General features: G+C 55.0%; 48 protein-coding genes and 1 pseudogene (1 of these 49 running past the window's edge). 19 read left to right on the forward strand and 30 right to left on the reverse strand.

What is annotated here, in order from left to right; translation table 11 throughout:
• The 3 genes from BUB72_RS16010 to BUB72_RS16020 all read left to right on the forward strand — a co-directional run.
• Nucleotides 1–252: helix-turn-helix transcriptional regulator (locus tag BUB72_RS16010; RefSeq protein WP_083588732.1), on the forward strand; the 252-nt coding region annotated here is incomplete at its 5' end.
• Nucleotides 249–1,139 carry a reverse transcriptase family protein gene (locus BUB72_RS16015; RefSeq protein WP_037240915.1) on the forward strand — a complete coding sequence of 297 codons (891 nt, stop codon included), beginning with the start codon at nt 249–251 and terminating at the stop codon, nt 1,137–1,139. The genes BUB72_RS16010 and BUB72_RS16015, both read left to right, overlap by 4 nt.
• Before the next feature lie 19 nt (nt 1,140–1,158).
• Nucleotides 1,159–2,124 carry a toll/interleukin-1 receptor domain-containing protein gene (locus BUB72_RS16020; RefSeq protein WP_073145851.1) on the forward strand — a complete coding sequence of 322 codons (966 nt, stop codon included), beginning with the start codon at nt 1,159–1,161 and terminating at the stop codon, nt 2,122–2,124.
• Between the two features lie 51 nt (nt 2,125–2,175).
• Here the strand turns inward: BUB72_RS16020 and BUB72_RS16025 are convergent, their stop codons facing one another.
• Complete coding sequence (locus BUB72_RS16025) at nt 2,176–2,649, reverse strand: hypothetical protein (RefSeq protein WP_073145854.1); 474 nt, start codon at nt 2,647–2,649, stop codon at nt 2,176–2,178.
• Between the two features lie 132 nt (nt 2,650–2,781).
• Here BUB72_RS16025 and BUB72_RS16030 point away from each other — a divergent pair, with 132 nt between their 5' ends.
• The 3 genes from BUB72_RS16030 to BUB72_RS16040 all read left to right on the forward strand — a co-directional run bounded on the left by BUB72_RS16030 (nt 2,782) and on the right by BUB72_RS16040 (nt 4,046).
• Nucleotides 2,782–3,033, forward strand: a complete 252-nt coding sequence (locus BUB72_RS16030) for a hypothetical protein (protein WP_073145856.1) — start codon at nt 2,782–2,784, stop codon at nt 3,031–3,033.
• Between the two features lie 202 nt (nt 3,034–3,235).
• The gene (locus BUB72_RS16035) at nt 3,236–3,805 is read left to right on the forward strand and encodes a recombinase family protein (RefSeq protein WP_073145859.1); all 570 of its coding nucleotides are present in this window, start codon (nt 3,236–3,238) and stop codon (nt 3,803–3,805) included.
• Nucleotides 3,792–4,046, forward strand: coding sequence for a WGR domain-containing protein (locus BUB72_RS16040; protein WP_073145861.1), 255 nt, complete (start codon nt 3,792–3,794; stop codon nt 4,044–4,046). Before BUB72_RS16035 ends, BUB72_RS16040 begins: the two co-directional genes overlap by 14 nt.
• Nucleotides 4,047–4,196: 150 nt before the next feature.
• On the opposite strand, the gene BUB72_RS19205 is transcribed toward BUB72_RS16040, so the two are convergent.
• From BUB72_RS19205 to dctP, 6 genes are all read right to left on the reverse strand, one after another.
• On the reverse strand, nt 4,197–4,319 hold the full coding sequence (locus BUB72_RS19205) for a hypothetical protein (protein ID WP_281250222.1): 123 nt from the start codon (nt 4,317–4,319) through the stop codon (nt 4,197–4,199).
• Between the two features lie 22 nt (nt 4,320–4,341).
• Complete coding sequence (locus BUB72_RS16045; RefSeq protein WP_073145864.1) at nt 4,342–5,532, reverse strand: AGE family epimerase/isomerase; 1,191 nt, start codon at nt 5,530–5,532, stop codon at nt 4,342–4,344.
• 37 nt (nt 5,533–5,569) lie between these two features.
• On the reverse strand, nt 5,570–6,526 hold the full coding sequence (locus tag BUB72_RS16050; RefSeq protein ID WP_073145866.1) for a C-terminal binding protein: 957 nt from the start codon (nt 6,524–6,526) through the stop codon (nt 5,570–5,572).
• A gap of 49 nt (nt 6,527–6,575) precedes the next feature.
• Complete coding sequence (locus BUB72_RS16055; protein WP_073145868.1) at nt 6,576–7,913, reverse strand: TRAP transporter large permease; 1,338 nt, start codon at nt 7,911–7,913, stop codon at nt 6,576–6,578.
• Nucleotides 7,906–8,535 carry a TRAP transporter small permease subunit gene (locus tag BUB72_RS16060; RefSeq protein WP_175549185.1) on the reverse strand — a complete coding sequence of 210 codons (630 nt, stop codon included), beginning with the start codon at nt 8,533–8,535 and terminating at the stop codon, nt 7,906–7,908. The genes BUB72_RS16055 and BUB72_RS16060 overlap by 8 nt, the downstream gene beginning before the upstream one ends.
• Nucleotides 8,536–8,634: 99 nt before the next feature.
• Nucleotides 8,635–9,672 (reverse strand): TRAP transporter substrate-binding protein DctP, encoded by a 1,038-nt coding sequence (gene dctP / locus BUB72_RS16065; RefSeq protein WP_073145873.1) that lies wholly within the window; start codon nt 9,670–9,672, stop codon nt 8,635–8,637.
• 127 nt (nt 9,673–9,799) lie between these two features.
• Here dctP and BUB72_RS16070 point away from each other — a divergent pair, with 127 nt between their 5' ends.
• Both BUB72_RS16070 and BUB72_RS16075 read left to right on the forward strand, forming a co-directional pair.
• Nucleotides 9,800–10,696 (forward strand): dihydrodipicolinate synthase family protein, encoded by an 897-nt coding sequence (locus BUB72_RS16070; RefSeq protein ID WP_073145875.1) that lies wholly within the window; start codon nt 9,800–9,802, stop codon nt 10,694–10,696.
• Nucleotides 10,697–10,706: 10 nt separating this feature from the next.
• The gene (locus BUB72_RS16075) at nt 10,707–11,450 is read left to right on the forward strand and encodes a FadR/GntR family transcriptional regulator (RefSeq protein ID WP_073145878.1); all 744 of its coding nucleotides are present in this window, start codon (nt 10,707–10,709) and stop codon (nt 11,448–11,450) included.
• A 614-nt stretch (nt 11,451–12,064) separates the two neighbouring features.
• On the opposite strand, the gene BUB72_RS16080 is transcribed toward BUB72_RS16075, so the two are convergent.
• The 6 genes from BUB72_RS16080 to BUB72_RS16105 all read right to left on the reverse strand — a co-directional run bounded on the left by BUB72_RS16080 (nt 12,065) and on the right by BUB72_RS16105 (nt 20,261).
• Nucleotides 12,065–14,056, reverse strand: a complete 1,992-nt coding sequence (locus BUB72_RS16080) for a type IV secretory system conjugative DNA transfer family protein (protein ID WP_073145880.1) — start codon at nt 14,054–14,056, stop codon at nt 12,065–12,067.
• 8 nt (nt 14,057–14,064) lie between these two features.
• Nucleotides 14,065–16,314 carry a relaxase/mobilization nuclease domain-containing protein gene (locus BUB72_RS16085; RefSeq protein ID WP_073145882.1) on the reverse strand — a complete coding sequence of 750 codons (2,250 nt, stop codon included), beginning with the start codon at nt 16,312–16,314 and terminating at the stop codon, nt 14,065–14,067.
• Nucleotides 16,301–16,882, reverse strand: coding sequence for a transposase (locus tag BUB72_RS16090; protein WP_073145885.1), 582 nt, complete (start codon nt 16,880–16,882; stop codon nt 16,301–16,303). The genes BUB72_RS16085 and BUB72_RS16090 overlap by 14 nt, the downstream gene beginning before the upstream one ends.
• 570 nt (nt 16,883–17,452) lie before the next feature.
• Nucleotides 17,453–17,659, reverse strand: coding sequence for a hypothetical protein (locus tag BUB72_RS16095; RefSeq protein ID WP_037945139.1), 207 nt, complete (start codon nt 17,657–17,659; stop codon nt 17,453–17,455).
• A 361-nt stretch (nt 17,660–18,020) separates the two neighbouring features.
• Nucleotides 18,021–19,097: an SH3 domain-containing protein gene (locus BUB72_RS19285; protein ID WP_083588708.1), complete on the reverse strand. Its 1,077-nt coding sequence runs from the start codon at nt 19,095–19,097 to the stop codon at nt 18,021–18,023.
• Nucleotides 19,098–19,331: 234 nt separating this feature from the next.
• Nucleotides 19,332–20,261, reverse strand: a complete 930-nt coding sequence (locus BUB72_RS16105) for a DUF2493 domain-containing protein (RefSeq protein WP_073145889.1) — start codon at nt 20,259–20,261, stop codon at nt 19,332–19,334.
• 616 nt (nt 20,262–20,877) lie between these two features.
• On the opposite strand from BUB72_RS16105, the gene BUB72_RS16110 reads away from it, so the two are divergent.
• Complete coding sequence (locus tag BUB72_RS16110; protein WP_175549187.1) at nt 20,878–21,825, forward strand: hypothetical protein; 948 nt, start codon at nt 20,878–20,880, stop codon at nt 21,823–21,825.
• 87 nt (nt 21,826–21,912) lie between these two features.
• Here the strand turns inward: BUB72_RS16110 and BUB72_RS16115 are convergent, their stop codons facing one another.
• The 13 genes and pseudogenes from BUB72_RS16115 to repA all read right to left on the reverse strand — a co-directional run bounded on the left by BUB72_RS16115 (nt 21,913) and on the right by repA (nt 37,730).
• Complete coding sequence (locus BUB72_RS16115) at nt 21,913–22,452, reverse strand: hypothetical protein (protein WP_245814888.1); 540 nt, start codon at nt 22,450–22,452, stop codon at nt 21,913–21,915.
• A 207-nt stretch (nt 22,453–22,659) separates the two neighbouring features.
• Complete coding sequence (locus tag BUB72_RS16120) at nt 22,660–23,388, reverse strand: DUF736 family protein (RefSeq protein ID WP_073145891.1); 729 nt, start codon at nt 23,386–23,388, stop codon at nt 22,660–22,662.
• Nucleotides 23,389–23,607: 219 nt separating this feature from the next.
• Nucleotides 23,608–23,799, reverse strand: a pseudogene (locus BUB72_RS16125) (hypothetical protein); the annotation flags it as partial.
• A 106-nt stretch (nt 23,800–23,905) separates the two neighbouring features.
• The gene (locus BUB72_RS16130) at nt 23,906–28,171 is read right to left on the reverse strand and encodes a strawberry notch family protein (protein ID WP_073145895.1); all 4,266 of its coding nucleotides are present in this window, start codon (nt 28,169–28,171) and stop codon (nt 23,906–23,908) included.
• 118 nt (nt 28,172–28,289) lie between these two features.
• Complete coding sequence (locus BUB72_RS16135) at nt 28,290–28,946, reverse strand: DUF6927 domain-containing protein (protein WP_073145897.1); 657 nt, start codon at nt 28,944–28,946, stop codon at nt 28,290–28,292.
• Complete coding sequence (locus tag BUB72_RS16140) at nt 28,946–29,539, reverse strand: regulator (RefSeq protein WP_073145898.1); 594 nt, start codon at nt 29,537–29,539, stop codon at nt 28,946–28,948. Before BUB72_RS16140 ends, BUB72_RS16135 begins: the two co-directional genes overlap by 1 nt.
• A 107-nt stretch (nt 29,540–29,646) precedes the next feature.
• Nucleotides 29,647–31,626: a ParB/RepB/Spo0J family partition protein gene (locus tag BUB72_RS16145; RefSeq protein WP_073145899.1), complete on the reverse strand. Its 1,980-nt coding sequence runs from the start codon at nt 31,624–31,626 to the stop codon at nt 29,647–29,649.
• A 156-nt stretch (nt 31,627–31,782) separates the two neighbouring features.
• Complete coding sequence (locus BUB72_RS16150; protein ID WP_073145900.1) at nt 31,783–32,172, reverse strand: DUF3768 domain-containing protein; 390 nt, start codon at nt 32,170–32,172, stop codon at nt 31,783–31,785.
• Nucleotides 32,173–32,261: 89 nt separating this feature from the next.
• Nucleotides 32,262–33,194 (reverse strand): ArdC family protein, encoded by a 933-nt coding sequence (locus tag BUB72_RS16155; protein WP_073145901.1) that lies wholly within the window; start codon nt 33,192–33,194, stop codon nt 32,262–32,264.
• A 41-nt stretch (nt 33,195–33,235) separates the two neighbouring features.
• The gene (locus tag BUB72_RS16160) at nt 33,236–33,706 is read right to left on the reverse strand and encodes a hypothetical protein (RefSeq protein WP_073145902.1); all 471 of its coding nucleotides are present in this window, start codon (nt 33,704–33,706) and stop codon (nt 33,236–33,238) included.
• A gap of 521 nt (nt 33,707–34,227) precedes the next feature.
• On the reverse strand, nt 34,228–35,322 hold the full coding sequence (gene repC, locus BUB72_RS16170; RefSeq protein ID WP_073145904.1) for a plasmid replication protein RepC: 1,095 nt from the start codon (nt 35,320–35,322) through the stop codon (nt 34,228–34,230).
• Nucleotides 35,323–35,550: 228 nt separating this feature from the next.
• The gene (repB, locus tag BUB72_RS16175; RefSeq protein ID WP_073145905.1) at nt 35,551–36,528 is read right to left on the reverse strand and encodes a plasmid partitioning protein RepB; all 978 of its coding nucleotides are present in this window, start codon (nt 36,526–36,528) and stop codon (nt 35,551–35,553) included.
• Nucleotides 36,528–37,730, reverse strand: coding sequence for a plasmid partitioning protein RepA (gene repA / locus BUB72_RS16180; RefSeq protein WP_073145906.1), 1,203 nt, complete (start codon nt 37,728–37,730; stop codon nt 36,528–36,530). Before repA ends, repB begins: the two co-directional genes overlap by 1 nt.
• A gap of 792 nt (nt 37,731–38,522) precedes the next feature.
• On the opposite strand from repA, the gene BUB72_RS16185 reads away from it, so the two are divergent.
• Nucleotides 38,523–40,058, forward strand: coding sequence for a Fic family protein (locus BUB72_RS16185; protein WP_073145907.1), 1,536 nt, complete (start codon nt 38,523–38,525; stop codon nt 40,056–40,058).
• Between the two features lie 133 nt (nt 40,059–40,191).
• Here BUB72_RS16185 and BUB72_RS16190 read toward each other — a convergent pair whose 3' ends face one another.
• The gene (locus BUB72_RS16190) at nt 40,192–42,042 is read right to left on the reverse strand and encodes an ATP-binding protein (protein WP_139250705.1); all 1,851 of its coding nucleotides are present in this window, start codon (nt 42,040–42,042) and stop codon (nt 40,192–40,194) included.
• Nucleotides 42,043–42,128: 86 nt separating this feature from the next.
• On the opposite strand from BUB72_RS16190, the gene BUB72_RS16195 reads away from it, so the two are divergent.
• The 4 genes from BUB72_RS16195 to BUB72_RS16210 all read left to right on the forward strand — a co-directional run bounded on the left by BUB72_RS16195 (nt 42,129) and on the right by BUB72_RS16210 (nt 49,161).
• Nucleotides 42,129–44,663: a tellurite resistance TerB family protein gene (locus BUB72_RS16195; protein ID WP_073145909.1), complete on the forward strand. Its 2,535-nt coding sequence runs from the start codon at nt 42,129–42,131 to the stop codon at nt 44,661–44,663.
• Entirely contained in the window at nt 44,656–45,963 is a 1,308-nt protein-coding gene (locus BUB72_RS16200) for an ATP-binding protein (RefSeq protein ID WP_073145910.1), read from the forward strand. The genes BUB72_RS16195 and BUB72_RS16200 overlap by 8 nt, the downstream gene beginning before the upstream one ends.
• A gap of 9 nt (nt 45,964–45,972) precedes the next feature.
• Nucleotides 45,973–48,171 carry a DEAD/DEAH box helicase gene (locus BUB72_RS16205; RefSeq protein ID WP_073145911.1) on the forward strand — a complete coding sequence of 733 codons (2,199 nt, stop codon included), beginning with the start codon at nt 45,973–45,975 and terminating at the stop codon, nt 48,169–48,171.
• A gap of 273 nt (nt 48,172–48,444) precedes the next feature.
• Entirely contained in the window at nt 48,445–49,161 is a 717-nt protein-coding gene (locus BUB72_RS16210; protein WP_073145912.1) for an SIR2 family protein, read from the forward strand.
• Between the two features lie 30 nt (nt 49,162–49,191).
• Here the strand turns inward: BUB72_RS16210 and BUB72_RS16215 are convergent.
• From BUB72_RS16215 to BUB72_RS16230, 3 genes are all read right to left on the reverse strand, one after another.
• Nucleotides 49,192–50,534, reverse strand: a protein-coding gene (locus tag BUB72_RS16215) for an IS3 family transposase (RefSeq protein ID WP_425435185.1) whose coding sequence is annotated in 2 segments (ribosomal slippage) — nt 49,192–50,205 and nt 50,208–50,534 — 1,341 coding nt in all. Because the reading frame shifts where the segments join, the coding sequence is not laid out codon by codon here.
• A gap of 193 nt (nt 50,535–50,727) precedes the next feature.
• Nucleotides 50,728–51,474, reverse strand: a complete 747-nt coding sequence (locus BUB72_RS19290; RefSeq protein ID WP_425435186.1) for a hypothetical protein — start codon at nt 51,472–51,474, stop codon at nt 50,728–50,730.
• Between the two features lie 205 nt (nt 51,475–51,679).
• Nucleotides 51,680–53,044 carry an ISNCY family transposase gene (locus BUB72_RS16230; RefSeq protein WP_073145916.1) on the reverse strand — a complete coding sequence of 455 codons (1,365 nt, stop codon included), beginning with the start codon at nt 53,042–53,044 and terminating at the stop codon, nt 51,680–51,682.
• Between the two features lie 448 nt (nt 53,045–53,492).
• Here BUB72_RS16230 and BUB72_RS16235 point away from each other — a divergent pair, with 448 nt between their 5' ends.
• The 5 genes from BUB72_RS16235 to BUB72_RS16260 form a co-directional block, all read left to right on the forward strand.
• Entirely contained in the window at nt 53,493–53,969 is a 477-nt protein-coding gene (locus tag BUB72_RS16235; protein ID WP_073145917.1) for a DUF305 domain-containing protein, read from the forward strand.
• 86 nt (nt 53,970–54,055) lie between these two features.
• A complete protein-coding gene (locus BUB72_RS16240) occupies nt 54,056–54,739 on the forward strand; it encodes a MauE/DoxX family redox-associated membrane protein (RefSeq protein WP_245814903.1) in 684 nt (227 codons plus the stop codon).
• A 117-nt stretch (nt 54,740–54,856) separates the two neighbouring features.
• Complete coding sequence (locus tag BUB72_RS16245; protein ID WP_073145971.1) at nt 54,857–55,264, forward strand: hypothetical protein; 408 nt, start codon at nt 54,857–54,859, stop codon at nt 55,262–55,264.
• A 296-nt stretch (nt 55,265–55,560) separates the two neighbouring features.
• Entirely contained in the window at nt 55,561–57,024 is a 1,464-nt protein-coding gene (locus BUB72_RS16255) for a TolC family protein (protein ID WP_073145919.1), read from the forward strand.
• A 13-nt stretch (nt 57,025–57,037) separates the two neighbouring features.
• Nucleotides 57,038–57,671, forward strand: partial view of a multicopper oxidase family protein gene (locus BUB72_RS16260; RefSeq protein WP_139250707.1) — the start only. The gene runs 725 nt beyond the window's last position; the window shows 634 of its 1,359 coding nt (coding positions 1–634); its start codon is at nt 57,038–57,040; the stop codon falls past the right edge of the window.

Genomic DNA, 57,671 nt, shown 5'->3' on the forward strand with positions numbered 1-57,671 from the left:
GAGTTGGCGGAACGCCTCGATATTTCCCAATCGCACCTTTCTGATATCGAACGATGCCGGAAAGTGCCAAGTCAGGAAATCGTTGCACGATACGCCGAAGAGTTTGATCTGCCAGTCAGTTCGATCTGGTTTTTTGACGAGAAGCTGACAGAAGGCACGACGCCGGGCGCTATCGAGAAAGCGCGTGGGGTTGTCGCTGACAAGATACTTGATTTTCTGAGGATGATCGAGCGGAAGCGAGCGTCATCATGACGAAGCGCCGCGACAAGTCCTATGCCCTCGATCAATGTGCCCTCTATCGGTGCAGCACACGCAAAAAATTGTTCAAACTATTACAGACCAGTTCCGAGAAGTTTGCTGAGTTGAAGGCCGCACCCGATCTCTACAAGCCTCTGCGCAAGAAGAAAAAAGACGGAACATTCCGTCCTGTCCTTGCACCACGGGGCGATCTGAAGCGTATCCAACGGCGGATCGGAGAGTTGCTGCTGCGGGTGAAAACTCCGGACTACCTGATGTCGCCAGTGCGCGGTCGCTCGAACATCGACAATGCCGCACGGCATCGCGGTGCAGCGGCGTTCCATCTTCTCGACATCGAAGATTTCTATCCGAGCTGCACAGCCAGCAAGGTAGCATGGTTCTTTGGCAAATATCTCGGGTGCCCTCCCGACGTAGTGAAGGTCCTCCTTGATCTCACAACGCTGAACGGGGTTCTGCCAGCCGGAAGCCCTGCCAGCCCATCGCTGGCCTTTTGGGCCTACGCTGACATGTGGGACGAGATTGATCAGCTGACCCGTGATGCCGGATGCCAGGTTAGCGTGTATGTCGATGACATAACAGTTTCTGGGCAAAGCGTTCCCGGGGTGCTGATCCATGCGATCAAGGAGCGGCTTGCCCACCATGGTCACAGCTTCAAAGCGTCAAAGGAAATCGGACAGATTAATGCGCCGGTCGTCGTGACGGGCGTCGTGGTGCGAGATCGAACGCTTCTCATGCCAAACGTCCAGCATCTGGAGCGTCATAAACTGAGGGCAGAGGTCGCGAAGCTGCCCGAAGGATACGAGAAGGCTCAGAAGATGGCCTCCCTAATAGGGCGTGAAGGTACCGAGCGACAAATCTTGGCGCGCAATAATGTTCACTGATTTTCAATGATGGATTTACATGACGACTGTTTTCTTTTCCTACTGCCACGCTGACGAAGCACTACGAGACCAGCTAGAACGCCAGCTTAGAATCCTTCAGCGTCAAGGCCTGATAGAGACCTGGCACGACCGCCGTATTGAGGCTGGGCAGGACTTCGCCGGTGAGATCGACGCGCACATTGAAGCCGATGAGATCATCCTACTGCTGGTAAGCCCAGATTTTCTAAACTCTGACTATTGTTATGAGATCGAGATGACCCGTGCGCTGGAACGGCACAAGGCGGGAGAGGCCATCGTGATCCCGGTCATTTTGCGCGATTGCCTCTGGCATGGCGCACCCTTCGGCAAGTTGATGGCCACGCCAACGGACGGCCGACCGGTCACGCAATGGCCAGATATCGACCATGCGTTCCGTCTCGTCGCCGAAGCCGTTCAGGCAGCAGCAAAGCGCATAGGTAATTCACAAGCGGTCACCAGGCCGTCTGCGGCACCCAGCAACATGCAGAATACGCAGTCAGTCAACAGGTCGACACCGGATCAAGTGATCCGGTCAAGTAATCTTCGGGTGGCCAAAACGTTCACGGATCGTGATCGTGATGCATTCCAGACTGAGGCGTTTGATTTCATGGCAAAATATTTCGAGAACTCGCTTTCTGAATTGTCTGTTCGCAATCCCGAGATTGACGGGTCGTTCCGCAGGCTTGACGCAAATCGCTTCAGCGCTGTTGCCTACCATAACGGTCAGGCTGCGAGCCGCTGTACCGTATTCATGGGGGGGGCGGCATATGGGGGCATTGCTTACACTGCGACCGAAAATGCAGACACCAACGGGTTCAATGAGAACCTAACCGTCGAGGCCGATGAGCAAACCCTGTATCTGCGGAGTATGGGGATGGCACACTTCGGCCAAAACAGAGACCAGAAGCTGACGTTTGAGGGTGCGGCAGAAACTTACTGGCAGATGTTTGTGCAGCCACTTCAGTGACAACTGCGGCACCTTCAAAGGTTTCTGTTCTCTTTTTTTCCGATGTTTTCATCAAGGTTGCGAAACCTGCTTGGCGGGATGACGGAAAATCACGGGCGCGAGGCCAGTCTCGGGATCATTCTCGTTTAGGGCAATTTTCCATGACCTAAATACTGCTTCGATGGGTGACCTGTCAGGCTTGGTACCTGTCAGCGGACAGTTGACTTTGTTCTTCATGGGCCCCCGGGACTGAAATGCACATAAGCCAAAGGCACCGTTCCACATGACGATGTCGCCAATTTCAGGTGAGGCATAGCCTCCCATTTGGATATCCCCAGTGGGGTCGAGCACCAGCTTCCAGTCCTGGCCATACGAGAGGCAGAGGTCAGGTCTGTGCTCCACATAGTGAATACTGAATAGGTCATCGCCTTGGTCGTGCATTGTAACGAAACCAAGATCCTTATCGAGTTTGACAACAAGCATGGCCAGTTCAGCCCCTCTGCCAAAGTTGCAGAGACCAATTTCTCCCACTTCGAAGTCGGCCATGGGCCTGAGAGTTGTTGAAAATAGAACTTCCATAAGATCACCTAAACTGGCTGCATGTTGTTGTAGAATTTCGTACCCTGCCGTGAGGCCGGTGATACCGGAAGGTGGGATAGTACAAGAGGGACAAAATCAATGGAACTAGCTGAAGGGTTGCATTTGCACACGATCAAAAAATTCAAGTTTGATGGCCATTTGTTTGAAATCAAGATGATCACCGATGAAGACGGTTGGAACTTAAAGGTCTTTGTCGATGGGAAACCAACAAGAGTGGACGGCAGTGTGAGCCATGAAGTCCTGCAAGACGCGGCGCACTACAAAGTTGGCGATCCGCGCGAGATAATCGCAGACGCGTTGGAAAAGCACATCAAGGATAGCGCAGGTTAGCGTAATTGTTTGCCAAAAACGGTCAGTTGCGCAACACTCCCCTGCCCCGCTGAGGCTCAACGACCCCCTAGACAATCGCCGGGCCAAGAAAAACAGGACTATGATCGCAGCGGAATCCGAATCCCCTACCCCTGTCGGAGTGTTGCGAATATGTGTTGCGAATTAACTTGATTGAGCAACAAGAAAGCGCAACAATCCAGCTATGCAGTTGGGCTACGCTAGAGTTTCTACGGATGACCAGGCCACCGCCGCGCAGCTCGATGCGCTGAGCACAGCGGGTTGCGGGCGCGTGTTCGAGGAACGTGCGTCCGGTGGCCGTTGGGATCGGCCGGAGCTGCACCGGATGCTCGACCAGCTCCGCCAGGGCGACGTGGTGATCGTCTGGAAGCTCGACCGGCTGTCCCGGTCACTCAAAGACCTTCTGTCGATCATGGAGAAGATCGACGCGGCCGGGGCCGGATTCCGTTCTCTTACCGAGGCCATCGACACGACCACGCCCGCTGGGCGCATGATGATGCAGATGGTAGGCGTTTTCGCCGAGTTCGAGCGCGAGATGATCCGCGAGCGCACCCGCGCCGGTCTGGAGCGTGCGCGCAAGAAAGGACGTCACCCAGGGCGCAAGCCGAAGCTTTCCGACGATCAGCGTCGCGAAGTCCGCGACCTGGTGCGATCCGGCAAGCGCACAGAGGCGGAAGTCGCGCGCCTGTTCAATGTCCATCGCTCAACGATCAGCCGTGTCATGCGGGAGGCGTCACCCGATGCAGCAGCTTGAGATGTTTCCCGAAGACATCCGCATCGAGCGCGTGGACCACGATGCCAATATGTATCGGTTCTATCGGCTGCGGCTGATGCCTGACCTGTTCGGCGGCGTCTCGCTTCTGCGCGAATGGGGCCGCATCGGCACCCAGGGTCGGCACAGGATCGACTGTTTCGAAGATGCCGGTCGCGCTGCCGACGCGATGGTTGCGCTCTACCGGGCGAAGCAGAAACGGGGCTATCAACTCGCCGGGTGAGGTTTGATGTGGGGGTGCTCAAGCCCCCTGCCCCACGATTGCGGCCGTCCGGGCTGAGTGCGGCGAAGGCTACCGAAGAGCCCCACCGGAACAATTGATTTTGTGCTGCGTGCACTCGCAGCATGGATATTGCGGCAATAGCGCAAAATCCTATGCCGCAGCGCCGCGAGAAAACTGGTCATTCATGCCAACCGCAGCGAATTCGAAACGCCCAAGGATCATGTCGCGGGACAAAGCAGACTCGTGCAGGTTCGGCTCTTGTTGAAGCAGCACTTCCAAAATTAGGTGATTTAGGTTAAGCTTTGGCTGACAAAATGTCCCAACAAACCCCGAGCGTGTGATAGTCGGTTTTACCTGGTGGTGACTTCTGGTTGTCGATTTTGTTGCCTTCGGGCGTAAGAACTCGGAACCAGGCACCGTGCTCATGATCGATCAAATGGTCCCAAGCGTAGCACCAAATCTCGTGGTAATTTTGCCGATAGGTTTCTTCGCCGGTGCGCTGAAAAAGCCTCCAGGCTGTGGCTGCAGCCTCGCTGTTTACCCAATAGTATTTCTCTCGCGCACAGGGAGTGCCGTTTGGCGCGAAGCCATAGATCAATCCGCCCAGTTCTTGATCACGACCATGCTCCATTGCCGCCCCGAACAGGGCGATTGCACGAACCAGATACCATTTTTGCGGTCGGATCTGATCGAGCGTCAGAAGCAATCGCGCCCATTCAACAAGATGTCCGGGCTGGATACCCCAGGGTTTGAATAGGTCATTCGGCTTGTCTTTGTGATAATCGTGGTCCGGCGCCCAGTTGGCGTCGTAGTGCTCCCAAATCAACCCGCCGGTTTTATCCGAAAGCTCCATTGTGAATTTATAGGCCAAGGCTTCTGCTCGATCCAGATAGCGTGTTTCGCCGGTTGCCCGAAAGGCGGCAATGCACCCTTCACAACTGTGCATATTGGCGTTCTGGCCGCGATACGGGCTGAGGTCGGACAGATCGGCGTTGCGCTCATCTGCATAAGCGCCGTGATCGGGTTGCCAGAACTGCGTCTCCATGAAGTTCCAGATATGGTTCAGCGTCGGGCGTGCTTCCGCGATCCCCGCCTCCAGCGCAGTGGCGCTGGCAATCATGACAAACGCATGGCCGTATGCCATAACTTCGCCGTGCGTTACCTTTCCGTTTCGCAATTGCCAAGCATACGCGCCGTTGTCCTGACGGTGTGTGTTTTCGAGAAACTCAAGTCCGTGCAGGGCCTTGTCCCGGTGCTGTTGTGCACCCCGTTTCCGAAAGGCCAGGGCATAGTTGAAAACGAAGCGGCACGAGCTTACCAGATGGCGCAACTCGCTGTCATAGATGCGCCCATCATCCTCGAAACAATGGAAAAAACCGCCATCTGGATCGACCGCCCGGTCTTCATAGAACGCAAGGGTTTTCGAAATGTGATCGTTCAAGAACGACACAGATTCAAAATCCGGATAAGCAGGGTTGGTGGTCATCTTGTTCGCCAATTTTTCAGTTTCCACTGGGTTACTATTAGGCGATCGGGCAGCGAAGAGCCTGACCTGTCAGCGCGCGCTCAAGCTCTTCGGCAACCAATCTTTGAACCCGCTTGTCCGATCCTTGCGAATAAAAGGCTGCGTGAGGAGTGAGCAACAGATTGGGCGCTGTTCGCAGTGGCGAATCCGCAGGTAGCGGCTCTACGCAGAACGCATCCAATGCCGCACCTGCGATAGTGCCGTCATGCAAAGCAGCAACCAGATCTTCTTCGTTCACGATCGCACCACGCGAGGTATTGACCAGGAAACCGGTCGGGCCGAGTCTTTTTAACAGCGACGCGTCTATCATCCCGGTTGTCTGCGGCGTGGCTGCGAGGTGCAGTGAAATTACGGTGCTGATCTCGGCCAGTTCTTCTAACGCTACCATGCGGACATCGGGCGGAACCGACGACGGATCAAGGTGCGGATCATAGGCGGCAAACTGGAACCCAAACGAACTCATCTTGCGATAGGCAGCCTGTGCGATCCGACCGAACCCAACAAAGCCAACCACGGTCTCTGAAAACAGCGGAATGGCGGCGCGGTCCAGGCTTGGATTCCACGCACCCGTTCGGATGGATTTGTCAAACTCACCGAGTCGGCGTAGCAGAAAGCCAACCATCGCCGATGTGTGTTCTGCGACTTCTTCTGTGGTGCCATCTGGCAAATTTGCAACCCGAATACCGTGCTCGGTCGCAGCGGCGACATCGACTTTGTCGTAACCCGCCCCATATTTCAGAATGTAGCCGCCCTCATTAAGGCCTTCGATCATCTTTCGGGTGACTGGAAAGTGCGCGCCTTGTGACAGTAATATTTGGGCGCCAAGGGCGGCATCGACAGCTTCTTCGATTGATGCATCCGACAGGACAAGCAGTTCGGCGCCATGTTTCTCGGCAGCGTGCCGTTCGGCCGAAAGATCGGCCAGAACATTGTCCAGCAATACAACACGGGTCATGAGTTTACCTCTTTCATGCGTTTCAGTGGCTTCAAAGGATTCTGGCCCATCAGTCCAAAATCCAGAGAGCGATCTGCGGGAAGGCCAAAACCAGACCGAGTACGGTGATCTGGATGCAGACGAAGGGCAGCGTGGATTTGTAGATTTCTTCCAGCGTGACGTCAGGCGGAGCAACGCTTTTCAGATAGAACGTGGCAGGCCCGAATGGGGGCGACAGAAACGCAACCTGAATCGAAATCGAAAACAAGATCCCGAACCAGACCGGATCGAACCCCAGATCCTTCACGATCGGAATGAAGATCGGGATCGTCAGAAGCAGAATGCCGACCCAATCAAGGAACATTCCCATCAACAGGAAAATGCCGACCATTATCATCACGATCACAATCGGCTCGAACGGTAGACCCGTGAAAAGCTCACCCAAATAGGCGGTGCCTCCAAGGCGCGTATAGATCCCGACAAGGGCGTTCGCTCCCAGCCCAAGCCAGATCAGGGCACCGATTGATGTGATCGTCTGCCGCAGGCTTTCGGTGACCACCTTAAAGCTGAGCTCGCGGCGCAGGGCTGCGAACAACATGACTGAAAAGGCGCCGATCGAAGCGGATTCGGTAATGGAAGCAACGCCGCCATAGATCGATCCAAGCACCGCAGTGATGATCAGAAGCGGCACGATCATCCCGCTGGCAATTTTGGCTTTTTCGCGAAACGACAACTTGCTTAGTTCGGCATCCTCGGAAGATGTGGGCGCCCAATGCGGTTTGAGATTGGCCATGATCAGGATGTAGGTAATGTAGCTTGCCGCAAGCAGCAGGCCCGGCGTGATCGCAGCTTTGAACAGGTCACCAACCGAGATGTTCGCGGCCAGGCCAAACAGGATCAGAACGATTGACGGTGGAATCATCGTCCCAAGCGAACCGCCCGCACAGATCGTGCCGATCGAAAGACCGCGGTTGTATCCCAACTTGATCATCTGCGGCAGGGCCAGCAAACCAAGAAGAACCACTTCGCCCCCCATGATGCCCGACATCGCCGCCAGGACGACAGACACCAATACGGTCTGGACTGCCGTTCCTCCCCGGAAATTTCCGGATATAACCTGCATTGCAGCGAACAGATCCTTGGCGATGCTGGTCCTCTCCATCAGAGAAGCCATGAAAATGAAAATCGGAATTGAGACAAAGACGTAGGCTGTGGAAAGGCCGTAAACCTTGAGGGAAATCAGCGAGATGCCCTTGGGTCCGATCCAGACGAGCAACAGCACGGCAGCAACCGTCATAGTCACCCAGGAAAGCGCCATGCCGGTCAGCATAAGACCAAACAGGAGCACCAATGCGATGATTGTCATGCCACCAAGGCCGATGACGTCGAGGCTGAGAAAATCAAACATCGTCATGTCCTTCGGCCGGACGTTGCGCCTGCAACAGCGTTTCGTCTTTTGATGTGGTGGTCTCTGGGCCGTTTTTGATCAGTTGAAACAGGTGAGACAGGAGCTGAAGCACAATCAGCGTCGCGCCAATCACGATCATTGGTTTTAGGATCTGTGGCGACGGTGGATCCCAAGGAGTTCCGGCCGTCTCACCCCGTATTAATGCGCGCTCCGCCGGCCCCCAGCCGGACCAGATCAGCACGGACATGGCAAAGATTCCCATGCAATTTCCGAAGATATCAAGGCCATAGCGGATGCGGGGTGATACCATGTCATGGATGACGGTGATGCCGATGTGGCGCCGTTGCTGGGTGACATAGCCGCCCGCGATGAAATAACCGGTGGCGCAGAGCATGACCGTCAGTTCGAACGCCCAGATCGTTGGTTTATCAAACAGATAACGCGCAAAGACCTCGTAAACAGAAATCAGAATGGCAATTGCAAACAGATATTTTCCAAATTCACCCGCATAAAAGTTTATCCAACCTATAAACGTGTCAGGTTTTAGCAGCGCCTGCTGCTCTTCTCCTGCCGCATGACGAATTTGATCGTCATCAACAGTGCGTTTCATTTCAGTTTCCACTTTGCCCCTCCCCTGACGCATCTTGGTCGTGCAGTACGCCCCAATACTTGCCGCCCTGCACTGTTGCATGTGCAGGGCGGCAAGCTGGTGATACGAACCTTACTCGAGCATACCCATCGAGCGCATGAAGTTGATGTTCAGGTCGTAAGCTTCCTGTGCCAGGTCCGATTCTTTGGCGGCATCCTCCCAGGCGCCTTTGGCGATTTCACGCAGCGCATCACGATCTGCAACAGACCAGTCGATGATGGTGAGACCGGTTTCAGCAGCATTGGCTTTGTCTTCGGCAACAAGACGGCGATCACGCTGGTCGACCCACATCATCAGGTCCAGGCTCATGGCCTGGAACCAGACATCCAGAGCCACTCTGCTGCCTTCGCTCAGGCTGTCATACACGTCACGGTTAACTGTGAAGTAAGAGCCGGGCATCGAGTGGATACCAGGAAAAAGCGGGTATTTTGCGACTTCATGGAAGCCATTGTCTTTGTTCACACCATAGTTCGAGGCGTCGGCTGCATCGATCACGCCTTTGTCGAGCGACGTGTAAACTTCTGAAAACGGCAGCGGTACGGCGACCGCACCGGCGCGGGAAAAGATTTCAGCTGCCAAGCCTTCGGGCGAGCGAATCTTAAGGCCCTCCAAATCAGCCACGCCATTGATTGGCACCGCGGCAACAAAAGCTTCCCGCTCAAATGATCCGCAACCGACAACGACAACATTGTCGGTGTATGTGTCGACGATTTTCTGCAGCATCTCCCTACCACCACCGTGGTAACAAAGCTGCATCATCTGCAGCGGGGTATCATATCCGGCGACCAGATCGCCCATGATGGAAAACGCAGGGTCGATACCCGCAAAATAACTCGGCAAGACAAAGTCGCCGCCCAACAGGCCCTGATCGATTGCATCAAGCGTTTCGCTGTGCGGTACAATCGAGCCACCTGAGACCAGCTCAAGTTCGACTTCGCCATCGGTCATCTCTTCAAGCTTGGGGAGCCAGTTATTGATGATATGCTGGTTCACACCGCCAGAAATGTCCCCGCCGACCTGAATTTGAACCGTTTCGGCGACCGCTTGGCCCGACATAGCTAAGGGTGCCGTCAGGGCCAGTGCAGCCAGTGTTGCAGAAATCCTATTCATTTGTGTCCTCCACTTGGATGAATACCGCGCCAGTTACCTTGACGCCGATGGTCGCCTTGGTTACATACATATGTATATAAGTCAAGGCAGGTATGTACATATGTACACGCCGCAGAGGAGTGAACCGATGAACGCCAACCCCCAGTCACATTACAAAGCCGGTTTTCTGACCGCGCTCACCACACCATTCACCGCTTCGGGCAAGATTGACGGCAAAGCCGTAAGCGCTCTGGTGCAGAACGCAAAAAACCTCGGGCTGGACGGTCTCTATGTCGGCGGCTCAACCGGTGAGGGCTTTCTGCTGTCTCCCGAAATCAGAGCCGAGCTTTTTGAATCTGTTGCCGAAGCCGCCGACGGCAGCCTGAAGCTGATCGCGCAGGTTGGTGCCATCGAGGTGGCCCACGCCGAAAGAAACGCGGTTTCTGCGGCCAAAGCGGGGTTTCACGAGGTTTCCTCGACGCCACCGATCTATTTCAAGCATACCTTGGCTGAAATGAAAGACTATTATCGCGATCTGCAAAGCGCTTGCGACCTTCCGATGGTGCTATACAACATCCCAGCACTGACGGGCGTGTCGCTGCCCAACCAGTTCTTTTTCGATTTGTCTGAAGATATGAACATCTCCGGCATCAAATATACGTCGACCGACATCATCCAACTGGTCGGCTTGCTGGATGGGCTAAAGGACGTTCCGGTGTACTACGGTGTTGACGAAATGCTGGTGGCAGGCCTTTCAGTTGGCAGTCATGGCGGGATTGGCTCAACCTACAACATTCTCGGGCGTGAATACCGCGAGCTGGCAGAATACCTGGCGTCTGGAAATCTTTCTGCCGCAGACGAGCTGCAAGCCAGAGCCAATCGTTTCATTGATGTTCTGGTTTCCGTTGGAATGCCAACAGCGTTGAAGGCGTGCCTTGAAATAAGAGGGCTATGCTCTGCGCGGCCCATGCGTCCGTTCCACGCTGTTTCAAAAGACGATATGAAAAGACTTGAGGTGGCACTCGAAAAACTTGACCAAAAGTGAGGTAGAGCAGATGCGGGCAGATCAAAAAGCGAAAGATGCGGCTGATGGGCCCGGAAGTGCACGCCTTTTTGAAGCCGTTGAACGGAGGATTCTTAATGAGATTGTAAGCGAAGAACTAAAGGTCGGTGATCCGCTTCCCTCTGAAAAAGAACTGATGGAAGCTTTTGGGGTTGGACGCCCAGCGGTTCGCGAAGCTCTATCCTCGTTAAGAATTAAGGGATTTTTGGAAGTTCGGCGGGGGGAGCGACCGGTCGTCAGCCCGCCGAATACCAGCCCTTTGCAGGAATTCATGAGCGACTTTGGACGCGTGCTTTCGTTGAGCGAGGATGGGGTTTATCAGCTGACCGAGATGAGAAGGTTGATGGAGTCGGCCCTTGCCTGGGAAGCCGCCAGCAAGGCTACCGAACAGGACATTTCTGATCTCATGCGGATCAACGAAGAGAATGCGTCAGATATTGATGCACCAGAGAAGTTTATAGCCGGTGATCTCCGGCTTCACCGGAAGATCTTTGAGATAAACAAAAACCCTCTTTTTGAGGTATTTTATAAGTCGTTTGTCGCCTGGCAGATGCCGCTCCGAAACGACACCAGCCAAAACGCGCTTGAAGTGACCCAAATGCAGCATACAGCGATAGTGGAGCAGATCGCAAAACGGTCACCCGAAGGTGCCTATTCAATGATGAATGCGCACCTCTATCGAACGCAAAGCCGCCAAGTTGAGCAAGCACGCAAGCGACAATTCGATAAAGAGTAACACGATTTGACCAACGACGGGGGTCGTTCAAGCGCGCTGGCGTGGCAGGGCTTTCAGCATTCATGCCAGGTAGGCCAGTTTTTATGAAGGTTGAGCACTCAGAACGGATCAACATCTGAGAATCTTGACGAACGGCAGGAGCCGTTCGTCAATTCGAAGCGGTCACGGCCGCTTGATAATTCCTACGGCAGCGCTGAGCCCCCTTTGCAAAATGCTGCGCCAGGGTTTGGACGATCGCGATGCGTGCACCGCGTATACGGTGGTTCGTATTGCCACCCGTCCTGCGTTTTGTTGTATACGCACTGTTCAGATAGCCGCTACTAAGGCCGCTGCAGCTAATTGGCGCTCTGTCCGTGACCTGATTGTTGAGCAATCGTGTAACGAAAGGGAAGATTGCGACTGCCAGATTTTACCATCTTCGATGGAGCGCTCTGACGAAATCCGCTGCGCTGCCAAAAGATCGCTGCTGCACGTGCGAAGGAATGCTGCGTCAGCAATAGCCGCACTTGCACAGGTCCGCTCCGTCCCGCTCTGCCGTCCTTCAAACTTGGTGCGGAGAACGACTGGTTTAGTGAATTACGCGCGTTCAATGGTTGCGTTACACCTTACCCATCTCAGCCAGAAACCCCCTCCGCCTGCCTCAGCTGCTCTTCCAGCCCTCCCAGATCATCCACAGCCAGATCGAGACGATCTCGGTCGCCACCGTCGCGTTCCTCAAGCTGCATTTCTTCTTGATCTGCAAAGTTCATTTCTTGCTGTCGCTGCCCTTCTTCGACAACGACCTGAACTGCCCCCGACCGTTTTTTGACCCGAGAGACCGATTTAGCCGCGCTTACCTGTTGTGGACCGCTTAGGCGCTCATCCTGCTTATGAGATTTCGCGCCTATTCCGTCTTGGTTCGCATTCTGCCCTGACTCTCCCGATTCAGAGCCTGATCCCCCTGCCCCACCTCCACCCATCACCGGAAACGGCAACTCCCCTGTCTGCGCGCCATGGATCGCCGCAAACAGCCGATCATCAAAATACTGGGTTCGTTTCGCCCGCACGGGCATCTGCGCATCCACGACCATGATAATTTCATCAAGCGGCAGCCGACGCGCTTCATCTTCGGGCAGTAGAGATGTTTCTTCCGTCCGTGTGGACTGACTGCGCCCCTCAAATGGATTCTTGCCAATGGACCGCGACCGCGTGATGACCGTCTTTGTCGTCTTGCCCACGGCCTTGCTCAGCTCCTCAATGGTCTTTTCATCCGAGGGGGTGAGGTAGAGCTTTACGCCCGCATTGCCCTGCAACGCGCGTCGGGTGTTTTCGCCGTAGATTTCATCGAGGGCGGGGATGGTTTGTGTGACCACCGCCAAGTGGCCGCGATAGGTGCGCAGGGTTTCAATGCTCTCGACCACAATGGGCATTTTGCCGAGGCGGTTGAACTCATCGAGCATAATCATCACGGGCCAAGGCTCATCTTTGCCCGGTTCCTTCTCTTGCATCGCCGAGAGAAGGTCCGAGAAAAACAACCGGATCAGCGGAGCGAGTGGTTTCACCATCAGGGGCTGCACGACCAGATAGACCGTGAAGGGCTTCTTGCGGATCGTACGAAAATCAAAATCCGAGATCTGCGTCGCCTCATCAATCGCGGGGTTCTGCCATTGGTCCAGACCTGAGGTCATTAGAAGCGAGACATAAGAGGTCAGCGTGTCGTTGTTGGTTGAGGCCAGCCGCGTAAAGATCAACTTCGCGGCTTTGTTGTTGATCTCATGGCCCCGCGCCACATATTCTTTCTGCTTGTTGCCACCCGAGGCCGCGATCCGGTAGATCTCGCCCAAGTTGGGCTTCTTACGCTGGAAGGCCAGCAAGCCTGCAGCCACAAACAGATCGATGCCGCCTTTCAGAAGGCCCTGAACGCGATCATTGTCGCTTTGCAGGAACAGGGTCGCCAATAGCTGCAATTCCATCTGCTGGCGCGCAGGGTCCGTCAATTCATAGATGCGCAAAAGCGGATTGTAGCGATGCGTCCGCTTGCCTTCCCAGTCCGTGGGCGCAAAGCGGTAAACCTTGTCGCCCTGGGCCGCACGATGGCGCGCTGTCGCCTCAAAACATTCGCCCTTTACATCCAACGTGACGGCGGACCCCTGCCATGTCAGCAGGTTCGGGATGACAAAGCCACTGGTTTTACCGCGCCCCGTTGGAGCTACGATCAGGGCATGGGGAAAGACCTTAGAGGTGATGTAGCGGGCCCGCGACTTTGGGCTGCCCAATTTACCGAGGATGAAACCAGTGCCGGGTTTACCAAAGAAGCCATTGGCTTTCATCTCGCCGCGCTTTTGCCAATGGGTCTGACCAAAGCGCGTGAGGGCGGACCCGGACATGGCAAGGCTCATCATCAGCCCGGCGACGGCAGCACCGCCGATGATCAGATTGATCAGTTGGAAATCATCAGGCCGTCTATCTCTGATCCAGAGGTAATTCTGCGCGATATATCCAAAGTCGATATCGGCGCCGAATCCAAGCGCCTTAAAGGTCAGCACAGCCGAGGCAATGGTATAGCCCATTGCACCTGCCACCAAAGTGACCAGAGCCACCCCGATGGCAATCCAAGCCTTGCCCATGGATCCACTCAATGGACCTGCCCCCGCTCAGTCTCGCCGTCAATGTCCGAAGCGCGATGTCTCTCGACTTCAACGTCTGCCAACTCATCGACGACCTGTCGTAACGCATCCGAGTTTGCGGTTGCCGCATCCGATTGCAAATAGACCTTTGCGGCATAGAGCCGGTCGAGGCGATCTTCGATGACATTTTTCAAAGCGTCGCTGTCGCCCTCCTTCAGGCGATCCAGCTGTGCCGCGTCCAAAACCCGCGCCACCTCGGTGCGGAACGCCTCGCGATCGTTTTCTGTCTCAAAGGGCGACGACAACTCCCCTGCCCGTTCATGGGAGAGAACACGGGACAGTTCGGGCGTCTCATTTTGGTCCGTCTCGCGATCCGCAAGGCGTATCTCCTGTTCAGCGTCGCGCGCTTCGTAGACCCGTGCGTAAGTGTCGCCGAGACCCTCCGCCAGCTGCTCGGGCATATCAGGATATCGCGTCTGTAGATCGCGCGCGACGGACACGGAGATTGGCGTGCTGCTGTGCGCTCCCAAACGCGCCGCCTCAACTTCAATGATAATCCGGTCTGCTGCGGCCTGATCTACGATCACCGCCCTGCTCTCCTCATCCGTGCGGATCACATCGGTCGGGCGCGCAATCAGCTCTGGATGATCGCGCAGATAATCACGCTGTTCGTCCTCCAAACGCTCTACGGCAAGGCTTTCGATCACAGCTTCGTCTCTGTTATCAATCCGAGACTCGACGCGAACGGCATTGGCAGCGGTTTCGATCAACCCGTCTGTGACATGCGCCTGCACCTCGCGGGCGTCTTCAATGACCCCGTCACGGCGCAGCACACCTTCCCGCTCCAACATGGTCCCCAACTGAACATGCACATCATTGAGAATATCCCGCGCCTGTTCCAAATCCGCGCGGCGCTCAAGGTTCAGTTCCTTCGCCTCGGCCACTTTGGACAAATCGTCCGCAATCCATTGATGTTCCAGAGCCGCGTTTTGCGCCCCTGTCTCCATCCGGGCCACAACCTCTGATGTACTGATCCCAGTTCCGCGGAGTGCTGCATCGACGCGGGCGCGCACCCGGGGCTCGACAAGACGCTCCAACTGGCTTTGCTGAATGTTGGCCTCAGAATAGACCCCACCTTCTGACGGGACCTCCGAGAGGGAATTGGACCGTAGCCCGAGCGGCTGCATATGCTGCACCCGCGCTTGAATTGCGTTGAGGGACTTCTCCAGCGCGGGCCGCTCTGCATCTGGTTTTGCGGCGATCAGGTCTGTGATGTTGGTGACCTTTTCCGCGTAACGGCTGCGCAGATCCTCAAAAGACTCGTCTTCGGCCATGTAAATGCCTCCTGCGGTTTCAACGTGACCACCCTTCGCCAGTACCTCGCCGGCACGGAACAGAACCTCAGCAATGTCTTCGCGGTTCTCAGAGGACGCCTCGGCCGCCAGCGAGTGGAACGCCACGCGTGTATTTGCGATCTCGGCGAGTGTTCGGGTCAGATCCTTGCCCACCCGTTCGCGCTCAACTGGCACCCTGCCCTCTTCTTTGGCAGCATAGACCTCGCGGGTCTTGGCTGGGTAATGCACCTCGCCGCGATCTATCCGCCGCGTGGCTTCCAATCGGACGCCGTAGGTTTCAGCCTCTTCGACCATGGCGAACCGGAAGTCGTCATAGTTGAACCGATGATTGCGGGCCAAATAAAAGAACTCACCCTCTTGCGAGCGGCGGTTCAACACCAGATGCGCATGCGGGTGGTCGCGGTCTTCATGCACAGCAATGATGTAATCGAAGTGCCCCTTATCGGTTTGGAAGAACCGCTCGGCCACATCCGTAGCGATGTCGCGCACATCCTCTCCGCGCGTGCCAATCGGGAAGGACATCAGCAGATGTGTGGTCTGCCCAAGCTTGGGTTTGAACCCGCCATCCCACCGCTTGGCAAAGCGCTCGGTGAGGTCTTTGATCTCGCCGCGATCAAGCTTGGATTTGCCATCCAGGAATCCGCTGCTGTCGACGATGTGGGTGGACTTCGTCGTGAGGTATTCGAGCTGGTTTGCGAGCTGTGATTTGTTGTGCGTGCCCCCGCTGCGAATGGCCTTAAAGACAGCCGCGCGATGACCTGCGGCGGCACGCACAAGCTGCTTTTGCTTGGAGGCATGCAGTCCCTGCATCGAGCCCCGGATCCGGCTCCAGCCATCGCGGAACACCTCGCCCGTAACAGCGTCTACCGCAGCGGCGGTCCGTGTCGCATCATTCAGCCGCATGAGCAAACTCCCTCAGAGCGGCTGTCGCTTCCAGTTGCATCGCGTCACGGCGGCGGCGCACAAGCAGATCAATCTCGTCTGCACTGTCGAGGATGAACCTTGCCAACCCACGCATCTGTGCAAGTCGCAATCCCGAGAACTCAGCACCAGTTCCTTGCCCCGCCCGATTGGCCTTCTGCATCTGCTTGGCAATCTGAGCGACACCGTTTCCAATCTCATTCAAAGAGGCGCGATAGCGCGCCATCTCTGCCGCCAACGATGTGTCCGCCACAAAGGTGCCACCCGCCGCTTGCATCAATCGGCGCAGCCCTTCCGAGCGCGTCTCGATCCCCGCTGACGCTAGCACCGCATCGAACGCTGCCATCTCCTCGGAGGTCACTTTCACACTCACCGCCAAGACCGGAACCGCCGTATCGCGCTGGCGCTCTGCGTCACTCTTCACCGTGTATTGCACCGCCCGCGGTGTGACCCCGAACCGCTTCGCGAGCACGGACGTGGAGACTCCGCTCATAGCTTCGCGCACGATCTCCATGCGTTGCGCATCAGTGAGACGTTTTGAGCGAGACATGCGAAGAAAGACCTCCTATTTCCTGCCACCTTCATACAAGGCTGCACCCACCATACGAAACTATACTAATATGTCAATAATATACTTACGGTGAATTGGCGCGCAGGCAGCCTTGTATTCCGTTTAACGCCGAGCACCGCAGGTGCGAGGCCGCGCCCGAAAGGGCGCCAACCAACACCAGCCTCATGCTCTAACATGGGCCGCTCTCAACAGGGCACGCGCCTGAGGTCTGTCTGAACATGTAATGTTCGGACAGAATTGAGGCGTCGGGACAGAACTCAACCGACTGGGCTGACAGACTGGGTCAAGGGAGGCCAGAATTACTTGCCAATTCTCTGCCGCAAAAATCTGAAGTCCCCGCCGATAGGTTTTTACGGATGGCACCCTTGAGGCTGGCTGGCGGCTCTGTCGCAGCACTTCTTCAGCCTCAGCAGAAACCATCAGGACTGCTTTGCAGTCCTGTCATCGGCAACCGTGACCGATGCCGAAGGCAGTGGTCTCAACGGGACCCGCCGCGATCTCTGGAACAGAGATAGGGCCGCCTTACGGCGGCCCATCCTCGGGGAGGATTTACTCTTGGGGTTCCTTTGAGCTTGGTGGAAACATCACCAGCTCTTGGACACCGACGGGGAAGTCGAGCTTGAGGCTGAAGAACTCCGAGCCATCCCCGTTGCGGGTGTTGCGGAACATCGCTCCGACGCGTTGGAAACGGGTGCGCTCGACGCCTTCGCCATCGGTGTATTTGACGGGAACTGTTGCGACGTAGTGGTTGGTCATTTGGGTCTCTCCTTTTTGCGATGAGGATCAAAAGGCATGGGGGCATCAGGACCGGTCGCAAGGGCAAATGCGGAGGGTCCGCGCCACAGGCGTGGAAGCCGTATTTGTGCTTGCCGAAGCAAAGCGCAGGGCACGAGCGGTCCGACCCCGTGCGATCCACATCAATGCGCAAAGAGAAGAAACCAAAATGTATGCCCCCACATCGCAGTCGCCACGGTTCTCGTTGATCTCGATGCAGGTGAAGGTCGGGTTCGCTTTGATGCAACGTGTTGGGGTTTGGTCTGTCGCGCACAACGAAAAGCAGGGCGGTTGTTCAGCCTCGGGCGAAGTCCAGTTTTCCGGTGTTGAAATGGCTCTGACGTTATCGGCACCAAGCTTGAGGACGTGGAGGACAGCTGGTCCGGCCGCATCGGTATGGCACGGCCAGTCCTTCCCCAATCAGAGTGCGTCCAACATCCTGACCGTCTACGAACAGCGATCCACATAGCCGTCCAAAGTTGCAACGATCTGTGCCTTCGGTACCAGGCCTGCACGAACATGCCACGCGTTCAAATTCTATCGATGCCGCATTCCGCACCAGCTGGCTCAAACGCGCTGTTGCACGTTCCCCGACCTGACGCTCTGCAGTGCAGGACGGCCGCCATGTCTCTGGGGCATTGAATCCGACAAGGCGGACGTTCGCCGGCAACCCGCGAATGTCGACGGTGTCCCCGTCGATGATCCGTACATCGCTTGAACGGATGGTCCGATCCGGTGGTGTTGGTTGCACCGCGGGCGGCCCGTTGCGAGACAGGAAGCCGGAAGACATCCAGCCGGTTCCCAAGTCAGACCGAATTTGCGCCCATTGCCCTTGGTCACGGAGCAGTTGGACACGCGTGCCTTCAACCAGAACGCCCATGACCCGATCAGACGTGGACGGCCCGTCCCGCTGATTGACCCGAGTGCCTGTCACATAGACGTAAGCGGCACTTGCCGTTTGCGGTGCGGACGTCGCTGGTGAGCCGTAAGATGTGGATTGCGATGATGTTGAATCGAAGAAAGATCCAATCAACGCAACGAACGCGACGACAATAACAAGCGGCACCATGACTTGTCGCTGAGCCCTACGGACCGCCCGCCGTGGTGCAGTGATTGCACGGGTGACAGACATCGGTCGGGAATTTGGTTGGTAAGACTTGGTGCGGCGCTTCTGGGTCGGACGCGGAGTCCTATCCTTAATCTCTGCTGAAGACTGCGATGATTTCTCACGTTCCAACTTCAAGACTTTATGCAGATTGGCATATTGGGCCTTACTCAGACGTGTGTCAGCTCCATACGTCTGAAAGCGTTCGGCCATGTTTGTTAGAAAAGAAACCTCCCAATCGTTCGCCTGACCAGACTGCAGTCGCGCATCAATACGCAATTGAATCTCTTTGGTGCGTTCTGGGGAAAAGGGCATTGACTGAAAAACCTGCGCGCGTGATATGCTGCCCAACAAAAGTCATTTGTGGCGCGGACACAATAGACTGAGATTACATTGAGATACCGCTCTGCCAATCACGAAACGGGAAATTCACTTAGCCACCGCCATGACTTAAATGAACCCGTGCTGCAGACCATCTCCGAGCATCTGAACTTCGAGCAGCGCTTTTGAGAACGAAGAAAGGGCCACCCGAAGGTGACCCTCTCTGACTTATGCTTCTGCCTTCTCCTTCGCTGGATCCGCGACTCGCATCACCGTCAAACCCTTCGCTTCGGCTTTCTGGCCGAGGTTCAGTGCGACCCCGTTGCCGCCGAAGAGGACAACTCCCGTAGCGGCGAACTTATCGTCCAGCATCTCATCGTTGCACTTGAACGGTGCTGCACGTCCATGTGCGGACCAACGCGGATCAAAGCGCGCTTGGTTGATGCCCCGCGCGCGTGCCCACCGGGCCGCGATCATTTCAGCCCCATGCTTGCCGCCTTTGTGGCAGATGAAGATATCCTGATTGCGGTTTTGTTTGATGCGGTCACGCACCTTATCAAGGGTCCGGAAAATGACGTCGATGTCAGTCCAGTCCGTCGCTCCAGAGACAATCAGAGGAACTCCCTCGACTTTCGACTTGGCGGCCGTCTCACGATCATGCTGCTCCAGAAGCTGCTTGGCCTCGAAGACGGCTCCCGTCTCTTGCGCCCGAACGCTGGCCCGCGATCCCGCTGCCGGGATGAAGGCATTGCCGGTCTCGACCTCGTAGCATTCCGCTGCCGCCTCCCCCATCGTCTCAATGGCGTCCACGATCTCGCGCAATTGCACGAAGCGCGCTTGCGCCTCTTCCAGTGCGGTCTCGGCGATTTCTGATCCGTCGTGGCATTTTGCCAATGCGCCGATCTTGTCGGCTGTCCGGTCGACTTCCTTGCCAAGGGCAACCTTGCGGCGCTGCAGAATTGTCGCCAACCCGTGCGCGAGGGGTTCGATCTCTCCTTCAAGCCCGGTACCCCGTAGCTGCCCGAGCAGGGTCTCAAATGCTTCGCGGATGATCCTGTCTTTCAGGATATCGTCCTGCGGGATTGGCAGGTGTGCATCTTTCTCCGTCAGGCCGAAGAGTTCGATTGTCTCGTATGTTGTCGCTTGATCGTAGGCCATGTGTTCATCTCCAATGTTTGAGTTTGATGACCACCACGTGCGTGTGGGGGCATGGCCGATTTCTGGTTCACCGAATCTGTCCGGGTCAGGGACGGCGCAGCCGCCAGCTTGCTGGGCGCAAAAGTTTTCCAAGCGCCGTGCTCACAACAAGCGCACCCTCTCGCACACGACGGACCTCCCCACACACCCCCACTCTTGCCGAAAAGTTTTGCGATCCTTGAGGCGGGCTGATTTGGGGGCCATCCGGAGGATATGCTTCCATACTCATGTGTGTGTGTTTTGACGCCAGGTTTGCCCGACACGAGCAGGCAGGCGGTGGGGCCGGACACGCAGGCGGACGCAGCGGCGGGATCGTTTTGCCTCGGCAAAACAGACCAGAGCGAAGTCCGCAGGCGTGGCCGAGACCCGCCGTGCTCGCGAGACGGGCAAACCGGGACCCACAGCACAACGCCGCGGTAAGGCCGCATGGCCGCATGCGCGACGGACCGCAGGGACGTTCTCACCTGTGACACGCGGAGCCGAGCAGGGGAGACCGTTGGGTATTTCGTCAGAGGCTCAATTGGTTGGCAAACACGGCAGAGGGAACTTTGATATTCTTTAGTTCAAAATTGGCTATGTGGACCAAGCCGACCTTCGCCATCTCGAAGGCAACGACCGGCCCAACATGCGCATCGAAGCCAGGCCCTTCGCCGCTATGTTAGACGATCTGGAGCTAGCGGGGGTGGCTTTGCAAGCCGCAGAGAGCATGGAGTCCCACCATGAGCGCGAGCGTGAAGATGAGTGGGTAGACACTTTCCGCGATCTAGTTCGAGACGAAAAAGGCCAACGCAAAGCCTTGGGCGACAAAATGTACGACGCGTACCGAGAATTGGTCCGTTGGAGCGCGCAACGCGCGCTGCTGGGCCGCAGTGGCGTCGATATCCCCGTTTTAGGGTGGATGTACGGCCTCCCCCGAGGCTTTCCGACCGGGTTCGACAAAACCATGTGGGCCGGGTTGGTAGGCGACTCCAAGCTGCGACTTCAAGTCGGAGAACTGCCGATCGCAACCGGCGAAAAATTGGCCTTCAAACAGAGGGTGTCAGATGAGATCGCCGCCTTTAAGAAGCGTTGGGACTGGGTCATCAACCCGCTCGTCATAGCTGTCGCCTTGGAGGTTGTCGTCCGTCCGAACCCGAAAACGCCACCAGCGGTTCTGCATGACCTCGACAATATAGTCAGAGATTATCTCATACCGGGTATAGTTCCTGCATTTGGCACGGTCTCCGACCAGCGATGGACAATCGACTTCGCAGAACTGCGCGAAAGCGATCCTAAGCTTGCCGATGCGTGGGGGTCAAACCCGACGCCCCCGGCAGGAACCAGAAATGGCGTCACGCGATACGAAGTCTGGCGTCTACCGGCCGTCGAGGGAGAACCGGGCTTCGTCAGCGTCGCCCTTGTCGCCGACATCGACGCCAAGGGCGATCTGATGCAGCAAATGGATGAACACATCAGCGATTGGCGAGACAATCTATCGGACGATAGCCGACGTCCCTGGCAACGACGGCGCCCGACTGGTAGATGAGTGCCGGAATTTATAGGGTGTATCACTCTTTAACAGCATCAGGGTACCAGTCTCCTTAAAGATCAGAGAGAACGCGGCTCAACTTGCCTACACAATATACCCTGACCGCAATGGAACACACTCACGCTCGGGGCGCTTCAGTGCTTCTGCATATTTTCTCGCGTTGTCATCGATCCCATCATGCCAAAGCTTCGATACAAAATCGCGAGCATCCTGCACCGTCATATCTTTGAGTATGGGAGAGAGGGCCATAAAGAGCTCGTCCTCGGTGAGGGATGCCGCGCGACACATCGCGGCCTCATAATAAGACGGGTCGTTCAAAACATATTCGCTTATTGGCATCAACTCGACATTCTCAGCCGGGATCGCCAAAAAAATCGTATCCTGAATGGTTTCTAAAAAGTCGCGACGGGATGTGGAGACCGGTTTGCCCTGGCTCTTCGCATCGGCGTAGGTCTGTTTCGTTTCACGCAACCGCAACTCTGCATAGGAGAACGCTAGGTCGCGCTTTTGGGCTGGAAGCGAAAATTTGGTACATACCCCAATGCGCGTGATCAGAGCGGTTACTTCGGCTTCGAGATCAAAGCTTTCGAACCAAACGCGCTCTGTTTTCGGTTTTCTGGCCATCCGCCCTCTCAAGATATAATATACGTTAGTATATTATTGTAACACAGATCTGTCGTTCGACAAGCCAGCACATAACAAGGGATGCTAATTTGGACGCCAGTCAAAACGCCTAGGAAAGCGCGGGTGTCTCTCGAACATACAAACACAAAAAAGGGGAACCGCGTTGCCGCGGCTCCCCTGTTCTTTCAGTCGATGGTCTCGCGTCGATCAAGCAACCAACGACAATCCACCGCTGGCGTCCGGCTGTTGATCCCCGCTCTGCACGAACGGAATGATTGAGAACGTCTGCCCGCCACGCTGCTCTTCGTTCTGCACGGCGTTGACGCGCAAATCGCCGTCGGGCGTGTTGATCAGCAGCGAGACGTAATCGTGCCCCGTCCGGTTGCTCTTGGCCATCCAAGCGGAGCCAACGCGGATTGGCTTGCCTTTCGGAGAGCTCACTTCGATCCGGTAATCCGGGTGCGTGTCTTCCGTCTTGTAGTCGTTCTCGATCAGCATGAAATCCAGATCGAACATCATATTGGCAATGTAGCCCGCAAAGGCGTTGTCAGCATCCATCGCCGTCAGCTCGCCCGAGATTGAGCCGGATTTCATCGTACCATTCGAGACCAGCGGGATGATCTCGAAGTCTTCACTCTTGGCCTTGCGCGCTTCCTGCGTTTGAACCGCATTGACGCGGAATGGCCCAAGACCAACATCCAGCTGCATCGAGATGTAGGGATTACCGCTGGTGTTGCCGGTCTCGTTCCAAGCTGTACCAATGCGCACCTTGCGACCAGACTTGTTGACCGCCGTGACATCATAGTCCGGGCTACGCTCTGACATCTTTGCGCGGGTTTCCAGCTGTATTAAGATGTCAAATTTGGTGTTGTGGATTGTGCCGGTGAAGACAGCGGCTGCGGTGTCGGCGTTTTTCGTGAGGGTTCCTGCGAACATGTGTCTTATCCTTCTTGGGTTATCGGGGCCCGACAACTTGCCAGACCATCCGAGATTGCTTTTCGACCCCTTGTGGGATCACAAAACAGAAAGCCTGCTTTCAACTTTCTCCCGACCTCTCAAACAGTTGAGGAACTTGGATGGACGCACATCGTCGCAACTCAAGCGCAACCCATTCTTTGCCCAATATTCAGTTGGAAGGTTTCAGGCATCATGATCGGAAAGGAAGAACTCCTCTTCCTGACCATTCAGACGGCCCCCACTGCGGTCGGTCAAACCAATGGCACTGCCGTTATGCTCAAAGACGATGAGATACTGGCCCAGTGTATCCTTGCGGATCACATATCCCTCGTTTGACCAGTGAACGGATTTCCCTGCATCGACAGCTGTTTTGATTTCCGCAATGTTCATGTGTGTCTCCATCTAAGTTGACGAATTCCGGCCGCGCACCCGCCAATATGGGCGGGCACGCGGTCTCTGCATTTGGTGGAAGTGCTACTGTCGCCCGCAACGCCGATCAGGCTGCGCTGCGGATACTTGGGTGCCCATCGCCAACAATGCGGGCGAGGATTGCTGCCGCATCGACCCCTGCCCCATGCGGCACAAAGACCCGCAGCTGGAAAGCGATGATTTCAGTAAAACACCCGAGGGCCTTGAGACCATCAATCGTGCCCTTGTCCGCCCCACCAATCTCCAAGCGCACATCGCCCGCAACGCGGCGGCGCGTCAGCGTCATGCCGCGCCCCAGATCGACGGGTGCCGTCGTGCCAAGCGCCGCCGTCAGCATTTCACTTGGTGTTTCTGGCGTTCCTGTCATGAACCGCGCCCGAAGAGCTGCGGCCCCCTCCTCGCTGAGGGTGCGGCCAATCATGCTCGCACAGCCCTCGGGCGTAACGCGATAAATACGCTCGTTGCTGGTCGGGATGGTCTTCCAGATCGGAAGCAACTGACCAGTGAGCAGGTAGAGCTTTGTCGTGGTGGTTTTAGGAAGACCATCGGCCTCCTCGTCCCAAAGCCGGATGAACTCTGGTCGGTCGATGGTCTCCCAAGCCGAGGCCTCAAACTTCGCCTCCTCAAGGTAGGATTTGCCAGTGGGCCGGACAACCTTGCGCATCAGGGTGACGATGTCTTCGTCATACATCTGCATCGGGCGTTTTGAGATCAACCCAACCCGCCCCGAAGCCCGATTGACCATTGGGATTTTGTCGAAGTTGTTGCGAAGGGCATCATCGGCGCGCGCAATGTGTACAGGATCTGTCACCTCCAATCCAATGATGCGCGTCACAGCCCCAGATATCGGGCAGGTCCATAGATCTTCTACAGAGACCTGCTTGATCGTCTCGCCCCGCAGCATCTCCACCCCAAGATCGAGCGTGCCTGCATCCCGCGCACGTTCGGTCTGATCGGCGATGCGCTGCATGAACTCCGCAAAGAGCGCGTTCTGCATGTGGATCGGCAACGCCAACACCCGATTAAGAAACCGTTGGATCGGCGGCAATTCTTCGAGCAGCACGCCATCCTTGTCGATCAGCCTCAACGCCGTCCAATCCGTGAAGACCTCGTAGCCCATCGCCTCCGCACGCCCGGCGGCAAGATCGGCGTAGTACCCCCGCAGCGCGGATCGTGCGATGGGGCTTTCGAGATTGTCCTCCTCGCGGAACATGCCCTGCGAGCCTGTCTCGCGTTGGCCTTTGGTGAGCGCACCAAGCTGATCAAGACGTTTGCTGATTGTTGAAGTGAAGCGTTTTTCACCGTGAACGTCCGAGGTGCAGACACGGAAGAACGGCGCGCTGACCTGCGCAGAGCGATGCGTGCGCCCAAGTCCCTGAATAGCTGCATCCGCGCGCCAGCCGGGTTCCAGCAGATAATGGCGTCGCCGTTTTTGATTTTTCGCTGTTTGCGCTGCGTGATAGGATCGCCCTGTTCCTCCCGCATCCGAGAAGATCAGGATGTTTTTCTCGCCATCCATAAACGCCTGTGTCTCAGACGAATTGCTGCTTGCAGCGCGCTTTTCGATAAAGAGCGCGCCGTCGCTGGATTTGAGCGGGCGAATAGACCGCCCCGTGACCTCTGCCACGGCTTCATCCCCGAACGCCCAGAGGATTTGATCCAGTGCCGCAGGGATCGGGGCCAGCGCCATCAGGTCCATCATCGCCTCGTCCCGCAGGGCCAACGCTTCGCGAGAGACCACCAAGGCCCCTGTTTCATCCCGCAGCGGCTCTGCGACAACATTGCCGTCAATCTCGACAAGCTTCTGGGTGTGGATCGGAAAGGCCTGTTCGAGATAGCCGAGCACGTAGTCGCGCGGCGTCAATGCCCCCTCGACCAGTTCATCATCGGGGTCCATCATTTCCAAGCGCCGTTTCAAGAGGCTTTCGCCCGTCGAGACCACCTGGATCACGCAAGCATAACCATCGGATAGGTCCTGCTGAATGGCGCTGACAATCGACGGGGCTTTCATGCCCATCAGCAGATGATTGAAGAAGCGCTGCTTTGTGCTCTCGAACCGCGACTTGGCAGAGGCTTTTGCGGCAGATGCATTTGTCTCGCCCGAGGCATCATTGACGCCTGTGGCGGTCAGTGCGGCCTCTAAGTTGTGATGGATAGTCCGGAACGCGCCCGCATAGGCATCGTAAATCTCTGTTTGGGCAGGTGTCAGTGCATGTTCCAGCACATCGTATTCGACCCCGTCAAAGCTCAGCGCCCGCGCGGTATAGAACCCTAGTGTTTTGAGATCGCGAGCCACCACTTCCATGGCCGCCACACCGCCCGCCTCCATCGCTGAGACAAAGCTCTCGCGGCTCGGGAACGGATACTCTGACCCTTGGCCCCAAAGCCCGAGCCGGGATGCATAGGCGAGGTTGTGGACAGATGTGGCCCCCGTCGCCGAGACATAGAAGACACGGGCGCGTGGGGTGGCGAGTTGCAGGCGCAGACCCGCAAGACCCTGCTGGGACGGTTTCGCTCCCCTGCCCTGCTCTGATCCAGCCGCATTTTGCATCGCGTGGGCCTCGTCAAAAGCGAGTACGCCGTCGAAGTCGTCACCCATCCACGCGAGCAGCTGATTCAGGCGCGTGGTGCCGCATTTACCCGCGGAGCGCAGCGTGGCGTAGGTCACGAACAAGATGCCGTCGCCCATGGTGACGTGCTGGTCGGGCTTCCATTTCGAGAGCGGCTGGATATCTGCGGGCGAGCCTCCAAGATCGGTCCAGTCGCGCACGGCGTCTTCAATCAGCGTTGCGGATTTTGACACCCAGACAGCTTTGCGCCGCCCGGACAGCCAATTGACCAGAATGAGGCCTGCGCACTCGCGCCCCTTACCGCAGCCAGTGCCGTCCCCCAGAAAGTATCCCAAGCGGTAAGCCCGCGCCTCCGCATCCTCATCACTGCGCAGCATCTTGGTCTGGTCTTCATCGATGGTGAACTTGCCAGGCAAATCGCGTGCATGAGCATCGTTGGCCATGATGATGGTTTCCAGCTGGGCTTCCGAGAGATGACCCTCGGCAATCAAGCGGTTCGGCAAGCGCAACCCCTCGGCGGATTGCAGGGAAGGCACCGGTGGTGCAACAGACGCCATGGCAATGCTTTCAACCAGCGGCGTCGGGTGTTCCTGTGCCCCCGCAATGTCGATCCGCTGCGGGCGATAACGGGCATAGATCTCGGAAATAGGGGTGTTTTCGCGCGGCGTCTCGAGCGTGGCGAACGACAGCGGTGTTGCTGCGTGTTTAGGAGTTTTGGCAGCAGATGCGTTTGATGCGACAGGCTTGCGCGCCTTGTCAGGCGCAGATCGCTGCAGAGGGCGCCCGACATTCAATGAGCGTGTCGCCGTCACAGGCGCTACAATCGACCGTGTTGCGGCGACCTGGTCCACAATGCTGACCGCTGAATCCAAATCATCAACGAAGGTGCGGATCATCTCGCTGCCCTCATCGACCTTATCAAAAACCATCAATTGCGTATCCACGCTGGTGCCGAGCTTGCGGTAGACATGGCCCGGGATGGTCAGGGCCAGCCGTGGCGTTAGAAGGCCCATTGCACGGGCCCAATGTGTAGCATCCCGTTCGGGGGTGAAGCCCACCGGCATGATCGCAACAAGACGTCCGCCAGAGGCCAGTCGTTTCGCGGCCCCGATGAGATGCTTGGCTGCGATGTGCTTGTCGCGGGAGCGATCGACCGAGGACGCAAACGGCGGGTTCATCACTATAACGCTGGGGGCTGTTGTTGATGTCAGCAGATCATCGATGTGCTCGGCGTCATGTCCGCTTGCCTGCGCGTCGAACATCACATCGAGCAACCGCTGGCGAAACGGATCGACTTCGTTGAGCATGAGTTTGGCGCCTGCCCGCTTCATGAACCCCGCCAGCGAACCGGTTCCCGCAGAGGGTTCCAGTACCGTCTCACCAGAACGGATTGCGGCCGCGCGCGCAGCGAGGGCCGCGTAAGGCAGCGGGGTCGAGAACTGTTGCAGGCGGATCTGTTGCTCGGAACGCCGTGTTTCGGTCAAAAGCCGCGTCGCGAGGTTCTTGGCGGCACCAAGTGACTCTGACCCGCTCGCAGCCAAAAGAAGCGATTGAACAGCAGCAGCCTGCATCATGTCGTAGGCCATACGCCAGTTCCATGCACCGCTGGCATCGCTATCGCCAAAGGTGTCGCGCATGATCTTTGAGAGAGAGGAGCTGCGCAAAGGGCCGCGCGCGATCTCGGCGGCGATCAGCGACAGGGCTGTCTTGAACTGAGCGTTAGATCGGGATTGATTGGAGTGCTTCTGGTTGGGATAGGCCATGATTTCTGTCCTTTGTGATCCGGTTTGAGGTTCACAGGACAAAAAGCCTCCTCTACGCCTTGCAGCGCTAAGGAGGCCCTAGGGCCAGAATACGGCGTAGAACGCGCTGTGGGGCCTCCTACGGCGTCTGCTGGGCAAAAAACTCTGCCAACACAGCACTGCCCTCAGCCATTTCGCGATTGATGAGGGTCGATCCCGCCAGTAACGCTTTTGAAAGCCGCACAAGACCGCCGGTTTCCAGGGTGCGGTAGCAGCGCCGCTTTTGACGCCCACGCCTGTAATGGGTTGCTGTGACGATCTGACAGGTACTGCCATCGCTGAGTGTCACAGGGGACACGAGCTTGATCTTGTCGCCCTCTGCGTAGTCTGGGATCGCGGCCCAGTCCCGACAGCGTTGCCGCCAGGCGTGGGCGTAGCTGTCGGGGTCTTTCAAATCGGACAGCAGATTCAGGATGCTCGACGGCGCGCGGGACTCGCAGGGACCAGCGCTTTCCTCCATGTCCTTGTAGCCCCAGCACCCGTCGTCGTACCGCGTCAGAAACACTGCACCGAAGGTGAAGGTTCCATCTTTGTCGGTCACATAGGTCCGATCCACCAAGGGCCCCGCATCGCATGCAACGACCTTTGCTGCCGCATACCACGTCGAGCCAACCTTGCTGACTTTGACCAGTGTCGTGCGGCGCGTATCTGTCTCGAACGTGCACAGACGCGTGATCTCTGCCTTCTCATCGGCGTAGGTCTGAACCCGCCGGTCGGTGTAAAACAACCAGCCCACTATGCCGCCCTCCGGTCTTCAATCTCCATCAGAGCGTCGAGCGGCACGCGATACGGCTGCAATGCATCGAAGTCCTCGCAGTTGCCGCAGTTTTGAACGATGGCAAAGGTGTCGCAGGCGTCCTTCAGGACAACTCGGAATGTGCCACCAAGACCCGATGGCACCTCGTAGGTTCCGCCAATCAGGAAGTCTGAGGCGCGGCGCACAAAGACGCGGATGGAATGGCCGTCCGTTGCCAACCGAATAGCTCCCTGCCCGCGATCAATGAGCGTTTGCACATCGTCCAAAATGTCTGTGTAGAACTGCCCGGTCAGATCGCGAAACGCCATTTGGCGCTGTGCCATCCAATCGCTGTCCCGAAAAGGATTGATGCCGTTCGCAAAGGCAAAGCTGGGATCAGACTGCTCGGTGGTGACAATACGAGTGGTTGAGCCGTCAATGCCGTTGGAACGCAGATGTACGCCGTTCCCAACGATGAGGATCAGGGCGGGCTTATCGACTGGCCCGTTCCAATTGGGCAGGAAGGTTGAACACGAGCGGGCATGCGCAATTTGCGCCGCAACAGCGGACGCGGAGAACTTGAGAATAGCCATGGGGATGTCTTTCATAAACGGCGGTCTGAGCCGCGTGTTTCTGGGAGTTATTGGGGAGTGGGATGACCCGCGTCTGGTTGTTCCCAAGCGCGGGTCACCTCGGTGGATCAGGCGGCTTTTGCCTGAACCGTCTCTGCTGGAGCGGTCTCTTCCGCATCGACACCCAAGCTGACGCCACCGGTCGTTTGCATCATCGGCGGACACCATGCTGCGACCGCCCGATGCTGTGCTTCAGTGAGGGTCGCAAAGGGTTCGGCGAAGAGCTTGTCGCAAAAGGCGACGATCTCTTTCTTGCTCATGGAGGCCAGTGTCACGGCCTCCTGCGCAAGGCCGAGCTCTTCGCCAAGGATTTTGAGCAGCCACGCCTTCTTGAACCGGTTGAATAGCGCCGCGTTCGGCGTCCAATGCGCGCGAATGTCGGGCATGACCTCGATCTCGAAATCGTGCATCAGGCTGTCGCTCTGAACGCTGCGGGCAAAACAGGATTGCGTCGTGCTGGCCGTGGCATAGGCCACCAGTTTGGCCTTCTCGCCCTTATCAAGTGCACGGAATGATGCAAACTGATCTGCCGGAGATTTCGCCTCACCCGCCCAGGACAGATCAAGCGCGTCATGCGCCTCGGCGACCTGTTCCAGCGATGTGCCATCGATCTCGTCCATCTTGGCGTGGCTGCGGTATTCCTTGCGGGCCTCGACCTTGATGCCATGGGTTACGCTCATGCCGCCAAGTACGTCCGTGACCAGCTTGAACAAGGTCAGATCGAGCGTGGCTTCGGGATGCAGCGTCATTGCCGCCCCGAGGGCCATTGCCCGCTCAGTCTTGAGGTCTTGGGTTAGCGAGGCGGGATAGGCGATCGTGTCGGTGCCCTGCCCGTCCGCATCACCAGACATGCCGCCGGCGCTGCTTGCCTGCGCAGTCGCCTCAGGCTTGTCCTCTGGCCGCACCAGGCCAACATGCAGCGTAATCTTGCCGTTTGACCAGGATGCGATGACACCACCCTGCGCAAGGTCCTCAGAGCTGTAGGCCTCCTGCAGATCCCGCGCCTCCTCCTCGAGCGCATCCACGCGATCGTAGAGTGCATTGTAGGCATCGGTTTCGAGGGTCTCGTCCTCCATCTCAAGTTGGAGTTTCTCGAGCTCCTCGGTGATCGCATCCACGCGCTTTTGACCAGCGGCGTCAGGCTCGATCGGGCCGGGATAGACGCGACCATATTCTGCCATCGTTGCATAATCGTAGCGCACCAACGCCTCGGCCCACGCAAACCCCATTTGGGCCCGCGCCTCTTCGGCGGCGGCGGTAAGTTTTTCGACCATGATGGCCTCGACCAGTGCGATGTCTTCCAACACCGAATGCTCTTCGAGGAGATCGGCAGCGATGGGACCGCCTCGCGCCACGTATTCCTCGCGCACAAAGGCCCCGATATCGTCGCTCACCTGCACACCACGTGTTTTGAGCGCCTGACGCACCGTATAGGCCTGTACATAACTGTCATCGCCTGTCAGCGCCTCATACACCTCAAGCTGCACGGCCTGGCTTGGATGATCCGCAAAGGCCTTCATCGTATCGAGGGTGATAGACTTGGCGCGGGCGGCTGCGCGGATATCTGGATGGATCAAACCATAGCGCAAACGGCCTTTGACGGCGGTAATGGTCGTCCCGAAGGTCTTGGCGATGGTGTCCGGCGATTGCCCATCAACCTCCATCATGCGCGCAAACGCTTCGAACTCGTCGATAGCGTTCATCGGGGCCTGCGTGATGTTCTCGGCCAGCGACAGGGCCGTGGTCACATCGCAGTTATCGGGCACCAAGCGGCATTCGATCTTGGTTTTGTTGGTGAAGCCCTTGGCGGTCCTATCAGCGACCAGTTCAATCAAGGCAGCGCGACGTCGACCACCTGCCAACACGCCAAACTTGCCATCGATCTTTTGAACCAGCAGCGGTTGGATGATGCCCAAGACGCCAATGCTGGCCGTGAGGTGGGCGATCGCCTCTGTCTCGTAGGTTTCTGGTGAATTGCTCCGCACATTGGCAGGATGCGATGTGAGATCGCCAATGGCGACCGAGATAGATTTGAGAGCATGTGTCATGTGATGTCCTTTTGAGATGTTGAGCCGCCCCGAACATTCGGAACGGCATGACCAATCCCCCGGTTTGAGGATCACATGAAACAAGGCCCGCTTTCCCTTTGTAGGGGTCAGCGAGCCTTCAGATTGTGCTTGGTTTGCAAGGTTGGGCCCCCTGCCCTACCAGTCGGATGCCATCATGATGGTCAGCACGCGCACGGTGGTTGCAGGGTTGTCAGGGGTCTCAGCGCCATACCGGAAATCGCTATCCGCCTCATAAAGATCGATCTTCCAAAAGACCTTTTGCCCCCTGATATCGACGGCCCCGAAGTCGTGGCGTCCATCGGGATCGTTCTCGGGTTCAAAAACGTCGAACTCACCAGCTGCTTTGACCGCCTCAGCCATGAAGCCATCCTCGGCCTCCGCAAGTGATCGGGTCACATGCATCCGGCCCGCAATGGGCTGATCCGGTGCAAAGCCAAGGCAGGCGAGTTTGCGGAAGGCATCATTCTGCGATGCGATTGCTGCGATGTCGGGGCCTTCGGTTTGGGGGAGTGCGGAAGTGGTCATGGGTCTGTCCTTTCGAGGAAATTGAAAACACAAAACCGAAAGCCTCCTTTCACTCTTTGCGAACCCCGCCTGCGACAGCGCGAGACCTCTCAAGCTGCCTGATCGGTGGCCCCTGCCCTGCCCGCCTCCGACCTTGCGATCAGATAATCGCAGGCCTTCTGCGCGTCCGCCGCGTGCTTGAATATCGCCGATCTGTCCGAGCGCAGCACACGCAGCCAGTGATACAGATACGACGCGTTCAACTCGAGCGTATGCGCGGTAAACCCAAGCTCCTGCCCCAGAAAGCAGGACGTCAACTCGGCCACGATCTCTTCGCGGGAATAGGCAGTGTTGCCAAACCGGCTGAGACCGTAGTCTCGGTTCAAGCGATGGGGCGCCTTGGTGGCATGGGCAAGCTCGTGCGCCCAGACCCCGTAAAAGTTCAGCGGGTTCTTAAAGCGCTCAATGCCTGGCATGAACACCTTATCGACGGGCGGATTGTAGCGCGCCTCGGTTCCACCAAAGACCGTCGCAATATCGATGGCATCAAAGAACGTCTGCATATGCTCGATTGGCGCAGATGGCGTATGATTGGGGACCGGACAGGCATCCGGGTGGAATGCCTCCGGCAAGCCCTCGATTTGATCTGCGTTGAACACCCGGTATGACTTCTGGAACCGAAATACGAGGGCTTCTGTGGTATCGCCATCATTGGTATCTTGCTCATCGTCCGACTGTGTTCGACTCTGGCCATAATAAACAACAACAGACGAGCGTTCGCCCTTCCGGATCTTTGCTCCAAGAGTATTTGCCTGTGGCACGGTCATCCAGAACGGAGAGGTAAACCCTGCCATCACCGTGCGCATGGTGAGCAGGAAGTTGTTCACTCCTTGATACGGTTCACTGTTGTGGCGCAACGGACGCGCGCTGCCGCCAGCGGTCCACGGTTTACGCCAAGGAAGAACACCACGTTCGATGATGCGGATGAGTTCATTGGTGATGGCGTCTGATGCGTCGAATTTGGACGTACGGGAACGGGCCATGGCTGGCCTCCTTTCGGTTGGGGTTGATTGGGAAGGTTGGGTTAGGTCGCGCGAGCTGCGCGCGGATCGTTGACGATACGAGCGCCAAGGCGTTCGGCAGCGTCCAGATATGTCAGGAGCGATACCTGGCTGGAGGATGTCCAAGGCTCTGGATCGATCCGGCCGTCCATGGTGACCTTCGGCAAGTTGGCGAAGGCGGTGATGTTGCGGACGGGGTGGTAGTCGATCAGAGGCGTTCCAAGCCGGATAGCAAAACTGGCGAGCGGGAAGCGTTCAACGGGGGCATAGAGCGAGACTGTTGTCAGGCCCAGGTGAAGAATGGTCCCTCCCCCACCGCAACTGACATAGGCATTGGGGTTGTTCAGGGCAGCGCGGAGATACCCAATATCGCGGCGGATCGTTTGGCGTTCCAGCCGACAAGCCTCATCAAGGTCACCACTTCCTCTTAGCTCTCGATGTCGCCACCACGACCGCGCTTCTGCGCGTAGTACGCGCAATACTTCTGTTTGCATGGGAGGTTCCTTGTCAGGACAGACAGGCCGGAAACCGACCCGGACCCGTCAGGAACACCCCACAAGGGTTCCATCAGACAGTCCCAAAACAAGAAGGAAACTTTCACTTTAGAATAACACTAGGCTGCATCTGTAATGGCGGACTGCAAAACAACTCAAAACATGAACGAACTCATTTTCAGGGAACTATTGTGAGAAATAGAACGTGTTTTTCCACTAACCATCTGATAATTATATATTTTAATTGAAAAGCGTGTTTTGGCTATCATCCTAGAGTGTTGAATTTGGTTCAACGGCGATTGAGGTAGGCAATGTGCCTAAATGGTGCGCGTAAGGTATCGGCAAAGCTTCGTGATAGATTGTCTATGGACCAGTGGGTGCTTCCTCATCTTTTATGAGCGCAATAAAATCTGTGCAGCTATCGAGCGTGAGACTTGGCAGCTCACGTTATCTTTGTGTGGGCGGCGGTTCATCAAAGCCGATGATGCTGCTTGGAAAATTGTCCGCGGACAATTTTGAAATCAAACTGCATATTTTTGCGCCGAAGCCAAACGCCGGATGAGTCTCTCTGGGCTAAAATCTTCGCTCTTTGATCCGGTGGTTATGGATCTAAAATACGCACCAACCGCTTTGATTTTGTCATGGAACTGCATGATGGCCCAAACAGTTGCCGCTGCTCTTAACGCACCCAGTCGCTCATGAGCTGCTTCGTAGCTTTGAGGGCTGATCCCTATCATCGGCGCCAGCGTTCGTGCGTGAGCAACGACATCATGAACAGTTTCTATTCTTCTCAGCGAAAACTCTGCTGCTTCCGTACAGGCCGATAGCAATTCTGGTATTGTGATCGGCGCATCTGAAGGCATAGGAGTAGTTTGTTTTTTTTGTGCGATGTTCTTTTTATCAATATGTTCTTTATTTGACTTATGATGGTGCCGGACATTTTGACCGTCACTGGCGGTCAATGTAGTCGTCAAATTAGAAGTTGGATCATCTGGTGACTCTGCTTCAACTTCTTTGATTGGCAGGGCTGAGAGAATTTTCTCACAGTCTTGAAGGGACAATTTCCGGCGGAGGACACGAAAGACGTTCAGAGCCATCGCATCGTTTGGGTTGTCGATCAGGCTTGCATTGGCTGCTGCGCGGATTTTGGCACGCAGATAGTCAATTTGCTCTCGTTCCTTCATGACCTCAGCCGCCATTGAAGCAATCTCATGCAGACGATCGAAAAGTGGTGAGAGGTCAAAGCCAAAGCGAAGGGCTTGGCCGGCGTGGCTGTTGTGTTTTGTGAACCGTTTCCGATTGGGGCTGTCACGGCGAACGAGCAGGCCAATTTCTTGAAGCGTCGCTGCGTGGCGTCTGATTGTTCTGTCTGAGATGCCATTGCGCCGGAACGTGAGCGTTGAGTTTGATGCAAACACGGTGTGGTGGTTACGCTTTGGAGCGAGGCACGAAAGCATCGCGTCCAATGTTGAAATCACCGATGCACTAAGACCGAGTCGCGGGGCCGCGTTTCGGAGCGTTGCGACAACGATGTGGCGTTCTGGAATGGAATTGTCCGCGGACAATATTTCGCTGGTCCGCAGCCCAGTGGGTGCAGTTGCTTGTATAAATGCCATGTTTTTTCACGACAACCTGATGTGAAAAGGCTCCGATATCTCTGAAAATCAGAAAAAAGGCCGCAAATCTTCAGCAACCGAATCGGTTGTTGTTGACTGGCGCGGAGAAGCTGGTAAATCTGAAAGTGCAAAGAACAGATTGGGCTCTCCTAGGGAAACCTTGGGGGGCTCTTTCTTTTTTGGGTTGCTGGTCGTGCTCCTTTTTTAAGTTTTACTGCTCGGTCGACATCAGTCAGGCTTTTGTTCTGACTGCCACGCCTCATAGAGGCGCGTAAGCTCAGCTTCTGCGTTGTTACGCATCCACTGGGCAAATTCTGGGGCATCAGACTTCGACAGCTTGAATGTCAAAGCACGGGCCGTTTCTTTTACTTCAGCCAAAGCCGTCCCATCACCAAGTTTGATGGAGAGGGTAGGGGGTGTAGCTGGTTTGTTAGTGGCCTTAGATTTTAGCGCCTGAGTAATGGCGTCACTGACCATGCCAAAGCGGTCGTCGGAGCTCTTGGCAGCATTAAACTGAAGCGTTGCGGTGACCTGTTCAAGATCGATGCTATCACTGCGCGACTGGTCTGCCAGCTCTTCCCAACGTCTGCGTCCAATGCCATGCGCGGAGCCGATTTGCTCAATGACTGACTTTGGAATAGACCGTGCAACTTTGGCCATGCGCGATAGCATTGGCTTGTCCACAGCGAGGGCATCCAGAATGATTGCTTGCTCGTAGCCACTTGTAGCCAGCTCGGTGGCGAAAAGCGCTTTTTCAATGAAGCTGGGATCTAAGCGTTGAGTGTTCTCTTGTCCCTGGGCAAGAATAGCCTCTTCATCAGAAAGAGACCTGACAAGTGCTTTTGCGGGGATGCCGAGCGATCGTAAGGCCCGCAATCTGCGGCGACCATAAACGATTTTGTAGTGTCCGGGTTTGTCCGCGATGGGGCGCACCATAATTGGTACTTGTTGGCCGTGTGCCTTAATGCTCTCAGCTAGCGTCACAACATCAGCATCGGTGAAAGAGAGACGGTCCTTGGGGCCGTTCTCTTCAATGACATCAACGGAGATTTCTCTTACCGCGTTGCTCGCGACATCCTTCAAAGTGGACTTAACGCCGCTCATTGCGCCGGTATTCGGGAATCGCGCCTTTTGTTCTCCGGCTGGTGCCGCAGTGCCGGCCGCATCGGGTGGGGGAGGGGGCTGGAATAGGTTTCTACGGGCCATTAGTCAGTTTCCCTTCCCCAAGCTTGCTGGATCGTCTTTTCGAACTCATCCGCGACGCCATTAACAGACTCTAATATGCGTGTTAGTGTCTTCTTTACGACTTGTGAGGGATCCAGCTCATAGATGGTTTGCTGTGTCATCCCAGCGTCTGAGATCGCTGTGGATTTGAGCATCGGGGTGGTCAACACTTGATCCAAGAGAATAGACCTCAAGAAACCCGCCATTTGTGATTGTGGTACGTCGGTTGGTTCATATCGAGCGATCAAGAACTTAAGGAAATTCCAATCGATGGGCCCTGCCGCCTCCTCGAGAGTTTGGACAGTTTCTCCAGCCATTTCAAGGAATTGCGCCATCGATGCAACATCCAACATGCTGGGAACAACTGTAATCAGAAGGCCGGTAGACGCCAACAAAGCTGTCATTGTTGTGAAGCCAAGTTGAGGCGGGCAATCGATGATGACGAGATCGTAGTCTGCTTCGACCTCGTCGAGAGCGATCGCAAGGCGTTGTGTGAATGGCGGGTCGATCTTGTGCTGAAGCGCATACGCTGTTTCGGTCTCGTACTCGGATAGCAAGAGACCTGCCGGAGCGAGGTCAAGGTTGTGAAAATATGTCTTTCGGATGACTTGGCTCAGCGGCACAGGGTCTTCGTATTTTAGCGCGTCATAAACGGTGCCGCTCTCAGCAAACTCGATCTCAGGACGGTACCCGAACATCGTGGTCAAGCTCGCCTGTGGGTCCATGTCGATCGCAAGTACCCGATAGCCTCGCAACGCATAGCGTTGAGCTAAGTGGACGGCGCTGGTTGTCTTGCTGGATCCGCCTTTGAAGTTCACTATAGAAATAACCTGAAGGGCATCGTTCTCGCGCCGTCCGGGAAGGTATGTTTCGCCATTCCGACCGGTCTTCGCCATCACATGGCGGATTTGGTCAATCTCTTGGGCGGTATAGAGCCTGCGACCTCTGGAATCCGTCTCTACATCAGGGAAATCACCTTCCTGATGCCGCGTTCGAAGGTTCGACATACTGATGCCGGTGAGCTCTGATACTTCCGCAGGATGAAACTTACGTAGCGCTTTTCTACTATCGGGCTGGAAGCTATTGCGCATATGGTTGTTAAGCGCTTCCGACAGGCGGGCAGCGTTCGACGCAATAGATGCGGCGATAGAGCTGGTTTGCGCGATATTTGCGTTTGAATTCATGCTGCCCTCACGACCTCTTAGTGGGTCATCTGTGTTTCGTCGCTAAACCGCGTGATTTACGACAGCTTGCGACAATTGAACTCATGACACGCAACTTATCCCCAGGCAACAATTTTTTGGCCCTTTCGGTAGCAAAGGGCCCTTCTATTCAGCCGTGATGACTGAAGAACCTTAGTTAACATGTTGAAAAAAAACATTTTGTCGGGATTTTGATGAATTATCGCAACATGTTGTAGCACTTAGGCACATGGTCGCAATTGATAGCAAGCATGACTATGGCTCGAATCGGTTGGATCGCAGGAATTTCTGGAGGTTGTTGTCGGGGACACAAAATTGGCTTTGTGGCCTTGGGCTCTGTTGCAGATAGCGATGTCGCCTTGAATCGAGATTAAGATCCAACTTTCGCGCATGTAAGGTGCGCGAAAGTTGGATTTTTGATCCGCCCCGTGAAGAACCCAATATACCACCGAGTATTTTTCTACTTAAAGCGTAAATCTTATCTTGCGGTGTGTCGCGACATCTTTTGTCTTTGTGAGTGGGGCAGGGGGGCGTCAGAGGCTCTTTACTTTCGATTGGTCTGACTTCGACTTTCAATCGGTGGCGAACGTTCCCGTTCAGTTGCTGGGTCCCATGCGGGATCAGCATAAAACTCGTCAAGATGCACATCTAACTTTACGTGTGATTGCACGGCTTAAAAAACGTGTATACAAACGACACGCTTTACGTCTAAATGTACAGCTCTTAATACGCGTAAAGTACCGGCAACTTCTTTAGGAATGTGACCTTCTTATCATGGCTACCCCAAATGAAAAACTTGCAGCCTCGCTCGAGCTTCTCAAGGAGCGACAAGCGGAACATGGCAACGTCCTTCGAAGCGGTGAGCTTAGCCGGACCCACCGAGAGAGGCTCAAGAAAAATGGTTTCCTAACAGATGTCATTTTGGGCTGGCTGATCGTGACTCGACCACAAGACAAGTCACATGACTCGACCTTCTGGTACACATCATTCTGGGACTTCTGTCGTCGGTACTGCCACGAACGCTATGGCGTGGAGTGGTGCTTCTCGTCCGAGCAATCTTTACTTTTGCACGCCGAAAGCACCCACATTCCGAAGCAAGTGATCATTTGGACTCCCAAGGGGTCTGGCAACAACACGGTGCTGCCGTTCGACACGTCGCTGTACGATCTCAAGAAGGACCTGCCTCCGAAGAGCGACATCGTCACAAAAGATGGGCTGTTCATTCTCTCTGTTGAAGCGGCACTCATCAACGTCCCCGAAGTATTCTACCGCTCCTACGCAATGGAAGCGCAAATTGTCTTGAGCGGTTTGAGGAATACAGGTCCCTTGCTTGTCAAATTGCTCGACGGCGGGCACGTTTTGGCCGCAGGGCGGATTGCGGGTGCGTTGCGTCGCGTTGGGCGCGACAATGAGGCCGACACAATTCTCAAGAAGATGAAGGCCGCTGACTACGATGTCCGGGAGAGGAACCCGTTCGTGGATGGTGCCCACGTGATGCCCCTTGAAGTGGGCAGCTCGCCACTTGCGGCTCGGATCAATGCTGCGTGGGACACACATCGCGACGCCATTCTAGGCATATTTCCTGACGAACCAGGTATGCCTGCCGACAAAGATACGTATCTGGCGGTGATCGACGACATCTACGTCAACGATGCCTATCACTCACTGTCCATTGAAGGCTATTCCGTCACTACAGAGTTGATCGAGCAAGTGCGGCAGGGGTCCTTCGACCCTCTTGGAAATGTGGAGCACAAGAAGGATGTCGATGCGCTTGCAGCCCGCGGTTACTGGCAAGCCTTTCAATCCGTTCGGGCGTCGATAGAAAGAATACTAACGGGGGAGTCGGCAGGGCAGGGGGCCAGACAAGATCATGATAATTGGTATGAAGAGTTGTTCCGGCCGTCTGTGACGGCAGGTATATTGAAGGCTGGCGCATTGGCTGGTTACCGAAATCATCCAGTGTATCTGCGGGGATCACGTCACACGCCGCCGCGCGTTGAAGCTATTGCCGACGGTATGGAGACTCTGTTCAAAAGACTCGAGAATGAAGATTCCGCAGCGGTTCGCGCAGTTCTTGGGCACTGGCTACTCGGTTACATCCACCCCTATCCCGATGGAAACGGGCGCATGGCACGTTTCTTGATGAACGCAATGTTTGCATCCGGCGGCTACCCTTGGACAGTTATTGATGTCGAGCATCGCGCAGCATATATGTCTGCCTTGGAGTCGGCGAGTGTTGGAGGCGACATAGTTCCGTTCGCAAAACTGATCGAGGATCGAATGCAATGGTCAACTTCTCTTTCCCGGTGAGTTGGTTGACTTGTCTATTTGGGCTCTTGGAAAGAAAAGCATGATATTTGCAACGGCAGGACATATTCATAAAAACCAGGCAATTGGGCCGGTGCACATATCAGGTGCATAAGTTTATTCAGTCGTAGATGGCCTATTTGAGCGTTTTCACCAGCCAAGTGATTTCGTTGCGGGCCGCTGCAATGAGGCTTTGGTAAGATTGTACAGAAACATTGGCGGCAAGCCTATCAGGGGAAAGCTTGGGGTCACGCCCTTTGCCTACAACCATAATTTCAAAGGCAGCCGTTGAGTCTAACTGACTGGTTAACTCGTCACGGTAATCCTCAGCTTGGGCCACTTCTTCGCGCCCAATCGTCTTGCTTGGGCGTTTAAATTCAATCAACAGGTAACGTCCATCGAACCCTTGAGTGAGCAATAAGTCAGGGCGCTTACTTGCTCGATCTCCTGTATACTTTCTGTCACAGAACTTTCTCACGACGGTTTTCAAAGACGCATTTGATGCCATCAATGAATAGTGGGTTCCAAATAGCCAGAGGTTTGTGTCCAGCGCCTTATGCATGGTGTCTTCAAGGGTATCAGGCTTGAGCGACAAATCTGTCAGATAGTTCAAGAATTCGATGCGGCGTTGCGCCTGAGAGTGAAGATGGGACAGTTCCAGTAATCCGAAGTCGGCCAGTGCTTCTGCGAAATATAAGACCTCGCCTTTGCTGGCTTCATTGATTTTCTCTAACACCTCCCAGTAACCATCATGTTCCATAGCGTCCAAGGCGACATCGGCAATCACCTGTGCCCTGGCATCACTTTCCGAGTAGTACTTATTGAGGATTTTGTTCAATGCCTTCTCGGCAAATCCGCGCCGATGTTCTGGCAAATTTTCGAGACGCTTGTTAATTTGCTTTTGCAGACGCGCCTTCTGTAGGTTCAGTTGCCGGTTGTGTGTGCTCTTAAGCTTTGACTTAACCTCATCTCGGACAAAGCTACTAATCTGCTCAAATGCTTTGCTGCTTTCGTTGACCCCGCCCCAATCGGCGGTGACCATTCCCGCAGCGTCCGGGACGGAGATTTCACCAGCCAGGTTTTTCAGTAGTTTGCGCGGGATTTCCTCATCGTCGTCGAGTCCAAAGAATGATGGGGGTCCGACAATCTTCCCATCGACCCTCAGACTGATTCCTGCTGTCTTCGGTTTGGATTTTGAATGAGAGATCGTATAGTGCAGGGCAACTGGCCCGGTGGCATCCAAAGTCTCTTTTTTCTTGACGTTGTGTCCTGGCAGGTCCGCAATACCTAACACTTCGCCATTAACGTGAATCTGAAAAAGCCGCTCTTGGCCATATTCTCGAAACAACAGCTCTCTCAGCCTGTCTGCAGTTGGATAGTTGAGACTTTGGTCGAGTGATGTAAGTTCGACGATCGAACCCGTTTCTTTGTCCGATGCGAGATCAATGATGAAATCCAGTGGGATCTTTTCGAGATCATCATCCGCTTCCAGAAGAATTTTCTTGTCGATGGTCAGAGTACACTGGTTAATTCCATTGGAAGAGGTCATTTTCATCGATGAAGCGAGGGTCAGTCCCGCAAATTTTCCAATTCCCTTGCGGCCCTTCACCTTTCGCTTGTGTTTTGGTGTGGTCTCGCCCGACCGTTGCCTCTTGTCGCTGGCGATATCGAGGTAATTTTGACGAATTTGTTCTTCGCTCATCCCGCTGCCGTCGTCTCGCACAACAACGGGAGCAGGCATAAGGGGTGGGGGGATTTCGACCCACACATTCAATGCGTCAGCGTCCCAAGCATTATCTATCAACTCTTTGAGCGCAGCTTCACTGGAACGGTAAGTTTCCCCCAATATACGTGTTAGACGCGGATTTACTAAGAAATGGGCTTTTTGCTGCATGACACTATCATTACCGTCGGTGAAGGATCCTTCAACAGGAATATCAATACCTTGTTCGAGTTGGTAAGCTTTCCTAGGTTTAATTCTTTTCAAAACCCAACTGATCTCCAGCTACCTTAGCGATAGTGATTGCATCATAAATCCCGCGACTTAAGGTAAACTGCAAGAGGGTTTTGTTAATGGCATCAATTCTAAAGTTTTTTCGAGTTATCTTTTTCTACGCATTTTATTTTTTGATGTGCATGGTGGCCGTAGTGACCGTATTGCAAGGCTGGCCCGTTATTGGGCAAATGCTTTTTGCCATCGGGTTACCCTTAATTTTAGTCTGGTGGCAGGAAAGCCGGCGAACACAAAAAAATGTAACCAAGATCTCTGCTACAGGAAGCACGAACGCGACTGTGAGCAAACCCGAACCAGCGGCACAGCCAAGTGGCTATGAGAAACGTATTGAGCTTGAGCGCCAGAAGACGCGCGACGCAAATACCATTTCAGCATCGTCGAGTGCGCGCGCCAATGCACCGCCAAAGCAAACCTACACCCAGAATGCTCATTCTGGAAAAGTAGCCGAGCCTGCGTTTTCCCCTTTAGCAAGACAGTACGAGAACGTGCGGCCAACTGCGCAAAAATCGCAAACGAATTCCCGCAAGAATGGTTGGGTACCTGCCGCAGAGACAGCGACTGTTGCTCGGCGAGATATTGGGGGAATGGTCTACGTCGGAACGCCGCCATTGCTCAATCACCACGGCTACCGTGACAAATGCAGAGCATTCATTGACCCGTCTCTTTCTGTCGCAACGACAGGGGACGATAGGGCAGGGGAGGGCATGTCGTACTGGCCTGGGTACTCCGATATTTCAGCACGAAGCAGGGCGACCTATCTTGAATGGTTGGCAAGTGGCCGTTCTGACCCATCCTATGACCCGGGCTACATGTTCTTGTATTTTTACGGGTTAGAACGGCGATTTTTCGTCGATCAATCCAATGCTGATGCAAAGGATATCATCGCCGAAGTTCGCAGATTGATTTCCGTCTATCCCGAAAACCATTCGGTGAAGCGATACTTGGGAGAATTTCTTGATATCGCGACACTTGCCGAAACTGAGTTTGAGGCGCTGGAGCCGATCTTTGAACGCCAGGGTTGGGAGCTTCCTTTTTCGCTGAAGTATGCGATTGGTGCGCGTCTTGATAAGGGAGAAAACCTGAGTGCAGACTGGGTTCTGAGCTGGTTGATGTGCCATCCAGAAAGCCATTTGCGCACGCCCGCTACGCGGTGCCGTGAAGAGTTTCTGGCGTTGTTCAAGATCCGGTTCGACGATCGTTTTCCCAACGGTTTAAAGGTCAGCAAGCCGCGCAAACACCTCAAAGCAACGTATCGTGCAGCCTCAAGCGAGTTCGAAGGGGCTCTCAACCCGACAGCCGACGGCAAACCCGTTCCTGATATTTCTGGGTTGCGAAAGCCGGTCGAGATTGCGCAGGAAGTTGCAGATGAAGTCATAGACGACCTTGATAAGCTGAGCCGCTATCTTGGTCGGAACCCCGAGGGCAGGGGAAGCATCGAAGCGCACGCCCTCTTGCCACTAGATCTGTGGACTTTGTTCCCATCGACAGAAATGGAAGCGTTGAAAGAGTGGGCGAGGGGAATCATGCAGAGCGGTGGGCTTATTCCGCTGGCCGACGTGATCGAAAAGCTCGAAGGACAGCGCAGCACGAAGATTGGCAAGCGACAGCTAACAGGGGCGGCGGATGCTTTGGCGCGTCTTGGATTTGGGCTGGCACCTGATCCGCGCTTTGCACTGCGTTCACCGAAACCGGAAGAGCCCGTGGTTTTGTTTGATCTCGGCGAGCAGATCGAAAAGCTGGAAGATGTTTCATCAAGCTATCAGACAGCGTTGATGGAGTTGGCCCTTGCCTCGTTTGTTGCCCATGCTGACGGGCGTATCGCCGATGCTGAACGCAAAGCACTGGAGGCACAAATCGCATCAGGTGAGGGGCTGAGTGAGCAGGAGCGGCAACGGCTTCAGGCAAATATGGTATGGTTCCTTGCCGTGCCGCCTGACATGGCGCTGCTGCGCCGCAAACTCAAAGAAGTTGGTGTGGAAGATCAAACGGCGATGCGAGCGGCCCTCGTGGGTGCGGCACACGCCGATGGTGTCATCCAATCCGAAGAAGTCGCCAGCATCGAAAAAGTGTATAAGGCATTGGGCCTTGATCCGTCACTTGCGTATTCCGACCTTCACGCCGGAGAGATTGCAGACGCACCACGCACGGTTCGTGCGGCCCAGCCTGGCAATTCTGGAGAGGCCATTCCTGAACTACAAAAGGCAGCCGGGCCAGTGCTGGATGCATCTCGGATCGCGGCCATCAGATCAGATACGGCGCGGGTGTCCTCTGTCCTTGGGCAGATATTTGAGGCTGAGGAAGAAGCAGAAGAGGGCAGGGACTCCAAGGATGTAACGCTGTTTGCTGGGCTAGATGCAAAACATGGGGCACTGCTGTTGGATTTGGTGGGTCAAGAGAACTGGACCGAGGACGCATTCGAGCAGCTTTGCGGACAGCATGGGTTGATGCCATCAGGTGCATTGGAGGCCGTAAACGAATGGGCCTTTGAGGCCTATGATGAAGCCTTACTTGACGAGTATGATGGATATGACGTGTCTCCCGAGATTGCGGATGCGGTAAAACAAAAATTAGAAGGGGAGGGGCGTCATGTCTAAATTGAAGCCACGTGAGCGCGATGCAATTGTTCAAGCTTTGCGCGCGGGCGTCGTGCCGAAGCTGGGCCTACGCCACATCCAAGTCGGACGCGTTCGCGAGATCGAAGAACTTGTGAAGGACATGGAGCGCATCGCGGACGGCGGCGCTGCCATCCGTTTTGTTATCGGGGAATATGGATCCGGCAAAACCTTCTTCATGAACCTGATACGTTTGGTGGCTTTGGAAAAAGGATTGGTGGTGATGTTCGCTGATCTTGCCCCTGACAGACGTATTCATGCGACTGGTGGTCAGGCACGTGGCCTCTACGCAGAGATGGCGCGCAACCTGTCGACACGCACAAAACCCGATGGTGGTGCCTTGGCCAGTGTGGTTGAGCGGTTTGTCAGCCAAGCGCACCGAGACGCCGAGGAAAAAGACGTACCAACGGGCACAATCATTCGCGAGCGTTTGAGCCATTTTGAAGAACTCACTGGCGGCTTTGAATTTGCAGAGGTCATTCGCCGGTATTGGGAAGGCCATGAGAACGGAGATGACGAACTTAAGTCGGCAGCACTTCGTTGGCTGCGGGGAGAATTCGCAACCCGCACGGATGCGCGCAAAGCCCTTGGAGTGCGCACGATTGTCGATGATGCGAGCGTTTACGATCATCTCAAGCTGATGTCGGCATTTGTGTGCGAAGCGGGTTACAAAGGGCTGCTTGTCGGCCTTGATGAAATGGTGAACCTGTTCAAGCTCACATCGTCCCAAGCGCGCAATGCGAACTACGAGCAGATTCTGCGCATTTTGAATGACGTGCTTCAGGGCAGTGCTGAGAACCTTGGCTTTTTAATGGGGGGCACGCCAGAGTTTTTGATGAATACGCGCCGTGGGCTTTATAGTTACGAAGCCCTACAATCGCGGCTGGCAGAAAACTCCTTCGCCCGAGATGGCCTTGTTGATTTGTCGGGGCCGGTTGTGCGGCTGGCCAGCCTAACGCCGGAAGATTTGTTTGTCCTCTTGGCCAATGTCAGACGCGTGATGCAGGACGATGAAACGGCTTTACCGGATACAGCGCTTGAAGCCTTTATGAACCATTGCTCTGACCGGATTGGAGAGGCCTATTTCAGGACGCCGCGCAATACCGTCACTGCTTTTGTGAACTTGCTGTCCGTGCTGGAGCAAAATCCAGGCGTTGAATGGAGTGACCTGATCGAGAAGATCGACGTCTCAGAAGACCTAGGCGAAGATATGAGCGAGGTGGAGGAAACGACGGGTGCTCAGCCAAGTGGCAGTGATGATCTGATTAGCTTTAAGCTCTGAGGCGCGAGGATGAGCAGCGCCTTTGACCAACTTGCCCGCCCCGTTCAGAAGTGGATTAGACAGCAGGGGTGGCGTGAGCTGCGCGACATTCAGGCGCGTGCAATTCGGACAATTTTCGAAAGTGACAACGATCTCATCGTCGCGGCATCGACCGCTGGCGGTAAAACAGAGGCCGCATTTTTTCCGTTGATCTCTCAGGTGCTGGATGCACCGGCAGAGGGCGGCGGGTTCGACTTGCTCTACATCGGACCACTCAAAGCGCTGATCACCGATCAGGCGGGGCGGCTGGAAGGCATCTGCCAAGAGGCGGAACTTCCAGTGGTGCCGTGGCACGGCGATGTGTCGCAATCGGTCAAAACGCGCGCGATGAAAAATCCCAAAGGGATTTTGCTCATCACGCCAGAGTCGCTGGAGGCATTGTTCGTCCGTCGGGGCTTGGAAATCGCGCGGCTGTTCGGTGCAACCCGAGCTGTGGTGATTGATGAATTGCACACTGTGCTTGATAGTGAGCGCGGGGTGCAATTGCGATCCCTGCTAACACGTCTTGAGTTGGCAATCAAAAGGCCCATACGCCGGATTGGACTATCTGCGACGCTTGGGGATATGGACCTCGCCCGCGCTTACCTGCGGCCTGACAATGCGGAACACGTCACATTGATCGAAGCAGACGGCGGAGAAGCGGAACTGAAACTTCAGCTGCGTGGATATTTTTCCGGTAGAGAAGACGACAACACCCCGTCTGCCACAGACGCCGTCGCAGCGCACTTATTCGAGCATCTCCGGGGAAGTGACAATCTTGTTTTTGCCGGCGCCCGTCAACGTGTTGAAATTTACGCTGACCGACTGCGCAATCTGTGCGAGCAAGAGCATCTACCCCAAGAGTTTTATCCGCACCATGCTAGCCTTTCACGCGATCACCGCGATTTTGTTGAACGGCGCCTGAAAGATAACAGCAAACCGACTACGGCTGTCTGCACATCCACTTTAGAGTTGGGTATCGATATCGGCGATGTAACCTGTGTGGCGCAAATCGGCGCACCTTTCACTGTCGCAGCCCTGCGGCAACGTTTGGGACGTTCGGGACGTCGGGAGGGTCAGCCAGCCATCCTTCGACAATACGCGGTCGAAACGAGGCTGACTTCGGATAGCAGCTTTGTGGATCGTCTGAGACTAGGCCTGATCCGGTCGATTGCGATGATTGATCTGTTGTTGGAGGGCTGGTGTGAACCACCCAAGCCGCAAGCGCTGCATCTGTCGACACTTGTGCATCAGATCCTATCCGTAATCGCGCAGAAGGGAGGGGCACCAGCCAATATTCTATACAGCGTGCTGTGTCGCGAAGGCCCGTTTCGGCAAGTCACCAAAGCAATGTTCACTGATGTGCTGCGCGCGCTCGGTCATCCTGAAACGGGCTTGATAGAGCAAACGGACGGTGGTTTGTTACTCTTGGGCCAAAACGGAGAGCGGCTAGTCGAGCATTATAGCTTTTACGCGGTGTTCAAGACGCCCGAAGAATACAGGCTGGTTTCAAACGGTCGGGATCTTGGGACATTGCCAATCGACAACATCCTCTCACCTGGGATGATGCTCATTTTTTCCGGACGCCGTTGGCTGGTTCAGGAAATCCATGACCGGGAAAAGGTAATTATTGTCAAACCCGCCAAAGCAGGTGTCCCGCCTGTGTTCGGTGGGGACCCGGGCGAGATCCATGACAAGGTAATCGCGCGCATGTTCGATGTGTTGGAAGCTGATACCAAACCCCTCTACATGGATGCAAATTCGCTCGAAATGCTTGAGGAGGCGCGGCTCAACTATGAGCGGATGGGGTTTACTGACGCGTCCCTAGTCAATTTGGGCGAAGAAACCACAATCATCGCAACACGAGTTGGGACAATGAAAACGACGACCTTGGTGCTTGCGCTAAGAGGGTTTGGGTTTTCTGTCGAACAATATGATGGCTTCCTTCAAGTGGAAGCGGGGGACGAAACCCCGCCCCTAACCGAGGTTCTCAAGAGGATTGGGGAAGGTGAAGACGTTGATCTATTTGCAGACGCCGGAAATCTGCTGACTGAGAAGTTTCACCCGTATCTGACCCGCGAATTGTTGGAGCTGGATGCGATTTCATCGAAGCTTGAGCCACTAGCTCTTAACAGAGTGGTCAAGACGCTTACTTTCCAAATACAGGGCGGTTTGTCTTTGGTGACCTGAATGAACTGCAAGGGCAAGGGCAGGGGTCCATCCAAGCAGTAAGCGTACTTTAGCTGCAGATGCGGAGCGGCAAGACAAAAAAGGCGCAAGCGGCCTTTCAACTGGGCAAAATTGACGTTGGCGGCTACGTCCGTGTCGGACGACTGACTTAATTTGAAATATCTACTTCACCTTTAGCGAGAATTGATTACCAATATAAACAACCTTGAGCTTCAATCGCAAAGTGAGAAAAATGACTAAAATTAACTCTCTGAATATTTCACGACATGCGAAATGAAAATTGATGACGTAGCCAAGATCGCGCAGTCTTGTTACCAAGGATGTCCGACAATTGTGTTGGGAAGCGGGGCGACCATGCCATACGGCTTGCCGAGCATGACTGCCTTAAGTGTTTACTTGCGAGATAATTTAACAACTTCAGGAATACCCGAAGACGACGCGTGGACTTTAGTCAGGACGGCACTGGGAAATGGCGACCATCTAGAAGCGGCACTAGAAGGAAAAATCATTCCCCCTTCTCTCTTGTCAAAGATCGTGCGTTTGACATGGCAATGTGTGAATGAAAAGGATCTGTTGCTCCTAGAGACTGCTGCCGCAAATGGGACCGACTTCGTTCTCGGGCATCTGCTTTACGCGATGCTAAATAGTACACAAAATGTAGCCCACATAGTTACGACCAACTATGATCGGGTAGCTGAGTACGCGTGCAATTCGATGGGTTTACTTTACCAGACTGGGTTTGCTCCAGGATACGTTCAAAAATGGGAAAGCGCTGATCGGGTGAAGCTTTTTCATGGCCAGAAGCCTTCCAGCGTTGTAAAAATTTGGAAAATTCACGGGTCGTTAGATTGGTTTAGGACTGCCGACGATCGCACGGTTGGATTGCCTGTCTTCGAATTACCGTCGGAAAACTATACCCCGCTGATTGTCACTCCAGGCCTCAATATGTCCGTCGTCAGGGTTTTTGGAACCAATGGCAGCTTAAACTAAGAGAGAGTTAGGCTCATCTGGTTGGTTTCATTATGCGGCGCGTTGTCTGTGATGCAAGCGGCGCGTTTCGAGCGTCTTTCGTTTGATCCTTTCTCGCTGTTTCAGAATGGCTTTGTCTCGTCCGAAGTAGACGTCGGCGGGTGTGACGTTGTTGAGGCTCTCGTGGTAACGTAGGTGATTGTAATGATCGACGAAGGCCTCGATTTGGGCTTCGAGGTCACCTGGCAGGAAGTAGTTTTCCAGCAGGATGCGGTTCTTTAATGTCTGATGCCAGCGTTCGATCTTGCCTTGGGTTTGCGGGTGATACGGCGCGCCGCGTGAGTGCTTCATCCCCTTGTCTTGCAACCACTCCGCTAGCTCCCCCGAGACATAACTGGATCCGTTGTCGCTGAGCAAACGCGGCTTGTGAACAACGTGAACTTGGTCACAACCAGACGCTTCTAAAGCCAGATCTAACGTATCAGTAACATCCTCAGTCCTCATGTTGGTGCAGAGCTTCCATGAGATGATGTAGCGGCTGTAATCATCAAGGACCGTGCTGAGATAGAACCAGCCCCAGCCAATGATTTTGAGATAGGTGAAGTCCGTCTGCCACAGTTGATTGATGGCCGTAGTTTTGTCTTTGAACTCATTGGCAGCCTTGATGACAATGAAGGCAGGGCTGGTGATCAGATCATGTGCCTTAAGGACGCGATAGACCGAAGCCTCTGATACAAAGTAGCTTTCTTGATCTGTGAACGTGACCGCCAACTCTCTCGGCGACAGTTCTGTTTCTTGTAGCGCCAGTTTCACGACCTTGCGTCGCACCTTGTCGGGAATGCGGTTCCAGACGTGTTTGGGCTTGGGGGATCGGTCTTGTAGCCCAACCTCGCCGCGCTGCAGATACCGATCATACCAGCGATAGAATGTGGTGCGTGGAATGCCGAGCTTAGCCAGCGTCAGCCGCGCCGACAGGTGGCTTTCCTCGACCAGCCGAATGATCTCCAACTTCTCAGATGCGGGATATCTCATTCGTGGTCGCCCCCAACGTCGAACATGCTTTTTTTAAGCAAGCGGAGTTCCAGTGTTTGTTCCGCCACGACCTCCTTCAGGTCACGGGCTTCGCGGCGCAGGTCCTTGACCTCGTCAGTGTTTGCGGCACGTGCTGTATCGCCCGCAAGGCGCCGCTTTCCTGCTTCCATGAAGTCCTTGGACCATTTGTAATAGATGCCTTGGGAGATGCCCTCACGGCGGCACAGCTCAGCAATGCTATCCTCGCCCCGCAGGCCATCCAGGACGATCCTAATCTTCTCTTCGGATGAATAGTGCTTGCGCGTGGCGCGTTTGATGTCTTTGACGATCTTCGCACCAGGGCTCTTCGTTGTTTGTCTCATCTTCCACTCCTCAGTGGTTACGATGAGCCAGAAACACTCTCTTATCAAATAACGCTATTTGGTCCCATAGGCGCTGACGTCAGACACAGCTACACAAGTCAAATTCGCATAAGGTTCAATATGTTACCTGATAAAACCTGAACGCTATGGCTCATTATCGGTCTAATTATAACATAATAAACCTTACAAACCGTCAGTAATTGACCTGTTCGAAGCCGTAGTTTCCTTCGTAATCACGCCAATCAACGAAGACCGATCGATGGTAAATACTCGGGCAATTGTATCCCCATCGCTCAAGTCCAGTATGTGCCTCAGGCAGTGCCGTAGGAGCAGACCGAGCCCATGAAAACTCACCTTGGGTTCCATAGGTGCCGAGGTAAATGGTAGCAGATCGGTTGCAGTCACCGTCGCGGCCCGACTCGTTTTGGCGTGCATATCGGACATCATAAACGCGGATTGAGCGTACAAAGTTGAATTCGGGGCCGCTGATGTCGATGTCAGCGCGGTCTTGGACCAACTGGAGCGCAAATCCTTCCGGAAGCAGGTTCGGCTTTGGTCCGGCAAGTTTTAAAACGGCATTTTCAGAAGGCAGAGGTTCGGTTGCAGGCGACAAAAGCGGTCGTGGGCGATCCCGACTAGTGAACAAAATATCGTAGAACCGACCTCGATTATCCGACGGGGTAACTGGATCATAGGATGCGCCCATCGGACATCGCCAAATCTGCAATGGAGGTTCGATTGGCCAGGGAGTAACCCTCCGGATGAATTCGGCGCGTGCACGGGCGCACGGAACTGATGCTGGCCAACCGCCAGAGAGGCACAGCAGTATTGCGCAGTCGATCTGGTAAGTTTGAGCCTGAACACGATTGGCAAGACCTACGGACGAACCAACAAGTGCAAGTACGACGACAATTGAGTATTTTCGAAATGAGCGAAGCATGTGAAGCATCCTATCGAGTAGGGTGTAAGCAGCATGACTCCGTTAGTATATTATTGCAACTCCAAATATATTATTGATATGTTGCAACCAAGTTGAAATGTCCGTCTTTGTGCAAAGTAGAAATGTCCCACTCGGTGGTGCCAGAGCAGGGCTGGGCAGGGCGGAGACCTCATATATCGCAGCCCTGAACAGCCATGCGGGTGGGTCACTCTGCGGCGAGTGATGAAGGTGTCTCGGCCTTTTCTTTTGCCCTTCGTGCAAGCTTTGAGTTCCAACCATCGTTGCGTTTGCCTGTAGGTTGATAACGTGTCGCTTGTTTGCCGGCGCGGCGTTTTTTGGGAGCGGCGAGATCTTGCTCGGCTTTGATGTGCTCCAAGACCGCGCTGAGATGTTTGTTCTCGGTGATCGCGGCGTGGGTGACGCGTTGATCCTTGTCGAAGACGGAGTAGGGGATTGAGACACCCTTCCAGCGGACCTCAAATTGCCCATCCGGGAAGGCGTAGGTATCGACATATTTGCCCGGCAGCCCGCGCGTGATCTCATTCTCAGCAAGGATGATCCGCTGACGTTCATAGGAGAATGCCAGCTGCGGGCCAACGACACGTTCATCTCGGAAACAGAAGACATCCCGCAAACGATCAGGCTCAAGGTTCATTGGTCTGTGCAGGTTGTCTGCGCGTCGTGGGGCCTTTGCAAACTTGACGTTAAAGCGTTCTGTGAAGTCCGGCAGGAACGCATTGGCTGTCTCCATGTCAGAGATGCATGCCAGCCTGAGTTCCTTGACCAAACGATCCTGTAACGTCCGATTGGCCCGCTCAACACGGCCTTTGGCCTGAGAGCTGTTTGCACAAAGAATCTCGATGTTTAGTGCAAACAGCGCACGTCCGAACTGGGTCATGCCATGCCCGGACTTCGCGGATTGATTGGCGACGCGGAACACCGTGTGCTTGTCTGAATAGAACGCAACCGGTCGGCCATGTGCCGCTAGATACAGATCCAGTGCCTCAAAATAGCTGAACGTGCTCTCAGACGTCACAAACCGCAATTGCATCAACGTACTGGTCGCATCGTCGATAAAGACGAGCAGGGTGCAAGCGGGGCCTCGATCCTCAAACCAACGATGATCAGACCCATCAATCTGGATGAGTTCGCCAAGACATTCACGGCGCAGCCGCGGTTGATGAAACCTACGCCGTTGCTTGCGGCTTAACCAGATCCCAGCATCCTGCATCCATTTACGCAATGTCTCACGCGACACCTTCAGGCCATGATCTTCCGCCAACTTCTCAGCCGCAAAGGTAGGCCCAAAGTCGATGTAGCTCTCGCGGACCAGCGTCACGGCGAACGCACGCACGGCTGGATCGATCCGGTTGTTCGACCGGCGACCGCGCGCCTTATGCCGGATCGCAGCGGGTCCATCGGCCTGGAAGGCTTTCAACAGACGATGCACTTGTCGTCGGCTCAGTCCCAACACGTTGGCCGCAGTCACAGCCGTCATCCGGCCTTGTGTCACTTGGCTCAATACTTCAATGCGGTTCAGCTCGCGTTCGCTCATGATAATCAATCCCACGGCCACACTCCAATCCTGCTTGTTTGACAGGGAAGTGTGACACTTCTACTTTGCAGATGTGAGACATTCTAACTTTGCGGCGACAGATAAAATACGCATAATCCATCTTATGTTATATGTATACTGAAAATTGACTTTTTATTCAATGTGCTGAGGCAGGTAGCTATCGATTTTCAGAAAGAATATCAGACATTCCCTTTGAAGGCGCGTAGTCAGTCCATTGTCATGGAACGATGGCCTTTTTTACCCTGTTGGTACTTTCAAGCGTGCTTGCTGACCTTCTAATTGCCACAGCCGTAGGGTTTAAAATGGTCAAAGAACATGCCGAGCAAAGTTGGCATGATTGCCAGATTCAGAATATTCCAAAAAAAATTCAGAAATTAACGGAACCCTCCAGCGCGGGAACCTTGTTTAGGTCTAGAAATGTTACACTTTGGAGGTTCTTTTCATGTCTTACTGGCACTTTTTCGCGATGATCTTAACATCGACAATCGTAATGTTTGGTTTGATGTATCTTAACACCTATGCGCTCGGACATTTGTTTTTCAGCGAAACGCGCAGCTATATGGCAATTTACATGGGTGCGGCCATGGCTGTGATCATGCTGGCCTTCATGCTGGGGATGTACTCAAACCGCACGGCCAACATCGCCATCTTTACTGGCAGCGCGGTAGTCTTTGCTTTGTCGTTGTTTCTTGTGCGCAGTCAAGCAACCGTTGACGGCATATCATGGATGCGGGCGATGATCCCCCACCACTCGATTGCTATCCTTACCAGTGAACGCGCCAATATTTCGGACCCTCGCGTGCGCAAACTTGCGGACGGCATCATTGAGGCGCAACGCCTTGAGATTGCCGAGATGAAAGCTCTGATCGCCGATCTTGAAGGCGGTCCAGCCGCGACGCCTGAACTCGACGGTAAGTGAAGGAGTACATCATGTCCTTGGAAAGCGCCACGAAAACCGCCGATCTCTACCGCATGGTCATGCCGGATCACGTCTGCCCCTAAGGTCTGAAATCGAAGGATCTTTTGGAGCGGCAGGGATATCAGGTCGAAGACAATCATCTAACCACGCGCGAGCAGACAGACATCTTCATGGACAAGCATGACGTAAAAACCACGCCGCAGACTTTCGTCGCGAGCAAGCGTGTCGGAGGGTATGATGACCTGAGGATATATTTTGGTTTGGACAAGCCCGAGGACGCGCAATCGAGTACGTCCTATCAGCCGATTATAGCGATTTTTGCCGTTGCGTTTCTAATGGCGCTTGCTCTGTCGTGGCACAGCTTTGAGGCAATATTCACGGTTCGGGCCTTCGAATGGTTCATCTCAATCTCAATGTGCTTTCTGGCCGTGCAGAAACTTCAGGATGTCGAGAGTTTTTCAACAATGTTTCTGAACTATGACCTTCTGGCGCGTCGCTGGGTACCTTATGGCAAGGTTTATCCGTTCGGCGAGGCTTTCGCGGGTATCCTGATGACTGCAGGTGCATTGACCTGGCTTTATGCACCCGTCGCAATAGTTATTGGTGGTGTTGGTGCCGCGTCGGTGATCAAGGCTGTCTATATCGACAAGCGGGAATTGAAATGCGCCTGTATGGGCGGTGACAGCAATGTGCCACTGGGGTCCATTTCTTTGACCGAGAACCTAATGATGTTGGGCATGGGTGTCTGGATGCTTGCCAAAATGATTTGATCATTTGCCAGCTTTTTAGGCTGCTTCAGCAGCGCAATGCTGTCTTCACGAAAACGTTGGAAACCTTCCACCGCTGGATGGATTGACGAACAGTTTGAATTCGTTCAGATGTGCGAAATGAAAAAGAAAACCACCACATTCAAAGCACTTAGGGCAGTAGCATGTTTTGCTTTTGCTTTGGCGCTGGTGTTTTTTCCACCGGCGGTGACGCACGCTGGTTCTGGTGCGCACGGCGCAAACCAAGTCGTATCACAAAGCACCGATGGCACGGTTACTGATCATTCAGAGGGTGTTGATACGGTAAATTCCACGGCGCACCTCAATTGTAATAGTGTTTCCACAACGGGCGACGATGAGCCGTCATCCGGCCAATGCTGCAATGGCATCTGCCTACTGATTGTTCTTGATGAAGTAGAGACGCTTGACATTGAGCAAGTAGGAAGAACCCAACACCTGAGACTTCATGAACAAACCAAATCGGTCGAGATGTCTGGGTTTTTGCGCCCTCCCCAAAGCCTAATCTGACCCAAGGCCCGTAGTGGGCCTTCGCTTTGCGTACAGCCGTGCGCAAGCCCGAAGTCTATCAGTCAGGTTACATCTATGAAAATTCGTCTTCTTTCGGGGGCTACTGTCCTCGTGCTTGGCGCGTGCGCTAACGAGCCGACGCCCTTGCCGATCATTGCGACGCAACAGGCAGTCACAAGCACTGCAGTCTCCTCTCCCGTCAACTATCAGGATCCTTTAGCAGGTTTTACGTATCGCGGCCCCGTTGGCCCGCGCGATTGGCGGGCCGTCAATCAAGAACAGTCGGAGGGCAACTAATGCGCGTTTCGAAACTACCGCTGGTAATTGGCTTTCCACTCGTCCTTGGTGCTTGCGCAACGGCAATCCCTAGAACCTATACCGAACCAAAAGCTGGCTTTGCAAACGTGTCGGGCCAGACCTCTGCTGCGATCGGCAAGCGCACCGCATTCGCGCAGACCCAAGCCGAAACTGTCGCATTGAAGCGCGAAGTCCATGGCATGGTACATCGCAAGACGATTTCTGCGGAAACGGCAGTTCAGGTCGCCCTTCTAAACAACAAGGGCTTGCAGGCTTCTTACGCCAATGTCGGCCTGTCGGCTGCCGAGGCGTGGCAGCAAGCAACACCTGAAAACCCTATCGTGTCTATTGGTATCTTAGGTATTGGGGCGCCGGAACTTGGTGCGTACCGGGCCATCGAAGGGTTAATCCGCGCGAACATCTTGGATGCAACGACCCGCAAACAACGGATGGCCATTGCTGATGCGAGTTTAAGACAGGCTCAACTAAGCGCGGTTGATGATACCTTGGCACTTGCCAATCAGACGCGTCAGGCATGGATCAACGCTGTCTCATCGTTCGAGGCTGTTAGCTATCTCAAACGGGCAAAGGCCACATCAGATGCTGGGTCTGAACTCGCACGGAAGCTGGGCGAAACCGGTGCGCTCAACAAGGCCGGTCAAGCACGCGAGCAGGCGTTCAATGCTGAGTTGGCAGGCCAGTTGGCGCAGGCCCGTTTGAACGCGACAAAAGCAAAGGAAGACCTAACCCGACTAATGGGGCTTTGGGGAACCGAAGTTGATTACTATGTGCCAGACGCGTTGCCAGCTTTACCACGGTCCGTTGGTAGAGTGACTGATATTGAAGCCAAAGCACTGAGCAACCGCGTCGACCTGCGCGTTGCGAAATTAGGTTTGGAAGCACAGGCAAAAGCCTTTGGTTTGACTGACCAGACTCGCATTGTCAGTGATCTTGAGATCGTCGGTGGTGCAGAACTTGAACGGGAAGTCGGTGAAAACGGCGACATTGAAAAGAATGTGACGCCACAGGTTGAGCTGGAATTTGCAATCCCGATCTATGACACCGGCAAGGCGCGGATGCGCAAGGCGGAATTGTCCTATCTGCAAGCTGCCAACGTGCTGGCGGAAAAAGCTGTGAACGTGCGGTCCGAGGCGCGTGGGGCTGAATCCTCCTACCACGCATCCTACAAGATCGCGCGGCACTACCGCGATGTGCTGGTGCCGTTGCGCCAGACCGTCGAGGAAGAGGGTTTGCTGTCTTACAACGGCATGATCACCAACACCTTCGAGTTGCTCACTGACGTGCGCGAAAAACTTGGCGCATCCCTGGAAGCGGCGAACGCAAAACGTGAATTCTACATGGCTCAAGCCGATCTGACTGCTGCCATCTACGGCGGTGGTGCAGGCGGTGGCGGCGGTGGAGAGGGCGCAACACTTGCCGCCGGTGGCGGCGCAGGACACTGAAAGGACTGATGATATGATAAATAGACGTCAATTACTCGGGGCCGGCGCCGCAGGTGCTGCGCTCGTCTCTTCCCAAGCGTGGGGCAAGACCACGAACATGGGTCTGCCAGAGGCCGCTCAGATGGACAGTGCGGCAACGGCAGTCACGCCGCGCCCATCATCTGGGCCGGATTACAATCCTGTCGTGACGCTGAACGGCTGGACCTTGCCGCACCGGATGAACAACGGGGTGAAGGAATTTCATCTTGTTGCCGAACCGGTGGAGCGTGAAATGGCCGATGGCATGATCGCGCATCTGTGGGGCTACAACGGCCAATCCACAGGCCCCACCATCGAAGCGGTCGAAGGTGACCGCATCCGCATCTACGTTACAAACAGGCTGCCGGAGGAAACTTCGGTCCACTGGCACGGTCTGATCCTGCCGTCGGGTATGGATGGCGTCGTTGGCCTGAGCCATCCCGGCATCAAACCCGGCAAGACCTTCATCTACGAGTTCGACCTGATCAAGTCCGGGACGTTCATGTATCACCCGCACTCGGACGAGATGACCCAGATGGCGATGGGGATGATGGGCATGTTTGTGGTCCACCCCAAGGACCCGACCTTCATGCCGGTCGACCGCGACTTCCTGATCATGCTGAACGCGT

Source organism: Litoreibacter ascidiaceicola, from assembly GCF_900129235.1.
Taxonomy (GTDB): domain Bacteria; phylum Pseudomonadota; class Alphaproteobacteria; order Rhodobacterales; family Rhodobacteraceae; genus Litoreibacter; species Litoreibacter ascidiaceicola.

Bases quoted from the DNA above. Each gene is read 5' to 3' on its own strand.
- repC (WP_073145904.1), bottom strand. From the start codon at position 35,322: ATGGCATTTATACAAGCAACTGCACCCACTGGGCTGCGGACCAGCGAA.
- BUB72_RS16245 (WP_073145971.1), top strand. From the start codon at position 54,857: ATGAAAAAGAAAACCACCACATTCAAAGCACTTAGGGCAGTAGCATGT.
- BUB72_RS19290 (WP_425435186.1), bottom strand. From the start codon at position 51,474: ATGCTTCGCTCATTTCGAAAATACTCAATTGTCGTCGTACTTGCACTT.
- BUB72_RS16155 (WP_073145901.1), bottom strand. From the start codon at position 33,194: ATGGCCCGTTCCCGTACGTCCAAATTCGACGCATCAGACGCCATCACC.
- BUB72_RS16255 (WP_073145919.1), top strand. From the start codon at position 55,561: ATGCGCGTTTCGAAACTACCGCTGGTAATTGGCTTTCCACTCGTCCTT.
- BUB72_RS16195 (WP_073145909.1), top strand. From the start codon at position 42,129: ATGGCATCAATTCTAAAGTTTTTTCGAGTTATCTTTTTCTACGCATTT.
- BUB72_RS16095 (WP_037945139.1), bottom strand. From the start codon at position 17,659: ATGACCAACCACTACGTCGCAACAGTTCCCGTCAAATACACCGATGGC.
- BUB72_RS16040 (WP_073145861.1), top strand. From the start codon at position 3,792: ATGCAGCAGCTTGAGATGTTTCCCGAAGACATCCGCATCGAGCGCGTG.
- repA (WP_073145906.1), bottom strand. From the start codon at position 37,730: ATGAATTCAAACGCAAATATCGCGCAAACCAGCTCTATCGCCGCATCT.
- BUB72_RS16035 (WP_073145859.1), top strand. From the start codon at position 3,236: ATGCAGTTGGGCTACGCTAGAGTTTCTACGGATGACCAGGCCACCGCC.
- BUB72_RS16070 (WP_073145875.1), top strand. From the start codon at position 9,800: ATGAACGCCAACCCCCAGTCACATTACAAAGCCGGTTTTCTGACCGCG.
- dctP (WP_073145873.1), bottom strand. From the start codon at position 9,672: ATGAATAGGATTTCTGCAACACTGGCTGCACTGGCCCTGACGGCACCC.
- BUB72_RS16085 (WP_073145882.1), bottom strand. From the start codon at position 16,314: ATGCGGCTGAATGATGCGACACGGACCGCCGCTGCGGTAGACGCTGTT.
- BUB72_RS16200 (WP_073145910.1), top strand. From the start codon at position 44,656: ATGTCTAAATTGAAGCCACGTGAGCGCGATGCAATTGTTCAAGCTTTG.
- BUB72_RS16045 (WP_073145864.1), bottom strand. From the start codon at position 5,532: ATGACCACCAACCCTGCTTATCCGGATTTTGAATCTGTGTCGTTCTTG.
- BUB72_RS16140 (WP_073145898.1), bottom strand. From the start codon at position 29,539: ATGGCTATTCTCAAGTTCTCCGCGTCCGCTGTTGCGGCGCAAATTGCG.
- BUB72_RS16150 (WP_073145900.1), bottom strand. From the start codon at position 32,172: ATGACCACTTCCGCACTCCCCCAAACCGAAGGCCCCGACATCGCAGCA.
- BUB72_RS16025 (WP_073145854.1), bottom strand. From the start codon at position 2,649: ATGGCCGACTTCGAAGTGGGAGAAATTGGTCTCTGCAACTTTGGCAGA.
- BUB72_RS16090 (WP_073145885.1), bottom strand. From the start codon at position 16,882: ATGTCTCGCTCAAAACGTCTCACTGATGCGCAACGCATGGAGATCGTG.
- BUB72_RS16210 (WP_073145912.1), top strand. From the start codon at position 48,445: ATGAAAATTGATGACGTAGCCAAGATCGCGCAGTCTTGTTACCAAGGA.
- BUB72_RS16145 (WP_073145899.1), bottom strand. From the start codon at position 31,626: ATGACACATGCTCTCAAATCTATCTCGGTCGCCATTGGCGATCTCACA.
- BUB72_RS16050 (WP_073145866.1), bottom strand. From the start codon at position 6,526: ATGACCCGTGTTGTATTGCTGGACAATGTTCTGGCCGATCTTTCGGCC.
- BUB72_RS16055 (WP_073145868.1), bottom strand. From the start codon at position 7,913: ATGTTTGATTTTCTCAGCCTCGACGTCATCGGCCTTGGTGGCATGACA.
- BUB72_RS16130 (WP_073145895.1), bottom strand. From the start codon at position 28,171: ATGGCCTATCCCAACCAGAAGCACTCCAATCAATCCCGATCTAACGCT.
- BUB72_RS16020 (WP_073145851.1), top strand. From the start codon at position 1,159: ATGACGACTGTTTTCTTTTCCTACTGCCACGCTGACGAAGCACTACGA.
- BUB72_RS16015 (WP_037240915.1), top strand. From the start codon at position 249: ATGACGAAGCGCCGCGACAAGTCCTATGCCCTCGATCAATGTGCCCTC.
- BUB72_RS16160 (WP_073145902.1), bottom strand. From the start codon at position 33,706: ATGCAAACAGAAGTATTGCGCGTACTACGCGCAGAAGCGCGGTCGTGG.
- BUB72_RS16080 (WP_073145880.1), bottom strand. From the start codon at position 14,056: ATGGGCAAGGCTTGGATTGCCATCGGGGTGGCTCTGGTCACTTTGGTG.
- BUB72_RS16205 (WP_073145911.1), top strand. From the start codon at position 45,973: ATGAGCAGCGCCTTTGACCAACTTGCCCGCCCCGTTCAGAAGTGGATT.
- BUB72_RS16185 (WP_073145907.1), top strand. From the start codon at position 38,523: ATGGCTACCCCAAATGAAAAACTTGCAGCCTCGCTCGAGCTTCTCAAG.
- BUB72_RS16075 (WP_073145878.1), top strand. From the start codon at position 10,707: ATGCGGGCAGATCAAAAAGCGAAAGATGCGGCTGATGGGCCCGGAAGT.
- repB (WP_073145905.1), bottom strand. From the start codon at position 36,528: ATGGCCCGTAGAAACCTATTCCAGCCCCCTCCCCCACCCGATGCGGCC.
- BUB72_RS16105 (WP_073145889.1), bottom strand. From the start codon at position 20,261: ATGGCCTACGATCAAGCGACAACATACGAGACAATCGAACTCTTCGGC.
- BUB72_RS16115 (WP_245814888.1), bottom strand. From the start codon at position 22,452: ATGGCCAGAAAACCGAAAACAGAGCGCGTTTGGTTCGAAAGCTTTGAT.
- BUB72_RS16235 (WP_073145917.1), top strand. From the start codon at position 53,493: ATGTCTTACTGGCACTTTTTCGCGATGATCTTAACATCGACAATCGTA.
- BUB72_RS16120 (WP_073145891.1), bottom strand. From the start codon at position 23,388: ATGTTCGCAGGAACCCTCACGAAAAACGCCGACACCGCAGCCGCTGTC.
- BUB72_RS16030 (WP_073145856.1), top strand. From the start codon at position 2,782: ATGGAACTAGCTGAAGGGTTGCATTTGCACACGATCAAAAAATTCAAG.
- BUB72_RS19285 (WP_083588708.1), bottom strand. From the start codon at position 19,097: ATGCCCTTTTCCCCAGAACGCACCAAAGAGATTCAATTGCGTATTGAT.